This window comes from Parabacteroides sp. AF27-14 (assembly GCF_003635425.1).
Classification (GTDB): Bacteria; Bacteroidota; Bacteroidia; order Bacteroidales; family Tannerellaceae; genus Parabacteroides; species Parabacteroides distasonis.
Genome location: NZ_QTLZ01000009.1, coordinates 1 through 57,671, shown reverse-complemented (window position 1 = coordinate 57,671; position 57,671 = coordinate 1). Strand labels below are relative to the sequence as shown.

The following is a 57,671-nucleotide window of genomic DNA, read 5'->3' as shown; positions in this document are numbered from 1 at the left end:
TTATCTTTGAACATCTGTTCCGATTCTTTATATCCTTGCATTTTATAATATTCAAGTAAAATATCCGGATGCTTATTCAGTAAATAATAATCTATTAAACAATTTGCAACATCAAGATAATCATGCGTTTTACAACGCTGCTTATATTCGTCTTCCGAGATTTCAAGTTCATTTAATATATAATCTCGCTCCGACTCATCTATAACAATTTCTTCGTTTTCCCACTCTAAAAGCACGTATTTGCAAAAAGCCCTAAAACTATCCGATAAAAGATAAGTATATAAATCTTTTATTGATAATTCTTGAAAGTTACACTTACAGAGCAAAGTATTACATTCGGAGATGTAATCTTCAAGGTTATCAATTCGTGCTTCCTCCCAAGAGTCATTTTCTTTACAGAAATAAAGTTGTGGCAACTCTTGTTGAATTGTTTGCCATAGTTCTTTCAATTCTTTACTTTGAAGTAGTCTTTCAATTTCTATTCGATTTACCATATTTTTTGCAAGTTAGTAATGGGTTGGCAGATAAACAGCCTTAAATGTTTTATCTGTTTGTTATCATCAATTTAATAAAATTCAACTATACAGTCCGATAAAGTGTAACTTCGTCCATTAGACAATTCAATATTGTCATTGTTGATTTTTCCCGTCAATAAATTCAACATACTTGCTCCTTGCGTTATTTGTTTTCTCCAACCTAATATATCAGAGTGGTATTCTACTGCATAAAACTTATTGCCATCAGGTGTTGTAATACAACAACCTTCTTCTGAAACTCCTCCACCTTTAGGTAATGAAGGCTGAACAAATCTTGTTACTTTGTCGAAATTTGAAGTTACTTTTTTGAAATTTGAGGATGGCTCACCTTGAATATATAGAAATTCAATACCATACATCTTTTCATAACCCGGTATGTTATTCATATCTTTCATTATTTATCTTTTGATGATAATGTCCGGCAGCGTGCCGCTTGTTCAGTCGGTTTGCTGTTTGTTATCATTGTTAAAGAATCTTCTTACATCATAATTTGCGATAGTTCTTGCCAATGATTTAGGAGATACTCCATTGTTGTTCTCTATATCGGGATTAGCTCCATTTTTCAAAAGGTGTTCGATAAAAAAGCCATCTCCCTTGTATTGCATAACAGCTTCCCATAAAGGAGTATTACCATTTGCATTTTGCATATCTATATCTGCATTATGATTCAGGAGTAATTCAAAAATACCTTTCAACTGATATTGAACAGAAAGATATAATGCAGTGCGTCCGTCTTTCCTTTTTTCATTTATATCCAACCCTTTTTTTACAAATTCGGGTATAATTACACCTGCGGGATGTACGATACTCTTGTAATTCATTATATAGTAATGAAGTAGATTACTCCCATATTTATCTTTACTATTTATGTCATAATCTATTAGAGCTTGTATAAACCTGTTTGAGTCATCACTCAATAATTCAAGTTTCATATCTTCTATTGTTCTCATTTCTTTGATTCTAATGTAAACAACGATAATGTCCGGCGGATAATCGACCTTTCTGGGGAGATTGATCCGCTTGTTATCTGCCACTATTCACTTTGATAAGTTTCAACTACATACAAATCAACGTTAGGATAATCGTTTGAAACTTTGTTCAAAACAGCTTTTACATCATCCCATTTTAATCCTCCTAATCCAGCACCGATTGCAGGTAAGGCTATTGCCGTTACATTATCACCACTGGCTAACTCAAGCATCTGTATCAGTGCCTTTTCGATATACTCTATTTTAGCTCGTGTTCGCCACGTTGCTTGAGTGCCAAGATTATATATATGCCCGTTGCCATAATCATAATCAAATACATCTCCGGGGCAAAACTTGTTTTCTTTACACAATAGCTTATATTCAAGATACATATCTGGATATTTGTCTTTGAACTGCACGGCAATGCCTTTACCCATTGCACCGGCGCAATTACATCCGTGCGCATAACTACTTACACCCTCAATGCGGAATATGTCGCCTTTCTCAATATACCTAATCATTGTTTTTTCTTTTTTATTGTTATTTTATTCTGGCAGATAATGTCCGGCAGATAAACCACCTTAAATGTTTCATCTGTTTGTTAGCAACCTCTTTTTGTTTTATAGATTATTTCAGAATATCCATTTGGAAATGATTTGGTGATGGAGTCTAAAGCCCCATCGTCCTGATATTGGAATATGTGAACCAAGCCTCCAGCGTTTTCCCCCTCTTCATTATACTGTTTGATTTCAATATGTGTCAAGACATTTCCATCATAGATGTAACTCTCTTCACGGCTACCATAATTACCACAAAGTAGCAACCGATTCAGCTTTCCATCCTTGAAAAAGTAATGACATACATTCATCAGATGTTTGCCATTATCATAGAGAATACTTTTCACAAGATTGTCAGTATAAAATAGGAAGGTGTGATAGAATTGATTTTCAATCGAACAACCAGCCTTTACTTCAATTATTTTTGCTTGATCATTAAATCCATATATACAAAGATTTTTGCTACTTTTTATTGTATCATGACGTTTTACAGGCTTCCCTTGTTTGAAACCATTACGCTGATAAGAGAATGGGGTAAGTTCATAAAACTCACTTTTATAATATTCATTTCTTACGACCTCTTTTTCAATTTGTTGCCTTATAAGTTCAAAGTCGTTTTTATATGCTTCAAATTCAGCTTTTAACCTTTCGTTCATCATATATTTTTGTTATTTAGGTTGCTAATGGGTTGGAAAGGAACGCCGTTTAGGAGTTAGCTTTCCTTGTTATCAATTTTATATTCTTCATATTCAAGAAACGCAGTATCAACATCTCCTTCTAACAGGTAGTAGAAACAATCTTGTATTATATCAATCCATTCAATAATTTGCTTTTGCTGTTCTTGTGAGACAAAATTAGCCCCGACAATCCATCTCCTGCCTAAATGTATAATGCTATACACATCACTTATTAGGGTTTGATTGATTGTCGGCTTCATAAAATCATCCGCAAGAACTTTAAGACATTCCATTATCTCCATAAAATTACACTCATATAGTTTTCCTCGAAATGGACGAAGTAAGCCAAGAAAGCCATTTTCCCATTTCTCATTTTCTATATCATTGTTTCTACAAGAATGAAAACTTAATAAAATATATGCTTCTTCTTTTGTCATTGCGTTTCTGTTTAATTGTTGATAATGTTTGGTGGCTAACCGACCTTTTCAGGGGAGGTTGAGCCGCTTGTTATCGTCGGCTTGAAATATTATATTCAGGAATCATTTCCGGAATTTTCATTTTCTCATACTGCTCTATTTTAGGTTTATTTCCTTCAAATTTAATTCCTCGCAAATCACAACTGATAAATCTTGTTCTTGTAAAATTGCAATTATAGAATTTTGAGGCTCTAAACTCTACATTTTTAAATTCAGCACCGGTGAAATCACAATTATAAAATTTTGTCCGCCTGCCACCATATTCATATCCATATGTTGTAATACCAAATTTAGCATCAATAAAGCAACAATTCTCAAAAATGGCATCATTAGCATTAATTACCAACTTAGATTTTCGAAAATTACATTCTTTGAAAATTGATTTATCCATTAAACAACCGTCAAATTTCGTTCTGAAAAAATCAACATTGTACAAAGAACTTTCAACAACAGAACAAGAAAGAAATGAATAAGACATGTTGATTGTTTCAAATTTTGATTGTTTCAAGTATGCTTTACGCAACTGAATAACTGATGATTTGCAACTAAGTTCTATACCCGATAGATCTAAGTTTGACATTTCGATGTTGCTTTGGGTAAATTGCTCTAAAACAGGGCTAATTTGCTCCAGAAATATTGGATCAGACCATTTTTCTTTAATCTTATTCATTTCCTTCTATTTACTTGACGATAATGGGATGCAGCTAACTGCGTTTAGCAGTTTAGGTGATTGTTACCAATGTTTTCTAAAATTAATTGATGAATCCTTTCTGACAAATTCCATTGTAGTGAGACAAATTTTTGTTTCATTGGTAGATCAGAGAACGAACCAATGCCTGAAAGTGAGGCATCAATTTCATGGAGATTTTGATAAAATGATTCGCAATCTTCTTCGCCTTCTTTTATTAGTTTCAACTTATTCTCATACCAAACCGCTTGTTTATGCCAACCTGTTTGATGTAGTAATTCTATCATTTTCTCCAATTCATCAATTAATTTATTTCTCATTTTTAATTTTATATTATTGGTAATGTCCGGCGGATAATCGAGTTTTTAGAAGATTAATTCGCTTGTTATAAACTCAATTCAATCGCTTTCCATTTCTTAGACTTCAATTTTTCTAAAGAGTGTTCGCTATATCCCTTTTTAGTAGCTTTTACAGGAATAAGCGTATAAAGAGTAACCATATCCTCTTTGTTATCATATTGATTCGCTGTATCAGAGTAGTTATAATCTACGACATAGAATCCAGCCAATTTCTCCGACCAAGAGATTGCGTTGAACCCTTTCTCTGTTTTGGATATAAAATCTCCATCAGAGAATGTTCTTCCGTTACGGACTTGGTTCGTCAATTCTTTCATTACCATATAAGGGAACTGTGTCTTCTCCATTTTAGAGTATGGATTCCAGCCAAACGGAAGCACAATAACAAACTCCACATAAGGCTGGGTATATTGGAAATTTCCTACACTGAACAATAACGAATTGTTGCCTCTATTAACAACCGCAAGCCTATTGAATACACCATTTTCCATTTCATTGAATTTGTTAGGAATAACTCTGCCAATATTCCAGTCTATATGTTGGGATATGCCACCACCTACTTCAGACCATACATAATCGTGGTTGATATTGGACAACGCACCCTTTTCCTTCAGAAAAAGGCTTATTTCGTTATGTCCACTACTAATAGACCAATCAAGAGGAGAAAAAAGTAGAGTTGTAGTAAGCCTATTTATATCCGCACCTTTCTCTATAAGATAGCGAACAATCTCAAAATGCCCTTTAGCGGCTACTTCATTCAAAGCTGCTGTTGTAGAACTTTCATAAGCATTTATATCTGCACCATTTTCTATCAATAGTTTGACTATTTCTAAATGGTTTCCAGACGAAGCACCCCATAAAGGAGAAAATAATCTATCTTTAATACAATTTACATCGGCTCCATATTGAATTAAAGTCTTGCAAATTTCATAAAAACCTTTCTTTGCAGCTCGGCATAAAGGTGGATGAAGCGTATATAAATTCTCATCATTCAAATCCAGATCTGAATGTTGGTCGAGTATATTCGACACTTCCTGCACGTTGTTATCGCCAACTGCTTTTTCCAGTTTTATATAAATTTCTTTATTATTCATCTATTGAGTTTATAATGTTCGGTGGATAATCAATCTTTCAGAGAGATTTATCTGCTTGTTATAAACCTATTTGAAATTTGTCAGTATATCATTCTTTTTATTGGAAGACAACATTTCTAATAAATGATTAAAGCTATCGCAAACAAATTCTGCCGAATCTTCAAATTCAGGTTCAACTCCATAATAGATTTTACCGTAATTTTCCGGAGATAAATCTATGCACAAATATTGGTATCCATCTTTTACTGACATAAGAATAGGAATATGGCTATCCCAAAACAGGCGTATCATATCACAGGATTCCTTATCATCTGCCAACGCCTCAAGTCCCATCAGCTCAAATTCATTCCAACGGAATCCGCTATCGCTTTCTCCGTTAAAGTCCTCTATGGAATTAAACCAAACATTATCACTTTCATTCGTGATTGTCTGAAACCGTTGTAAAAACTCCTGATAGTCCGCAGGAAGTTCGGAGTACCGATTTTGTAAATCAGAGCTTAAATCTTTTCTTTCCAATCGTTCTGTAACGATGAATCCTATATTTTTCAGTGCTTCAATCATATTTTTATTTTACGAGTTTATAATGGGATGCAGCTTGCCGCCGTTAGGCGGAACAGGTGCATGTTACCGATATATTTTTATGAACATTGCCAAAATCCTGCGATTATTTCATTGGTTGTACAGTGCTTATACAAATACAAAGCACCATATCCGAAAGGATAACTGCCGATAGTAACATCTTCACTATATCCGTCTTCGTCTATTGACAAGAAAAAAGAAAAACCATATTCCTCTAATTCTTTATAATAGCTTTCTTCATCTTGAATAAGGATAGGAGTTCCACCTATTTTTACAAGTATATTTTCACTATCCTTATCTTCTGAATATTCACTAATAGAACACATCCCTAAGTTGGTATTTCGTTTTTCTGTGCAATTACCAATTTCAGAAAATTCATGTTCTATTACTTTTACTGCTATTGAAGGATATATGTTATTGTCAATAAGAGTATCATAATCTTGGTGAATGATGATAGAAAGCATGACGTTTTCCTTTTCAGGATGTACCAATATTGCATAGAATTTATAATCGCTGGGGATTTGTCCTTCTATACATTTAGGTGGATTGCCACCAATCCTGCCTTTTACATTCTTATCAAATGGAATACATTTGGCATATCGTTCATTCATATTTTCTTTGTTTTATTATTATCGGTAACATGTAATTATCAGCGGTTTTCGCTGTTATTTTCTTATTTAACTATCTCATTATCACCTTCAAGAATATCATCCAATGGAGTGCGGATGCTGCTCTTGAAAGTGTCGGCTATATGCACGTACATTTCTGTCGTTTTCAGTTGGTTGTGCCCCAACAGCTCTTTCACGATTTTCAAGTCCGTGCCTTGCTCGATCAGATGCGTGGCGAACGAGTGCCGCAACAGGTGGGGGTACACCCGCTTGGTGATTCCGGCTTCCTTCGCCGCCTCTTTCAGCTTCTTCGACACGATGCTCTCCGTAAACGGCTCACCCTTGTACCGCTCGAACAGCCATTCCTGCGGCTTGTATAGCTTGGTGTACTCGGTCAGCTTCCTGACAAGGGGCTTCGACAGCAGCGTGTAGCGGTCTTTCCTCCCTTTGCCCTGCCGTACCCGTATCAGCGAACGGCTCACGTTGATGTCGTGGGGCTTCAAGTCCAGCAGCTCGCTGATTCTCAACCCGGCGGAGTAGAGCAGCGAGAACATGCAGAACAGCCGGATGTCCGGACCGGTTGCGTCAAGGATGGATTTTATCTCCTCCTTGCTCAGCACGTCGGGCAGCGTCCGTTCCCGTTTGGCTCGCTTTACCTCGTAACATTTCCGTTCCAATCCCAGCACCTTCTCGAAATAAAACTTGATCGAGTTGATGCGCAGGTTCTGTTGGCACGACGAGATCCCCCGTGTGTCAATCAGGTGCACGATGTAGGCGTTGATTTCTTCCGGTCGGATGTAGCGGAGGTTTCTTCCCGCAAAGTATTGCTGGAACTCCTTGAAGTAAGTGGTGTACGCACGGACGGTATGCTCGCTGTATCGCAGTTGTCGCAGCGTTTCGGCATAGCCGGGCGGGATGGCGGGGCTGGTTTTCCCGTTTTTCTTGGGCAAGGTGTTTTTCAGGGCGGAGTAATTGATATACGCCGTTTCCACATGGCGGTCGAAAAAGCCGGACAGGTCGAAGCCTTCTTCCGGCAGGTAGGCTCTGTCCCCCTCGAACCGCACGCCCTTCTCTTTCGACAGCGACAGCCGGATGGCATCGTCCTCGTCGAACTCCACTTCCACGTATTTCTGCCCGTCACGGATGGCAGGTGAAAGCGTTATTCTCGGTTTGCTCTGATAGACTTTCATACGCATCGCATGGGTGGCAATGACAGACCGTGTCCCTCATTACCCATATTTTACAAATATAGAGAAAACAACGAATTATCGCCGTTTCCCGGAGGAGAAAAATGCGTGCGGGGCATGATTTTTTGGTATTTTTCACAGGAAAGGGCTGCGACAAACCTGCGAACCGGACGACAAGTGCGGACAGCCCGCCCCGGACTCGCACGTTCCCCGTGTTTCTCCCTCTATATTTACGCCCGGTTTCGTTTGAGAACCAATAGTATTCACCATTTAAAAACATTAGATTATGGACGAACGACCGGACAGCAGCCAGCAGTTGATGGACATCCTGCTCGTCATGGACGAGAAAGGCACGCTCCAAGCCGTCAGCGGAGTAAAAGACGGCGAGTTACAGACCAAGAACCCACTGGAGGACAACAACGACCTCCTGCGGGTGGATCGCCACGGCGATATGTTTTCAAATTTCTTTTCCAACCTCTGGAGCCAGTTGAAAGATCCGACCCGCTTCCATTTCTTCCGTGTGCCGGAAGAGGAGGTGCAGCGGGTAGCCGCCGATTTCCGGCAGCGGGAGAGCCGGTCGGTCAAGACAGGTGAGCCGCTCCTCGCACAGTACGAGGTGCAGCCGCCCGTGCAGGCACAGCAGCAGACCCAAGCCGGGCAGCAGCAACAGCCGGAGGATGCGCCGCAGCAGTCCGCCGGGCAGACCGAACAGAACCCGCAGTACAAGTACCGCCCGGAGGACATCGACTGGAACAGCCTCGCTGCCCTCGGCGTGCAGCGGGAACAGATTGAGGGCAACGGGATGCTCGACCAGATGCTCCGGGGCTTCCAGACCGACAAGACCGTCCGGGTGCATTTCCACTTCGAGGGCATCTCGCACAGCAACGATAGCCAGCTCTCGCTCAAACCCGGCACGGACGGCAGGCTGACCGTTTGCAGCCACGGCATCCTCGACCCGGAGAAGATGCAGAAGCAGTTCTTCGGTTACGACATCACCGACTCCGACAAGCAGGTGCTCCGGCAGACGGGCAACATGGGACACCCGGCGACCGTCACCAACCGGGCGGGCGAGCAGGTCGAAGCCCTTGTCAGCCGCAACCTCAAGACCAACGAGCTGGTCGCTTTCCCGCTCTCCAAGGTCAATATCCCGGCGGAGAAGAACGGGCATACCTTCACCCCGGACGAAATAGCCCGGCTCAAACAGGGCGAGGCGGTGGTCTGCCAGTTCCTTTCCAGAGCCAAGGAGGGGGAGCAACCCAAGATCTACCCGGCTCCCGTACAGTTCAGCGCAGCCAAGATGCAGCTCGAATTTCTCTTCGGCGACCGGGGCAAGCTGGCGATGGATGCGTACAAGACGAACCTGAAACAGACCGCCAATCAGGAGGTGCCGAAGACTTTCCGCAAGCAGGAGCTTACCGAGAAGTCCCGCTTCGAACTCGAAGCCGGGGGAACGGTCAAGGTCTCCGGTCTGGTGGACAAGAAAGGAAAAGCCTACCAAGGCTACATCACATGGAAGCCCGGCGAGAAGCCCGCCTTCATGTTCCCCAAGGACTACAAGGCGGCACTCGAAGAGGGGCGTGTCAAGCCCGCTGTGGAGAACGAGGTGCAGGTGGCGGTCAATTCCGAGGGCAAGACCGTAGAGGCGACCCGCAACCTGAAAGAAGCCCTGCAATCCGCACAGCAGCGCCCCACCGGGGAGCAGAAACAGCAGCAGGAGCGCAAGCAGGAGCAGAAAGAGGGCCGGAAACAGGCACAGAAGCAGGAACAGCCCGACAAGCCCAAGCGCAGCCGGGGTGTCCGCCGCTGATTTCCCCGCTATTCTGTAAATGAATTACCGGTTATCCCGTCCGAGCGGCGGGATAACTTTTGTCAAACCGTTAAACTTTAAAGAAATATGATTACAGCAGTTATCGCTGAAAAGCCTTCCGTAGCGAAGGATATAGCAAACGTGTTGAATGTCCGGGAGCGGCACGATGGCTACCTTTCAGGTAACGGCTACCTCGTTACCTGGGCGTTCGGCCATCTCGTCCAGCTTGCCATGCCCGAAGCATACGGCTATGCGGGCTTCCGGCGTGAGAACCTGCCCATTCTGCCGCAGGGGTTCAAGTACATCCCCCGCCAGATACGGGAGGGCAAGGAGTACAAGCCCGCCCCCGGCGTGCTCAAACAGTTGAAGGTCATCAGGGAGGTTTTCGACCGTTCCGACCGTATCGTCGTGGCGACCGACGCCGGGCGTGAGGGCGAAGCCATTCATCGGTACATCTACAATTACCTTGGCTGCCGCAAACCCTGCCTGCGCCTCTGGATCTCCTCGCTGACCGACCGTGCCATCCGGGAAGGGCTGGATAACCTCAAGCCCGGAAGCGACTACGACAACCTCTACCGTGCCGCCGAAGCCCGTGCTATCGCCGACTGGGAGATTGGATTGAATGCGACTCAAGCGCTTTCCATCGCCGCCGGGCAGGGCATCTACTCCCTCGGACGGGTGCAGACGCCCACCTTGATGATGATTTGCTCCCGTTATCTGGAGAACAGGGATTTCACCCCGCAGACCTATTTCCGGCTGAAGGTTACGGCGGAAAAGGACGGCACGCCCTTCGCCGCCATCTCTGAATTGCGTTACGAAACCCTTCCGGCGGCAAACGCCGCCCTCGCCGCTGTAACCAAAACGGGGACGGTGCAGGTTGCCGACGTGCAGCACAGAGAGGTGAGCCAAGAACCTCCCTTGCTCTATGACCTGACCGCCTTGCAGAAAGAGGCGAACGGCAGGTACGGCTTCTCGGCAGACAAGACCCTCTCCATCGCCCAGTCGCTTTACGAGAAGAAGGTGTTGAGCTACCCCCGTACCGGCTCCCGCTACCTATCGGACGATGTGTTCGACGAGATACCCGATCGTATCGCCCTGCTGGAGCGGTACCCGGCTTTCGCCGCCCATGCCGCCGCCCTGAAAGGAGCTTCGCTCAACCGCCGCAGCGTGGACGCAGGGAAAGTCACCGACCACCATGCGCTCATCATCACCGAGTGTCTGCCTGGCGAGCTGTCCGCCGACGAGCGCACGGTATACGACATGGTAGCCGCCCGCCTGCTCGAAGCCTTCTCCGCCCGTTGCCTCAAGGACGCTACCACCGTCTCTTTCACGGCAGGGAACAGCGTGTTCACCGCCAAGGGGACGGTCGTCAGGTCCGCCGGATGGCGTGCCGTGCGGAACGAGCGGGACGAGGACGACGAGGGTACAGCCGCTTTGCCACCCTTGCAGCCCGGCGAGTCTTTCCCCCTGCAATCGGCGGAGTGCGTGGAGAAACAGACCAAGCCCCGTCCCCTGCACACCGAGAGCAGCCTCCTTTCGGCGATGGAGCATTGCGGCAGGGAGTTGCGGGACGACGAGCTGCGGGACAGCCTGAAAGGGAACGGTATCGGCACGCCCGCCACCCGTGCCTCCATCATCGAGACCCTCTTTGCCCGTGACTACGTGCGCCGGGAGAAGAAGAGCCTCGTGCCGACCGACAAGGGGCTTGCCGTGTACCAGATAGTGAAGGACAAGCGCATCGCCGATGTCGAGATGACCGGGCAGTGGGAGACCGCCCTCGCCAAGATCGAGAGCGGGGAGATGAATCCCGACACCTTCCGCAAGGGCATCGAGGTCTATGCCGCCCAGATTACCGAAGAACTCCTGCAAGTGCAGGTATCGGTGGCGGACGGCGGACATATCCCGTGTCCCAAGTGCCGTTCCGGTCGCATCCTCCTTTACCCGAAAGTCGCCAAGTGCAGCAACGTCGATTGTGGGCTTACCGTCTTCCGCAACAAGGGGGAGAAGCAGCTCACCGACAGCCAGATTGCCGACCTCGTGACCAAAGGCAAAACATCCCTTATCAAAGGCTTCAGGAGCAGGGAGGGCAAGCCCTTCGATGCGTACCTCACCTTCGACAAGGACTTCCACACCGTGTACGGGTTCCCGCCCCGTACGGACAAGCCCAAAGGAAAGGAGCGCAGGCGATGAACGGCATCGGTTGGATCACCGTGGCGGAAGCCGCCCGGCTCTGCGGCACGGACGAGCTGCGCATCACCCTCTGGATGAACGGCAACCACATCGCCTACGCCCGTTTCGACGGCATCCTGATGATCGACGGCGCATCCCTTGCCGCCCTGTTCAGCCGCAACCGGGTCGCCACCATCTACGAGGACGTGGCGCAACAGCGGGGCAAGCCCGGCAGACCGGGCAGGCTCCGCCGCCTGCTCGACACCCCGCTCGACACCTTCGGCTTGTCGCAGCGCATCGTCCGGGCGTGCCGGGAGCTGGGCGTCTTCACCGTGGAGCACCTGCTCGTCCACCTCCGCCGCTTCCGCTTCTCCCGCCTGTACTGTGTCCGCAACTTCGGCAGCGGATCGGCAGCCGAGACCCTCCGGCGGCTCCGGCAGGACGGCTTGACAGACGGCGGCAGCATCGGGTAGGTCAAGGGCATTACTGCCCTCTTCCCCCCTCAGAACCGTACGTGAGGGTTTCCCCTCATACGGCTCAAGCTTTTCAAAGTCTCTGTTCGTGTGCAGAGACCGGCTCATCCTACTTCTTGTTTCCATTGTTTTTTACGGGATAATTTGAAACATTCATCATGAACCAACAGATTGCATTTCCGTCCGTCTTGTACGGTCGGCATTACATTCCATGCCTTATGCGTGTCAATCGGTTCACCACATATCGGACATTTCCGACCTTGCTTTTCCCATAGGTAAAGCAGGGATTTACGTCCTTTCAGCGTCACAAGCATCTTTGACTTCATTCTTTTATTGAAGTACAGGCGGCAGTCTGCGTCAAACGGATTCATGTCCCCCTTTATCTGCGTATATTGCAGAAAAGGAAACGAAGATGCCAGTTTCAACAAAGTAAGTTGGTCTTCTTTGCCGTTTGATTTCTTGAACTTAGCCGCAAAAGTCCAGCTATTCCCTCGGATATTGTGCCAATAGCGGTCTTTTATCCACCGTTTCCCTTTCTTGGAATGACGGCGTTTAGCCCATTGCCACAAGGCGAGAAATATCTGATGGTCGATTCTGTGAAAAGAATCACGTGTCGCCCCATGCTGATAATATGCTCCCCATCCTCGAATTTTAGCATTCAACATCCTGATTAATGATTCCTGCTTGCAACCCTTATGACCTTTTGTCACCTTACGGATATTCTCCATAAAGCGTTTTTCGGCTTTCTTGGTCGGCTTGGTCAATATTTCATTGCCGAATTTGCGGATGTTGAAACCGAGAAAATCGAAACCGTCATGGATATTGGTTATCACCGTCTTTTCTTCTGATAAGGTCAGACCTCTTTCAGACATAAAGTCGGCTACCAATGGCTTGATTTCCTTTTCAAGTGTTTCACGGTTCTCGCAGGTAATTATAAAGTCATCAGCGTAACGGACAAGATTCACCATTGGCGAATATAACTTACCTTTGATTCTAACTCGTTTATATTTCTCTGCAAGGACTTTCTGCAATCCGTCCAATGTCATATTGGCAAGCGTGGGAGAGATAATGCCACCTTGTGGCGTTCCCTCCTCTGTCGGGAACATCTGTTTGTTGAAGATATAGCCGCATTTCAACCACTTTCGGAGTATTGCCTTGTCCATAGGGATGTTGGCAAGCAGCCATTCATGGCTGATATGGTCGAAGCACCCCTTTATGTCACCCTCCAGAATCCATTCGGGAGAATAGCCTTTTCGGAGAATGTTATGGCATTGCATTACCGCGTCCATACAGCGGCGTTCCTTGCGGAAACCGTATGAACGTGAGTCGGCTGTTGTTTCCGACACTGGTTCTAATGCCATAAGGTAGAGTGCTTGCATGGCTCTGTCTTTCATTGTCGGTATTCCCAACGGTCGCAGTTTGCCATTACTCTTTTTGATGTGGACTCTTCTCAATGGCTTCGGCTGGTAGCCTCTGCGTTTGAGTTCGCTTATCGCTTGTGTTTTTGCTTCAGGTTTCTCCCATGTTTCCATGTCCACTCCGGGGGTGTTGCCACCTCCGTTAGAAGTAACTCTCTTTACGGCTAAGGCTTTTGCGTAAAAAGAGTGGGTCAGCGTCCACTGCAAGGCTTTCACCTTGTTGTATCTGCCTTCCTTCTGAGCCTTTACAATTCGTGCTTGTAGCTTTCTGACGGCCAACTCCGCTTTAGTCCAGTCTATTCTGTCCCAAAGTGTTTGCTGATTGTCAGCAGGCGCACACGATGTCTTGTTTTCGTTCATTTGCTTTCCTCCTTTTGAAAGTTCTAAAAGTTAATTGTAAAGAATCACCATTTGACAACATTCGGTTTGATTGCCTACCTAATGTCGTCACAGAAGTCTGCCCACTTTCGTGTCGGATGATGTCGCCCACATCAGCCCGTGATGTCGGTTCAATCCGTATCCGCTCCATTACAGAACGGCATTCGCTTTTTCTGTTATCTTATACCTGCACACCATTCGGCTTTCATTGCTGTCAGCTTACCTGTCATTTTTACATGACAGGAGATATACAGGCTTACCATGTTCCACATAGATAACTAACGGATAGGTTAGGTTCTGTCTCATCCTCCGGCGGTGCTTATATCCGTGTAATCCTACCATGGAGAGGATTAACCGACCGCTTCCCTTTTGGGTAGAGTGTGCCAGTATCTTACACTCTTTCGTGACATTACGAAGTTTACTAACAGTTCGCTTGCGCTAACCATACTATCCAGCCTCGCCACTCTACGGTATGATACTAACCGTACTTGACTTCCCCTCACGGTTCTGTCTTGTCTTGCGAAAGTGTACTTCGTCCCGACCGCTTAATACAACATTAAGGTGCATCGGTCGGTAGGCTACCGCTGACGGAACAGCGGGTTAAAGCTGATACCCGTAAGTATCATTCCAACAATTATCTATGCGACTTCATGTCGCACCCACGGGATTTCAAGGTCTTGTACCCGTAATCCCGGCAATATTCACTATCTTTACCAGCCGATTATATAAGAAGGCGGATTTGTCTTTCCCATAACCGACTGGCAAATACTCGAAAGGATTTCGAACCTATTCTGTTCATAATATGAAGCGTTCCATTTCCCTTTAAACAGCCTTTTTACAGCTCAAAAAGGGTTAAATGCTTGAATTTGTGGACATATATTCGAAAAATATTGTATTTTTGTACCCGAAAATAGGACGACAATGGCTAAAAAGCACTCATTATCTGTTGAAAACATAGATCAGGTTGCTATTGATTTTATAGCGACAAAACCTTCATATTCAATCAAAATAACAGATTGCCAAGAAGGTAAATTAAAAAAAATAGCAATAACTCATAATAAGGAAACTGGTATCTTAAACTGTTTTATTAATGGCGGGCAAGTTTCTTATAGTACGCAAGGAAAAGCACATTTAAAAGGAATATGTGAAGAATGTTGGAACGTTATCCTTCAAAATACTTCAATTCCTTGCCCTGATAAGAAAAGCTTTACGGCAAAAGGAATAAGTGAAGAAGATTTTGATGCTTTTATAGATGTATTATCGGAAAGTGATGAAATCGAAATAACTACGGTCAATACAGATAACAATCCTGCTATCAGGAACCAATATCATTTAAAGGGGAAATATGATGCCAAGGTATCTATTATTTTTTATAATAATGGGACTTTATTTTTACAGGGAGCTGTAACAGCTTTTTATATTGAGCTTATTACAGAAATAATGGAGACAATATCTTCTGTTCCAACCGAAGTAATGGAAGACTTCTTGGCTATTCAACCTTTAGTAGGATGTGTGATAGAAAAAGATTTGAATAAGCATTTCACGAAAACTGAAAACATTGAAGGAAGTATTCTTGAAGATTTTCTGAAAACATCTATTGCTCTTGCTAACTCCGGTGTTGTGGTTGATGATTACGGGTGTTATACATTCGGTATAATGAAGGCTTTGGATGGCTTGATTAGCAAAAGACTCTTGGAAGACGCACCGGATTTTAAAGATTATGGTACATATTTTGAGAGAGGTAAAGATGGAAACTACCATTTTTTGGAGAATGTGGGAACTTACAATGGTAATCCCTCGTTAAAAAGAGCATTGGAAAAGGCGTATGACTTTTATAACAAGAATCGGCATACAACTTTCCATATTGATCGCAGGAACTTAGAAACAAGCAGAACCTTATATTATGATGAAGCGGTGAACATAATAAAGGATGGACTTGTTATTATAAATGACTTATGTACTAATTGGTAAAGAAATGAAGACAAAAGATTATCAAATAATCTCTTTAGGAGAACGAAGTTTTTTAGTAGTAGTTCTGTCATTGGAAATGACGGATTACTATTGGACTGCTCTCCAATCAGAATTGGCAAAATATAATGTTGCCGATGCTGAAGTTTATTTTGATTTTCTATACCGTAACGGATTAAAAAATAGATTTTTCAAAACTAAGCTCATGGGAGTTAGTCTATTGAATAATTCTTTGAGAAAATGTAAAGCTACACAAGAGTGTATTAGTGCTTCTGATAAATTCTTTACTTTGCATAAGGATGTGATTGAACATAGCGTATTATCGTCTATTCAAAAAACATTCTTTAGAAAGAAATTAGACAGAACTAATATTCTTCCGACAAATGTACTTTAACATTATAAAGGAATTAATATATTAGAACAAAAGGTGCATCATTGATGCACCTTTTGTTTATACTTCAAATTTAGGCATCAGTAAGACCTAAATTCAACATATCTTTGTCATTCCAACTATTTCCGTTATCTTTGCGCCAGTAGAACCTGCCAAGCCTCTTGATAATGCTCAAATCGGCGGGTCGTTTTTTTATAACCCGTCATCCTTTCCTGAATGACCCAAGCCACTTTTCAGTGGCTTTTTGCATTTCATGGGCATACCCTTCCGTACACCGTCCGGATTTTCCCGTCCTCCAATACTTTGCTCGACCGCACGATCCACGTCCTGCCGTCGTTCAGCCCGCACTCCAGTGCCTTCTCGCCGCCGCCGACCAGCACCGGCACGGTTATCACCACGATTTCGTCCGCCAGCCCGTTATCCAAGAGCAAAGCCCCGGTTTCCGCTCCGTAAGCCGTTACCGTCCCTTCGCCGTCCGCTTTTATTCCCCGCAGTTCCGCTGCCGCATCCCCTGTAACAAACCGCACCCGTTCCTTCTCCGTCAAATCAATACAGCCGTCCGTCACGACCAAAGTTTCTTTTGCCGTGAGCGGCCAGCCCAGATGGTTCAGGTAAATGCGCAGGTAGGTTTCCTCGTCGATCAGCACGCAGCCGGAGGCATCCACCGCCGCATCAAAATACTTGTCCGATCTGACCGGACAACCGTCAATGGATTGGTACACATGCAAGGTAATCTGTTTCATATCAATGTGTTTTTAAGGATTATGTCCGCCTCGCACCCAAAAGAACAGCGTGAACTCACACTATCCCGACACGAAGGTACTGGCATACCTAAAAGACAAGACAGGCAAGCCCACGCCGTATAAGCATACAGCATGAACATTGCGCTATACATCTTGTCTTTTTTGAAAAGTGCCAGTTTTCCGTGTCAAGACGTTCAGCGAACGTACAATATGTATATCAATCCCCGCCTGCTTCCAAGCCGGGCATGAATCTTCTATGTCACGACAGAGACCGTGCCCGAGAGCACCGCCTTCTGTCTTCGTATGGCAAAGATACGGAAACTTCCCGAATAACAAAACAATAGCCCCGCCTAATCTCACGATCCGGCAGGGCTTCATCCACTAAAAGCACCGTCAGAAAAATGTCATTCTCACGGGAACAGCCCCCTTTTCCTGCGCCTTTCCTCTTTCCGGGCTTCCTTCTCCTTGCGTTTCGCAGCCCGTTCCTCCACGTCGGCGAAACGGGTGCGGATGAACTCGTGCACGTCCTTCGTGCGGTAGAACACCTTGCCGCTGATGGTGAAGTACGGCAGCACCCCGATGGCACGGTAGCGTTGCAGCGTGCGGATGCCCACCTTCAGCAGCAGGCACAGGTCTTGGTTGTCCAGCACCTCCTCGCCGTCGAGCGTGTTGTTCTTCCTCAGCACCCTTTCCAGCAATTTCTCCGTCCGGTCGAAGCGTTCCATGATGCGCTCCATCCAACCCTCAAACTCTTCCCTGTCCGTGTACATAGCAGTCGCCCTCCTTTTCGATGATTTCCTTTTCCCGCATATAGCGGATGTAGCCTTTCGCCGTCCGTTCCTTCACTTCCAGCATCTCCTGTATCAGCTCGCACAGTTCGATGTAGCCGTACTTCTCCTGCCGGGCGAACGCCTCCCGTGCCATCTCCGCCAGCTCCTTCTCCTTGCGCTTCTCTTTCTCCGCCCTCGGCTTCTCGCCCACATAGACGGGCATCCCGGCTTGCTTGTCCCATCTGAACTGCATCAGCGGAATATCCAGCGGGCTGCCGTCCCTGACCTTCAACGCCTTCACCACCGACACCTCCGGGTTCTCGTCCTTCTCGATGGAGAGGATGGCGGCGGACTTGCGTTGCAGCTCGCTGCCGAGGTGTCCCCGCAGTTTCAGTCCGTTCGGCACGAAATGCACCACGGCGGCGATGCACGTGCGGTAGATTCCCGCCAGCCGGTAGATCTCGTCAATCAGTGCCACGCTCTCCGCCTCGTCGTTGGCGCAGCGGATCAGGTCCGCCACCCCGTCGATGACGACCAGATGGATGCCCCCGTGCAGGTAGTGGTACCGGTCCATGCTCTGCACGATGGCGGTCAGCCGCTCGCTTCTCGACATCCCCGTCAGGCAGTACACGTGCAGGTACTCCGGCATCCGCTCACGCCCGGCACGGCGCAGCAGCCGCCCCGTGTTCTTGTGGAGCTGTTGCTCGCTCTGTTCCGTGTCGTAGAGCAGCACCGCACGCCCCTTGCGGTTCGGCTCCACCCGCACCCCCAAGAGATCGGCGTCCGTCTCCCGTTCCATGATCGCCCCGGCGACCAGTGCGGCGGTGTAGTTGCTCTTGCCCGTCCCTTCGCCGCCCGTGATGCAGAGGATGTTCTCTTCCGAGCCTAACGGCACGTCCCCGGCGGTAACGATGGCGACCGCCTGTTCGGGCGGGTGGTCATAGTCGATCTCGCACGATTTCAGCATCGCCAGCGTGTCCCCGTACAGCGTGTCGAGCAGTTTCAGGAACAGCCCCATCAGCTCCGCCCTCGTGTGCCCGGCTTTGAAGTAGTCCGTCACGTCCTTCTCCGCCTTCGTCCCCGGCAGCGGCAGCACCAGCCGTTTCACCCCGTACTCCGCCAGTTGCGCACGGTGCTTCTCCGAGCATTCCAGCCCCGTCTTGTCCGTGTCGTACAGCAGCACGATGTGCTTGAAGCGATAGACCAGCTTGCGCACGGTCTTCGCCGGGATGACCGAGGTCTCCGAGTTGAAGCAGATGGCGTGGAAGCCGTGCGCCGCCAGCGTCAGCACGTCCTTCTCGCCGCCCGTGAGGAAGAGCAGGTCGCCCTTCGAGGGCAGTTGCTCCAGCCCGAAGCAGTAGTTGTCGCCCGTGTGCCCGCCATAGACGAAGCGCACCTCCGACATCGGGCGATAGACCTTCACGCCCCATTTCCCCCTGTACCCGAACATCGGTTCCGCCGGGGTGGAGCTGAAGCCGAACGCCTTGCCCTCCCTCGTCTCGCCCCGGTACTCGGCGAGCGATACCGTCCCGTAGCGGCGCAGCACCTCCACGGTGATGCCCGATGCGCCCCAGTAGGCAAGCTCCCCCTCGGTGAAGGGCTTCTCCGCCGCCCGGTAGGGCTTCGGTTCGGGACGGTCGGCGGACATTGCCGCCTCTTCCGTGTCCGTTCCGGCTTCCCCGGCGTCGCCGCCCCTTGCGCCCGGCACGGGTCGCAATCTCCGGCAGCCCCCGGTTCCCACCGTCCCGTCGGTCGGGTTGTCCCCGTCCAGTCCGAGGCACAACTCCCGGTCGATGGTGTGCAGCACCTCCACGAAGTCGGCGGCGTTCCGGCAGTCCAGCCCTTTCAGCTTTGCCACGAGGAAGAAGCAGTCTCCCGAATAGTCCCCGTTGCCGAAGTCCTTCATCCGGTACGTACCGCTCCGGCGGTCGTAATACACGTTGCACGAAGCCTTGCTGTCGGCGTACAGCGGGTTCAGGAAGTTCCTGCCCACCCGCCACTTCACGGGCAGGTAGTGACGGAACACGTCCAGCCCGTTACTGGTTCTTGCCAGCACTTCTTCCTTTCTTACCATAGCTTCCGTTTTTTCGGTTATGCAGGGGATGTTCCGCTATCATCCGGTCGATCTTGGCGGCGGGCGTCTCCACCATCCACCGCTCACGCAGGCTCTCGACAGCCTGCCGGGGATAGCGTATCTGCCGCCCGATCATCGAATAGGGGACGATGTTCTTCTGGCGGTAGCGTTGCAGGGTGCGGTGGCTGATGTCCAGCGCCTCGCACACCTCCTTGTGCGTCATCCACTTCGGGTCGGCTTTCCGTCCCTTGGTCGCAGGGCTTTCCGCTTCCTCTTTCCGTTTGCGCTCCGTTTCCTCCCGGTTCCGGGATTCCTCCACGTAGGCGGTTATCTTCTCGATCTTCTCCACGAGCAGGCGGTAGGCGTTGCTCTCGATGGTCATTATTTCCATTGTCGTACTCATTTTTAGGTTTCTGCCGCAAATGTCGCCCGATTCGCCGGTTTTTCCTGCCACTATATCAGCACCTTGGCAAAGATTTTTTTTCGGGGCGCATTTTAGCCCTTGCCGCCGTTCCGGGCGGTAAAAAGGACCGAGACGGGGTAAAAAAGAGCGTCCGGAAGGCTCTTTCCAGCCCTTCGGACGCTCCCTTCCCGTGTCCTGCCGCCCCGTTGCCAACTTGCTACCGGCTATCCATGTCCCGCATCTTTTTCAGCAGCCTCTCCTTCATCTCGTCCAAGAACGCCGTCGGGTTCTGTTGCCCCCGCAGCCTGCCGAAAGCGTGGTACACGTTGCCCAGATCCACGTGGAAATGCTTCTCGAACAGCGCAGCCAGCTCGCCGATCTCGGCGTTGCCCTCGTCCACGCTTCCCGTCACGTGTATGCCATAGACGAGCAGTATGGCGGCAACCTTCGTGTTCGTCCAGCGGTGTTCCTTCTCCGGCACGGCTTCCGTCTCCGTCCCCTGCGCCGCACGCTCCATCCGGCGGCTCAGGTGTACCAGCAGCATCTCCACCGAGATCAGCCGTGCCGCCAGTATGTCATAGCCCGTGGAGAACTCCGCCTCCTCGTCCAGCACGAAGCTGCCGCTCTCGGGGCTTAGCTCGTCCTTCGCCCGCAGGAAATAGTAGCTGTCCCGGTATGTCGCCCCGCTGTGGTAATACTGGTAAAAGGGCAGGTAGCGTTCCATCATCCGCTCGGCACGCTCCATCGCCTTGCGGTAGTACGGTTCGGCGACACGCAGGCAGGCGGGGCAGCCGCTCTCTATCTGGTACACCCGGTAATAGTACAGCAGCCTGCCCGTCAGGGCGGGCTTGTAATACTTGAAGTAGAGGATCTCCTTCGCGTCCCCGGCGAACGGATGGGCGAGGGCGTACTCCTTCAGTTCCCGGTTCTTGCCTTTCAGGTACGAGACCATCTCACGGCAGACGCCTATCACCTCCTTGCCGTCCATGCCGGGGGCTGTGGTCGCCATGCGCTGATCCACCTCCTTCAGCAGCCCGTTAAAATATTCTTCCATATAAATCTTGTTTCATGTTGTTTATAAGGGCGCAAAGTTAGCGGACGGCAGGGAAACGGACGTTCTGAATCTTCACCGCCGGATTCGGATTGTCCGCCAATCGGCTCCGGACGGTCGGTTTTTCACGGCAGGGCTGGAAAAGGGAGGCTAAACGGTACGGGCGCACCGGGCGATTTCACGGATTTCGGCAGGAGTAGCCTTCAGGTGCTTCTTGCAGAAGTCCCACAGGTAGCTCGGAGTGGCGAAGCCGCACATGTCGGCAATCTCTTGAAGGGGCATGTCCGTGTCCGCCAGCAGGGAGGTCACGTGCGCCTTCCGCTGTTCCGTCAGCCAGCGGTGCGGAGTGGTGTTCAGCTCCTCCTTGAAACGCCGTCCCAGCGTATTGACCGACATGGCGCATTCCCGTGCCAGTTCCTCCACGTTCTTCACCTTGGGCAGAGCCAGTGCGATTTCTTCCCGGAACGAGCAGCCCCGCAGGTGCGGCAGGTACTTTTCCACCTCCTGCAAGTCCGCCTTGCCGAACATCGGCGGTATGCCCTTGCGGTACTCGGACGCCCGTTCACGGCGGAAGCGGAACAGCAGTCCCGCCAGACGGTTGCAGAGCACGTTCAGGTGCGGGTATTCGTCGTAGGCGTTGATGCTTGCCTGCATCCGGCAGAGGAACAGGAATCCTCCGCAGTCCCTTTCCCGGAAATACGCCTCCGCCGTTTCCAGCAGGAAGTCTGACGAGCTTCCGTGGCGGTGATAGGCGACCAGTATCAGCAGCCCGGCTTCCTCCTTCACCCGGTACGAAAGTACGGGGCGGTGTTCCCGCAGCAGCTCCACCAGCCGTACCATCCGTCCGTTCTCCCGTGCGAGCCGTTCCGCCGCAATCCATGTCACCGGACGCTCCGCATCCGTTTGCGGCAATACCTTGCGTACCTTTTCCATCCACTCCCGCCATCCCTCCCGGACGGCTTCATTCATTAGAATTAGTGTAAGATTCTGTTTCATTTTGTTTCAACACGATATTAAATAATACAAATCTTACACGAAATTACAAATTGTTTGCAATAGATGTCCTGCCGACACCCCGTATCGGTCACGATATTTCCTTGAATTACAGATTCGGATTTTGCTCCATAGGTCCGGATATTCAATCGTGAAAAACAGAAAGGCTGTGCCGGTTCCACCCGCAGAACGGCATGACAGTAAGCAGGGGGAGCCGGAAGAAAGTCATTCGCCGGTTGGTGAGTGCGTCTTTTCAACGGGATATTTGCCGTCCCGTATCTCCTGCAACCTTTCGATCAGCGGTTGCTCCTTGGAATGGTTCTTTTGTTCGGCTATAATGAAGAACGATGCAAAACTGCCGATAACATACAGCCAGAACAGGCATTGACCGAGCAATTTCCGGTATTCGCCCATTGTCTCGTACTTCGCCTGCATCGCTTTCAGCTTCGCAGGACGGTAATACAGCTTTCCGGCAATCCAGATAAAAGGGGCGAGCATCGCTGCGGCGAACAGGTAGGCAACCGGGTTGAACCTGCTCCATTCCACCTTGTCCGTCAGGGAAGAGAACCAGCCCGTCAGCATATCCCATCCCCATGCCTCGAACAAAAGATGGAGAGCCATCAGGTTAAGAAACCACAGGATTGCCATCGTCCACGTGGCATTGGAGATAACCGCCTTGTCTTTCCTTGCACGTTTGTTCTTGCTCCAGAAGTAATACATCCAGTATGCCGGTTCCTTGAACATAGATTCCTCCTTTCCTTGTTTTCCGCTTGCTTATCCCGTTACGAAGAACAGCAACAGGGCGCATCCCGCTGCGGCGGCAACGATCAGCCCCAGCCAGAAACGGTAACTCCTTTCACCCAGCGTACCCAGCCAGAAATTCCCTTCCCAACTTCCCGGACGGGAGTACGTCCACCGCCATCCGCAGACAATCCCCACGAGCCACAGCAGCAGGATTCCCGCCACGATCAGGTAGCCGTACCTCGGATGCGCCTGCAACCACTCCGGCAGACCCTCCATAAACTCGCTTATCTTATCGAACCATTCCATAGCAATAACAGAAAAAGCCAAATTCATACCTTACGGACGAACCGTTATATATCAAAGCAAAAATAGCGAAAAGTCCAATCACTCAAAAAGTTTCACCGCAAAATTCTTTTCCGTTTGGAAGAAATACGTTTTATTTGCACCTATATAGCCGCAACGTATGAAGAAAGCCTCCCCACATAAAAGAACCAGCCGGTTGAAGCTCCCCGGATTCTTCGACCACCTCTTTTATTGGACGTGGCGCAGTTGTCGGCACGGCTTCCCGGACCGTAGTTTTGCGGTCATCAGTGTGGTTCAGTTCGCCTGCCTCCTGTTTCCTGTCGCCATCGCTTTACAGTTCTTGGACACTCCGGCTGTCCGTTTTCTTTACGAGACAGACAACCGCCTTACGTTTTTCCCGCTGATACTGCCGTTCCCCGTATTGCTCTGGAGGAATATGCGCATCTATACCGAGGAGCGTTACCGCATGATGCACGACTATTACGGGGCGTTCCATGTATCGGTACGGCAACGCTATCGCCTCCGTTTCCTTGTCTGCATGGTGCTTGCAGTCCTTGCCATCCTGCTTGAAATACGGCTGTTCACCCTTTATCATGACCGCTGCACGGCCATATCCTCCGGCAACAGCCATCCCGCAAGCCTCTATGTCCCGTACCGGTATGACAACGGCAACGACCCCGTGCAGGAAGGCGTTTACCGCATCATCGATGAAAAAGGGCGTATCGGATATGCGGACAAGCATGGCAATACCCTCATAGAGCCACGCTTCGCTTTTGGCTTTCCTTTCGAGAACGGGAAGGCGAAAGTAACCGACACGGGAGAACAGAAAGAAGTTCCCGGTTCGGATGGGGAATACCGCTATTGGGAAAGCGATGATTGGTATTACATCGACCGGAAGGGGCAAAGGATTGAATAAAAGCCCCAAGACTGCCCTAAATCCGACATTCCAGCCCCCCGCCTGCCAAGCCCTTGCAGGGCAAGCACGAAGCCGCCAAGCCCTATCGGAACATCCCGTTCATCCCACCTTTCCCCCGAAACAAGCACCAAAACTCAAAACCAACTCATTTACAATAACTTAAAAGATTTTCGGTGCAAGCCGCAAAACAGCCCTGTGGCTGGTGCAAGGTGCAGCTATATATATAAATATAGCTGCACCTTGCACCACAGAAATACACGCTGAAAATCAATGCTTTACACTTCTGGTAAAACCACTGGTGCAACCTCGTTTCTTGCACCGCCTCCTGCTTTTATGCTTTTCCTGTAATCCGGTAATCCCGAAAAATAAAAAATCCCCCGAAACATTTCCCTTTTTCGGTCAAAATCCCTATATTTGCATCAGTTCCAAGAGCAGAGCGAAGCAATGCAGCGAAACCCGCACAGCTACCAAATCGCTACCGGCTACCGAACTTTCTACTCTTTAAGTCTTATCTACCAACCGATTACAAAAAAACGATTGTTTTTCTTCAAAAAACGAATGAATTAATCGTTCGTTTTAATTAGTCGTTTATATCGATTATTTTATAGGGAACATATAGGTTTAGTAAAATACCCCAAAAACCGCATCAAAATTATATTCTAAAGTCTTTTTGACTTTCATAAGTAAATGTTTTTTGCGATATTTGCAAACGACTAATTAAAACGAACGATTAAACTAGTCGTTTTGTTGCCTTCCCCACCACTTCAATATCCTGATATATAAGATTATACCATATGACTATAAAAAAATAGAGGGTAGATTGATCACTCAATCCACCCTCCTGTCTATCGTGTGCTTAAACTATTAAAAATCAACCCCTTGATTAGTCTTCTAGAGCCGCTTGCGCCGCCGCGATACGAGCGATGGGCACTCTAAAAGGTGAACATGATACGTAATTCAAGCCAACTTTATGGCAGAACTTAACGGAAGAAGGCTCACCACCATGCTCGCCGCAAATACCACATTTCAAATCCGGACGGATGGCACGACCTTTCTCAGTTGCCATACGAACCAGCTGTCCTACACCATTTTGGTCTAGTACTTGGAACGGATCGACCTTCAAAATCTTCTTCTCTAAGTAAACCGGTAAGAAGGAAGCGATATCGTCACGAGAGTAACCAAATGTCATCTGAGTCAAGTCATTCGTTCCGAATGAGAAGAATTCAGCGCTGGAAGCGATACGATCCGCTGTCAATGCCGCACGAGGAATCTCGATCATCGTACCTACCTTGAATTCGATACGATCGCCAACTTCCTTGAATAGCTCTTCGGCCGCGGTACGGATCACCTTCTCTTGTTCCTTGAATTCATATAAGATACCTGTTAATGGTACCATGATTTCCGGTTTAGCCTCAATACCTTCTTTCTTCAAATCCAAAGCGGCACCTAAAATGGCCCGAGTCTGCATTTCCGTAATTTCCGGATATGTATTACCTAGACGGCAACCACGGTGACCCAACATCGGGTTATGCTCGCAAAGAGATTCCACACGTTTTTGGATCTCCTTAACGGACACGCCCATAGTCTCAGCCATTTCCTCTTGACCTTTCAAATCGTGAGGAACGAACTCATGCAAAGGAGGATCGAGCAAACGAACGGTAACAGGACATCCGGCCATAGCCTTGAAGATACCCTTAAAGTCCTCTTTCTGATAAGGAAGGATCTTCGCCAACGCTTTCTTACGACCTTCAGCGTCCTCGGCCAAGATCATCTCACGCATAGCTTTGATCTTCTCACCCTCGAAGAACATATGCTCCGTACGGCAAAGGCCAATACCAACGGCACCGAAGCTACGAGCGATCGAAGCGTCGTGAGGCGTATCAGCGTTTGTACGAACTTGCAATTTTGTATATTTATCGGCTAAAGCCATTAACTCCTCGAAATCACCCGATAACTCAGCGGCTTTTGTCTCAACCTGCCCGACATAGACTTCTCCGGTCGTACCATTGATAGAGATATAATCACCTTCTTTCAAAGTCACGCCATCAACGTCTACAGTCTTATTCTTATAATCGATGTTCAAGGCACCAGCACCGGATACGCAGCACTTCCCCATACCACGAGCTACAACAGCGGCATGAGATGTCATACCTCCACGAGCGGTAAGGATACCTTCGGCGACAGCCATACCGGCCAAGTCTTCCGGAGAAGTCTCAATACGGACCATGACAACCTTTTTGCCATCGGCATGCCATTTAGCGGCATCATCAGCGAAGAATACGATCTGTCCGGTAGCGGCACCCGGTGAAGCCGGCAAACCTTTTACCCACACTTTCGCCAGTTTCTCGGCTTTTTTATCGAATACAGGGTGAAGCAACTCATCTAATTTATTCGGCTCGATACGGTTCAACGCTGTTTTCTCATCAATCATACCTTGATGCAATAAGTCGATAGCGATTTTCACCATAGCGGCACCGGTACGTTTACCGTTACGGGTTTGCAAGAACCAAAGTTTACCCTCTTGTACGGTAAATTCCATATCTTGCATATCCCGATAATGATCTTCCAATTTCTCTTGGATAGCGTCTAATTGCTTATAGATTTCCGGCATGGCTTCTTCCATGGACGGATATTTAGCGATACGTTCTTCTTCTGAGATTCCGGCACGTTCAGCCCAACGTTGTGAACCGATCTTCGTGATCTGTTGCGGGGTACGGATACCTGCTACAACATCCTCACCTTGAGCGTTAATCAAGTACTCGCCATTAAACAAGTCCTCACCATTACCCGCGTCACGAGAGAAACAAACGCCTGTAGCGGAAGTATCGCCCATATTACCGAATACCATGGCTTGTACGCTAACCGCCGTTCCCCACTCGTCTGGAATACCTTCCATCTTACGATACAGGATAGCACGCTCATTCATCCAGCTATTGAACACGGCACAGATAGCGCCCCACAATTGCTCATAAGCGCAAGTCGGGAAATCCTGTCCGGTCTGGGCCTTAACGGCTGCCTTAAATTTAGAGACCAATGTTTTCAAGTCTTCAACGTCAAGCTCGTTATCTAACTTAACGCCTTTCGCTTTCTTTACTTCCTCGATGATCGCCTCAAACGGATCGATATCCTCTTTGCTTGTCGGTTTCATGCCTAATACGACATCTCCGTACATTTGAACGAAACGACGATAGGAATCCCAAGCGAAACGAGCGTTGCCCGTCTTACGAGACAATCCTTCCACTACCTCGTCGTTCAAGCCAAGGTTCAATATCGTATCCATCATACCCGGCATGGACGCACGGGCACCGGAGCGAACTGAAACTAACAGAGGATTGGCAACATCACCGAACTTAGAGTTCATTAACGTTTCGATATTAGCGATCGCCTTCTCAACATCCGCTTTCAGCAACTCTACGACTTTATCTTTGCCTAACTCGTAATACTCTATACAAACTTCTGTTGTAATCGTGAATCCCGGAGGAACCGGTACACCAATCAGATTCATCTCGGCAAGGTTAGCGCCTTTACCACCCAGCAGATTTCTCATATCTGCCTTACCTTCGGCTTTTCCATTTCCGAACGTGTAAACTCTTTTTCTTTCCATATTCGACAGTATTGAATTTAGATTCTAGTTTTGTTGATTTCAACTGTTATATTGCTATCTCAACTTTGCAATGCTGCAAATATATGCTATTTCTACTTTGCAAGCACGAATAGCGTTAAAGATTTTTACATGTTTTACAACTATTCTTTACCATTTATATCCAGCAAATGCTTACATTTGCGTGCGGAAGTTTGTTGACGCTTCCATTTCCCATCGGATTTCCCGCCTATCTCTTTGCCCCTTACATAATTATATGATCTTTTTCTTTTATTTGTGTCTATTTATTTCCAATAGGAAGACTCAGGAGTTTTTTGCTGAAGAAACTAAAGTTTCTCCCTAGTGGAACTAAAGTTTTTCTATAGCAAAACAAAAGTTTTCCTTATAAGAAATTTTAAGAAACTGCAATATATTGATTTATAAACACATACTATACATCCCTTTCTGTCCATAATCATATCTTCATCAATCTTGATAGAATAACGAGAACTGTTTGCCGGACTCATTTAAGTATATAGAACGAAGCTCTTTGTTCTTAGCGGAATTGTAAGTATTTTTGCGAAGCGAATTTAAAACTTAACGACATTGGCAAGAAAGAAGAAACAGTTGCCTATATTAGAAAAGGTAACCATTACGGACGTAGCCGCCGAGGGCAAGGCTATCGCGAGAGTGAACGATATGGTGGTATTTGTACCCTTCGTCGCTCCGGGAGACGTGGTTGATATTCAACTGACCCGTAAGAAGAATAGTTATGCGGAGGGGAAACCTGTATATTTCCATGAGTACTCGGCCAAACGTGCGGAGCCGTTTTGTGAGCACTTCGGTGTCTGTGGAGGTTGCAAGTGGCAACATCTTCCCTATGAGGAACAACTTTACTATAAGCAAAAACAGGTCTACGATAATCTTACCCGCATCGGGAAAGTCGAAATGGAAGAGAAACTTCCGATCTTAGGTTCCGAGCGCACGACTTTCTACCGGAACAAGCTTGAGTTTACTTTCTCAAACAAGAAATGGCTTACGGAGGAAGAGATCCAGTCCGGTGCTTCTTTCGATTGCATGAATGGTGTCGGGTTTCATATACCGGGGATGTTCGATAAGGTATTGGACATCCATAAATGTTGGTTGCAAGATGATATATCGAACAAGATCCGTCTTTGCGTCAAGGAATATTGCCTATCTCATGAGGGATATCCTTTCTTCGATTTACGGAACCAAGAGGGATTCGTTCGTACGTTGATGATCCGTACGGCATCCACTGGGGATTTGATGGTCGTATTGGTTTTCTTCCATGAGGATGTAGAGCGCAGGGAAGCGTTATTATCTCATCTGGCGGAACGATTCCCGGAAATCACGTCCTTGATGTACGTCATCAACGGCAAATGTAATGACACGATCACCGACCAAGAAGTTCTCGTATTCAAGGGAAAAGATCATATCATCGAAGAGATGGAGGGGCTTCAATTCAAGGTAGGTCCTAAGTCTTTCTATCAGACAAACAGTGAACAGGCTTATAATCTATATAAAGTGGCTAGAGAATTCGCGGGTCTTACCGGAAATGAGATGGTGTACGATTTATATACCGGGACAGGTACGATCGCAAATTTCGTCTCTCGTCAAGCAAAGAAGGTTATCGGCATCGAATACGTACCGGAGGCTATCGAGGACGCAAAAGTGAATTCCGCCTTGAACCATATAGAGAACACGCTTTTTTATGCCGGTGATATGAAAGATATCCTTACGCAGGATTTCATAAACCAACACGGACGTCCGGATGTTATTATTACCGATCCACCACGTGCCGGTATGCATGATGATGTGATCAACACTATTCTCTTCGCCGAGCCGGAACGTATCGTTTACGTTAGCTGCAATCCTGCTACGCAAGCCCGCGATTTGAGTTTGTTGAGCGTGAAATACTCCGTCAAGAAAATCCGTCCGGTCGATATGTTTCCTCATACACATCATGTGGAGAACGTGGTTTTGCTTGAGAAAAAATAAACATATAATATAATGTATAGGAAATACGTCCCCTTTCTGCTCTTTTTGTTCTTCTTGTATGGTTGCAACGGTAACAAACAAGAGGAGAAAGAGGACGTTTCCGTTTTCGTGGATTTACCGCAACTGAAAGCGGAAGGCGAGATCACGGCGGTGACTTTATACAGTTCTACCTCCTACTTCCAATATAAGATGCAACCCATGGGTTATGAATACGATCTGATAAACGATTTTGCCAAGAGCCAAGGTTTGAAATTAAACATCAAGGTCGCCGAGAATCCTGCCCGTCTGATCGAGATGCTAGAAGCCGGCGAGGTCGATGTTGTAGCCTACCCCATCCCAATCAATAACAAGCTGAAACAAGAGGTCATTTATTGCGGCCGGGAGGATATCTCCAGTCAAGTATTGATACAACGGGCCAATAAAGGCGATAAGCTTCTTACCGATGTCACTCAATTAATCGATAAGAATGTTTACGTAAAGCCTAACACCAAATACTCCGAACGACTGAAGAACTTGGATGAGGAACTCGGCGGAGGAATCCATATCCAAAAAGTGGAAAATGACTCCATTGCTACCGAAGATCTTATCGAGATGGTCTCCTTGGGCGAAATTCCCTATACGATCAGCGATGATAACACCGCCCGCCTAAACAAGACTTATTATTGGAATATCAATGTCGACCTAAAGGTTAGTTTTCCCCAACGCTCTTCATGGGTGGTAAGGAAAAGTAGTCCGGACTTGGCGAAGGCCATCGATGAATGGGCTTCTGATAAAACGGGTAAACATTCTTTCAAGGCAGTTACTAAGCGGTACTTTGAATTAAGCAAGCGACCTTTTACCGCAGATATTCCGGAGGTAAAGAATGGACATATTTCCCCGTATGACCCTTTATTCAAGAAACATGCGAAAAACATCGGATGGGATTGGCAGCTGCTGGCGTCTATTTCCTATCAAGAGTCTCATTTCAATCCTACGGTTGTATCGTGGGCCGGTGCCGAGGGGCTTATGGGAATCATGCCAAATACGGCGAAGGCATTAGGTGTCACCCCGCATGAATTGAAAGATCCGGATACGGGAATCCGTACGGGAGTAGATTGTTTACGGCGCTTCCGTCAAGGTTTTTCTGAGATTACGGATCCTGAAGAAAAAGTCAAGTTTACCCTAGCGGCTTACAACGCTGGGATCGGACATATTTACGATGCGCAGCGATTGGCCCGAAAATATGGAAAAGATCCCAATAAATGGGATAATAATGTAGCGGAATATATTCGTTTGAAAAATGATCCCGAGTATTATAACGATCCTGTTTGCAAGCATGGATACTTGCGTGGCTCAGAAACATATAATTACGTGCGGGAAGTGTTGGAGCGTTATCATTACTACAAGAAAAAGTCATAGTTATAAAAAAATTCATAGCTATGAGTGAAAGTAGTCATAACTATGAATTTTCTGCAAGTAAATGCCACTTAAAAATTATAGGCGACACCTATGCCTAATATTTCTTTGAACTGGACCTTCGCCCCCCGTTTCTCTCCATTATCCTCAAAAGTTTTCACGTCGTTATCATATTTAAGCGTCGTATTGAGTGTAGCGGACAGGAATTTATTAATCTTCATGCTTATCAATACATCCCAATTGACATCGATATTTCCGAATTGATCGCTATAAGGAGTAAAAAAGTCAGCTGTAGTAATCAAGTTCACGTTTTCCATCACGATTAATTCCGCACGAGCTTTCAGGTAAGCTCCCCATTCCATTCTGAAGCGATCTCCCGGATCGACCCCGAAAGCTCCTAACTCGGAAAGGTAATCATCCTCCACGAAAGTCATCTTCGTGGAAGCCGGAGAAAGATAAACCGAATAATTGCTTTTGGGACGATATTCCATACCTACGGAGATATTCGAATACGCCGGCGCAAAGAAGTTCGATATATAATGTGTCTTATCCGGATAATTATATCCTTTGGCAAACTGGGTGTTTAAATCTCCCATCAACGTATAATACCATACATTATTGGTGGAATATCCTAATTGGGTAGACAGGGTTATATTATCGGTACTTTTCCTCATTCCCTGCGATTTAGTCTTTGATAATCCGTAATCGAGAGCGAGATTGGTTACCCATAACCAGTCACCGCTTTTATGTGTTAATGTCCCATTCAGATACGCATTTCCGGCAACAGAGTTCTCACCGCCAGCCGACCAATTCGACATCGCCGTTTGCGACAAGTTCAAACCTGTCACACCTTTCAGTACCCATTTGCCTTCCTCATATCCTTTATCATCCGTTTGACTATATGTGATTGTCGTTAATGCGACAAACAATGTCATGAAGAATATACGTTTCATATTGTGATATATTTTAGTTATTAAAAAATAAGACGTCCTATCATTTAAACAGGTTTGATTAATTTTTGTTTAGAAAAGCCTAAAGTTGAAAGGATGTCACATTTGTTACACCTTTATACGGATAAACCCCTTATTTTTGTATCCGATAATTAAGTAATTTGATTTATGGAACAGTTACATGCACACGAAGTCCTTCATATGATGGAGGGTAATAGTTATTCAGAAGCTTCTTTAAAAGAAGCGATCGTTAAGACTTTTGGTGAGGATCAGCGTTTCTATACTTGTTCGGCAGAAAATATGGATACGGATGAGTTAATCGTATTTCTGAAACAAAAGGGGAAATTCATGCCTGTCGAAAATGGTTTCACGGTAGATATTACAAAGGTTTGTATTCATTAAAGATTCTACGACACTATCAATGACTCTAGGCTAAATCAAAAGAATTTAGCCTAGAGTCATTTGCCTAAAGTTAAAAAATACTTTCGATTCTACTCAATGGACAATACTATTCCTATAAATAATCGCAAATGATTTTTGCATCAATTCATAATCTTTATCAGAGACATAACTTAGCCTACGGTTACCCGCGTGATTTATCATCCAGACAAAAGACTCTATATACTTTAGTATCTTATTTGAATTATCACTTTTTATACGTGACAAATAATCCATTTTTCCTAAAAGATAATTACTCACTTCAAGAACACTCATCTTATTACACTCATTCAACAATGATATTAATTCAAGGTCTTCCATAATCTTTATTTTTATTACTACAAATATAATATATTTAATCAAATAAACAAATCATATAGACAGATTTTCATCTTTAATTCTTTTACATAAAATAGCAAAAATGGAAAATGAACACATCTCTAAATTATATACCACTAATCTAAATGAGATCATTGAAGTTCATTGCCATTAGATAGGAAGTAGTTTCCTTAAAAAGAAATCAGATGGTCCTACAACAATAAAAATAGGCTTAAAAGAAAAATATTTAATAGATTTGTTTTGATATTCAAATAATAAAGATTATGTTTGATGCGCATTTTGTTGCAAGTGAAAATATTGGGGATTTTTTGACGTTCTGGAATAACACAGACAGCAACCCGGCAAGTTTTGTACTACCGGGTTGTTTTTTATCCATGATTGATCCTATACGTGTAAAAGTGTGAGTCCGAAAACCTACCATACCTGCGAGCCTTCCAACAAACATTCTATAGGCCTTTTATGTTATGGTTGTAAAATGGTCTATTTATGCTTACTGGTTTTTTAAATACCTTAGCGACTATAATAAGTGTGACAAGCCTTCTGATTGTCACCTATGGTGCATTAATCGGAGTCATCTCATTTTTCAGAAATGAACTTAAGCGACTTACTGGTAATTATTCCATTACTAACATAAGAAAACTAAGAGCTGCATTCGGTACATACTTACTTCTCGGACTAGAATTTTTGATAGCGTCAGATATCTTAAAAACAGTATTGGAACCAACACTTAATGAATTGGCCATTTTAGGTGGAATAGTCGTGCTGAGAACAGTTCTGTCTGTCTTTCTGAATAAAGAGATCAAGGAACTAGAGACTGAAAATAAAGATACCGAGTAGATCCCATAAAGTTTTCAAGGGAAAGTACAGAAAAATGGCGCTTAAGTCTTGCATGAACAGGATTTAAACGCCATGAAGTAAAGTTAGAAAACCAAACCGCTCGGCCTTCACAGGTGAAGCGGAAGTGGATATATTGCCTTAAACTAATACCTTATATTATTACAACCAGATTAAAGATCATAATGTTTATGCTTTTGATGAATTTCAATAGCCAAAATAAAACAGAAAATAAAAATCCGCATCCAGCGTCACTGCTACATGCGGATCAAAAATAACAAACTCTTACAAGAGTTAGGCACTACATAAAGTTGTATTATACTAATAAGCAGACTGAACCGCATCAAAGTGTTGATTCCTTATGTTGTTTTTTTCTCATCATTTACATATTCCAAAATGTCGCTTGGCTGACAGTCTAATGCTCTACAAATTGCCTCTAGGGTACTAAAACGAATTGCTTTCGCCTTTCCCGTTTTTAAGATAGAAAGGTTAGATAATGTCAAACCAACTCTTTCAGAAAGTTCGTTCAAAGAAATCTTCCGCTTTGCCATCATTACATCTAAGTTTACAATAATAGGCATAATTAAACTGTTAAGTCATTCTCTGATTTCATATCTATCGCATTTTGCAATAATTTTTCAAATACAGCCACGGCTGTCGCAACTACGATAGCGACAAAAGTAGTTACGATACAAATGGCAAGAAAACCTGCGGGGTCATCTTCTGTATTATGGGTCAACCTTATAAATAGTCCTGCCAGCACGATTAAAATACTTAGTAAGATCGCACAATGCTTTATGTTCTTCAAAGTCTTTACAGAGTTTGTTGAAAACACTTTATTTTGCCCAATATAACCGAGCAACCTAAAAGCATTGTACAACGCAACAAAAAAAGCGATTGACGCTCCATATCCATATAAGATAAATGGATCAGCGTAAGTACTAAATAAATCTAGGTGTGTGGCTCGTCCCTCAGTTAAGGGAAACCAAATCAAAATAATAAGTGCCACAATACCGATAAGAACAATAACTGTTTGAAGAAATGCTGTTGAAATTCTTTTCATGACGTATGATGTTAATTTTAAACGACGTTGCAAATGTAATAAATATTTATTGATAAACAATAAATGAATAGCGAAATTCAAAAAACAGTCTCTTTCTCAAGCTAATTAAAAAATCTGGACTTGAATCGCCAGTGTAGTGTCGAAGTACAATGATCTCCCATTTGGAAGGGAGAATGGGAATAGAAGAAAAAAAGAACGCCTACCTGAAAAGTGGTAGACGCTCATTGCATACGGTTATTGGGACAAATATAGAGTTTATTTCTATCTTGGATTATCCTATTCATTAATAACTACTTCATCTCTTCTCCCTTTTCATTAAAGATAGCGATAGCCTCCTTGCCCTCGATTACCAAAATCACCTTAAAGAGTTTACCTTCAGTCTTTTCCGCAACATATACCTCTTGGATCGCTGAATCCGGATAAGATTTTTAATTAAACAATCTATTCATATTAACGTAATCAATAGATATAGAACAACGGATATGCCGAATTTCGCCTATCTACAGATAATCATGACACACAACATCTTATATTTTAGCATTAACATATGGATTCCATGCGGAAACAAATAAAAATCCGCATCCAGCTTCACAGCTACATGCGGACCAAACAAATAACAAACTCTACTTATATGAAAAAACAAATACTACTAACAAATTATTATACGATGACTACTATCAAGGTGACTTCTGAGTCATTTTATAGTATAACAGAAGATTGTTTGAAAAGGTTCACCAGTAATTTCTTTTAGGCTGAGAGCTTTTCTTTTTATCGACTGTTTGAATATAAAACATTTCAAGCTGCAAATTGTTTTACAAACAAAGATAAAAATGATGATTGATCGGTTTGAGGCATGATTAAGAAGTTACTTTCTATATTATTGTTTATGATAATGCTCTTTGCCTTCCGGATGAATGCGGAAGCGGATGAGGAACACTTTTCTAACGGTTCCTATCGTTAGCGCACTAGGATTAACATTAAATGAAAGCGCTTCCGACGCTATGGTTGGTGGAGCAGTTACCCAAAACGACAAATTTCAAGTAAAACACGGCGATTACTCCTAAATATTTAGGGATAATCGCTTTTTTATGAATAGATTTCAAGTAAAATTAGGACATTTATCCAATTATATCCGTAATTTTAGCCCAATTAAATCAATAGCAATTATGGAAAGAATCGTTAATCATCCTATTTTAACAATTCCACAAGAGGGAGAACACACTTTTTTATTCAATGGCAAACCCGTAACGGGAATGAAGGGTTTTACCATCGCCGCCGCCTTACATCAGGCCGGCTATCCAGTACACAGTCATAGCGTAAATGGCCGCAACCGTTCGTTGAATTGCGGTATCGGTAAATGTGGCGCCTGCGAAATGCTGGTAGACGGAGAAGTAAAGCGTATCTGTATTACGAAAGTAGACAATGTAAAGGAAGTATCGGAAATAACAGTACAGAATTATACGACAGATTCCCAAATAGAACCCAGAGAAGAACCGGTAGAGATCTATCGAACCGATGTGGCCATCATTGGTGCCGGCCCCGCTGGATTAGCTTGTAGGGAAACCTTAAAAGAGCTAGGCTTGAACAGCATCGTAATCGATAGCAATGATAAGATTGGCGGTCAATTCTTGATGCAAACCCATGCATTTTTCTTTTTCGAGAAAGAGCGGCGCTTTGGCGGTATGCGTGGTTTCGATATAGCGAAAACTTTAGCCGGAGACGACCACTCTGGTATTTTCTTACATTCTACGGTCTGGGATATCCTACAAAATAAGCGTATCGCCGTAAAAGACATGCTTAACCATAAAAATTTTTATGTAGAAGCTCAAGCCTTGATAGTCGCTACTGGTGCGGTTCCTTTTATGCCGACCTTCGAGAATGATGATGTGCCCGGAGTTTATACAGCGGCAGTCGTACAGAAAATGATGAACGCTGAATTCACGTTACTCGGCAAAAACATATTGACAGTAGGCGCCGGTAATATAGGTTACCTAACGTCTTACCAATTGATGCAAGCCGGAGCGAAAGTCAAGGCTATTTTAGAGGCGATGCCCCATGAAGGTGGATTTCCGGTACAAGCGAATCGAATTCGCCGCCTTGGCATACCTATTTATACCTCTCATATGCTTTTGAAAGCCATTCCAAACCAGGATCGGACAGGTATCACTGGCGCGGTTGTCTGCGAATGCGAGAACTTCAAGCCAATCCCGGGAACAGAGAAAGTGATTGATGGTATTGATGTTATTAATATATGTACAGGATTGATTCCCGACAACCAATTGCTAACCAAAGGCCAATATACATTTGGAAAACGTTGTGCCGGCGTAGGTGATGCTGTACGAATCGGAGAAGGTACTACCGCCGTACTAAGAGGAAAGCAAGCCGCTTATGAGATCGCCCAAGAGCTAGGCGTACGTTTCAACTACAACGATTACTTACAAATATCTAAGGAATACATCGACTCCCAGCAACATCCGATCCGCATCAAGGAAGAGTCCCCAAGGCCCACTCCCGAACGTCAAGCCCAACGCCCTTTCGTTCGTTTGGATTGCCTATACGGTTTCGCTTGTAACCCTTGCTCTTTCGCTTGTCCTCAAAAGGCGATCACCAAAAGCTCCACCAGCGTAACGCCCGAGATCGATTACGAAAAATGTACCGGCTGTATGCAATGCGTATCCCATTGTCCGGGGCTGGCTATTTTCGGCTACGATACCCGGAAGCAAAACTTATTCTTACCGGTAGAATACGAGGTAGAAGAAGGTGCCGAGGTGTGGCTCGTCGATGATAACGGGAAGAAACAAGGCGAAGGTATCATTGAGAAAGTATTAAAGAAGCCGACAAAAACAAACGTGGCCCGTGTGAAAGCGGCAGGAATGGAAAACGATGCCTTATTGAATATCACAGGATTCATCGTAAAAGAAAACTATCCGGAGGAAATCGACTTCAAGCAAGAGCCGGAGTGTGAGTCGGAGACCTATGTTTGCCATTGCGAGGACGTATCTTTGGACGAGCTACTTTCCGCCATTGGGGATCGTAAATATATCTCCGTCGACGAGGTAAAACATATCACCCGCCTAGGAATGGGGCCATGCCGGGGAAAACGCTGCATACCCCGCCTACGCATGAAACTAAGGGAAAAAGGTATCGAACTGGTAGGCGACGCTACCCCCCGTGCTCCCCTATCTACCCGCTTCGTCCTAGGGGAAATGTATCCGCAGCGTCAGATAGCGGATACCTATAAAGTAGATTCCGGAAAGCAGGTTCGTAAGACGGAAGTCTTAATCGCCGGCGGAGGTATAGGTGGTAGCGCATTATTCCGTTATTTTGCGGAAGCCGGTAAAAAGACCGTGCTTATTAATGCGGATCGAGGATCATCATGGCGTAATATCGGTGGTGGTCGTCCAGCGTTCTCGATCCCCGAATTAGCGGAGATCGCCCGTAATAACCAAACGATATTCGAGGAGACACAAAAAGAATACGATATCCATTACCGTGAGATACGCTATATCACGTTCGCCCACGACGAGGCTACCTACAATGATCTGGAACGTTCCTGCGGTTGGTCCAACGCTTATTTGATCGACAAGAAAGACTTCCAGAAAGAGGTGTCTCCCTACTTCAACACGAACCAAAACACCTATTTCGCCGCACAAATCTCCCAGCATTGTTGGCAAGCTACCCCGGGGCGTGTGATAGACTTTATACGAAACAAAGGCAAAGAGCGGCAAGGTGAGGTTTTGGAAGACACACACCTAGTGGAAGTACACAAAAACGGTGGAAAATATCACGTCTTATTATATACGCATGATAAGCGATACATCGAATACGAATGTGATCATTTCGTGAACGCCCTCGGTTATAGCGCCGAGCGTTTCGCCCGCATGCTAGGCCTTTACACCGGCCTCTATCCGGTCAAGCACCAAGCGTTGATTACCCATCGCCTACCGAATCTGGGTAAAGACGGGGATATCCTCGATATGTTGATAGACCGCCGGAAACGTAACGACTTCTCCGCTGTCTACGGTCAGCAATTCGCCGAGACCGGACAAATTATCGCTTGCGCCTCCCCCGCTGTCGACGCTAAAGCGGAGATCAGCAACTTTGATGAGTTGAAGTTTAATACCCGTCGTTTCATGGAGATCATCTCCGAGGTGTTCTGCGATTGGATTCCATCGTTAGCCACAGTACCCGTACAAGCCACATGGTCCGGTTATTATGTAGAGCCTCGCTACATTATCGATCCGGATAACGGACTATTCGTCGGTTTGCAAGGTCACGGCTTCATGCTCGCTCAATACTTGGCTAAACTATACGTAGATAAAGCGTTAGGCCGTACCGTTCCGGATTATATGGAGCGATTGAGGCTCGATGGAGACGGAATTAGTGAGAAAGCTTTCAAATAAACTATAAATAAAACAAAACCTCCTCTACCACAATTGGTAAGGGGAGGTTTTGATAAAACCAATCTTTTCTATTTTTGTTATTCTATATCCATAAATAGTAATCATATGAATATAGAAACAACAGACAACTCCCCTTTGCTACAGGAATGTATAGAAGAATTGATCAGTAGTAAAATCGATGAGGGGAAAGGAAGAACCGCTGGGAATTATCGAAGCGCATGGAATAAATTATCCACCTTTTTAGGTCCGAGAGTAACGGAGTTTACATTTGCCGACTTAACGACCGATTTTCTTCATCACTATCTTTTATGGTTGATGCAAGGGGAAGACGGGAAACAGGCTCCCTTGAAACCGGGTAGTTTGGACTTCTACATTCGTAATCTAAAGACAATGTACAACAAGATCGCTCAAGATAAACAAATGGATGTTCCGAGAGAAAGCCCGTTCTCCGGCCTGCAGATAAAGGTCCCACCCACCCGGAAAAGGGCTTTGCCAAGCCTCGACCTACAAAATCTGGCGACTCTTGAGCGGCCCAAGAACCCACACGCCTGTACGGCCCTTCACTTGGCTCTTTTCTTATTTTACGCTAGAGGTATGTGCTTCGTGGATGTCTTTAATTTGCGACACAGCAATATAAACGATGATTATATCCACTACGTACGTAGCAAGACTGGCGTAGCGATGCAAGTAAAGATCACCCCCGAGATGAAGAACATCATATTCTCTTATCGGCGTTTCAATAACCCGTGGATATTCCCTTTCTTACACGAGAAAATCAGCGGAGAGGGAGAAGTCACGGCCCAGTCCGCGCTTCGGAGAGTGAACCGCCACTTAAAGAAAATGGGAGAGCAATTACACTTCGAACAGCCATTCACTACCTATGTGATGCGGCATAGCTGGGCTTCCATGATGCTGGAGGCGAATTCGGAAATCGGCATTATCAGCCAATCCTTAGGACATATGTCCCTACGGACTACCGAGATCTATCTTGGCCGGATATCAGTATCTAAAATAGACAGGGCCTCCGATAATATGTTGAATAATTTGGTTCGCGGCTCTTCCTCCCGGCAAAGAAGTAAAAATAAGGTGATGGCTTTAAGAGACAATCCTCCTATACAAATAAAAGAGACAATCGGCAAGAAATGCAAGAAGCTCATTTCCTCGATTGCCTCTAAGTTATTCTCATTTATTTAAAATAGTTCATGCAGGAATGCCAAAGGGTAGATTCGTCAAGGCATTCCTGCACAGCCCTTAGAATGGATACTATTTCTCTTCACCAAAATTAACGGTATTCTCGACATTGTCCACATCATCAAAGACAGCCACGTTGCCGTTTGTGATCGTTACACGGAGGTCGGCACTATTAGGGCCGGCGATATTCACCGTCAGCTTATAATGATAATCCCGATAGATATTGTAATCGGTCACCAAGTCACCCCCAAGATAGAATTTATACTCTACATCGATCGGCGAAGAGTATGCTCCTCCACCCAAAGGATACTGATATTGCCCTCTTACCAATAGATAAGTGCATCCTTCCAAAGATCCGCCAGCCCCCGGTCCCATATCCTTCTTATTCTTCTCTTGCGCCGTGGTAGCTAAACCTGTACCCCGGATATTTTCCGCCATATAGAAAACTCCTTCTTTATCACCGAGTGTTATTCCTGATACAGGTATCTCCTCCGTATAGAAATTAGTAGATAAAGGACTTGAAATCGTTGGATATGTCGAGTCGTCATCATATAGCCGGGTTGCTTTAGGTACATTTGACATAATAACCGGTTTCGTATCAATTAACTTAAAATTGCCAGAGGCCACTGAAGAGTTCACGGTCACGGTCACTTTCGCGAACGCCCTGTACATACGGGATAATACGACCAACTTCATGTCAGCCTCTGAGCTAGAGGGATCCTTCGTATAGTCGGTCGGTCCCGAAGATAGTATATTAGTACCTGTTGGAGAGCCATCTGATGAATAAGTAATACTTTTCGTTTTAGCCATCAATTCTGTTACAGAAAGGGACGTAGGGATACCACCTTCTTTTACAAATAACTTGGCGGTAACCTCCGTCGCATTCATATCCTCCGCATTTACGATGATATAAAACTCACTAGTCTCGTTCTTGAAACGCATATCATCCTTCATTAATTGAATCAATAACTGGTCATAGGTAGTGCTACTACTTCCCGGCACAGCCGTTATGCTATTCCTATCGGCAAAGACAGCTTTCAACAACTCGGTTCCATCCTTTTTAAACTGTAAAATCCATACATTATATATATTAGTATTTCCCAATTTAAGAATTTCCGGTTCCGTTCCCGCTTTCGTCTCTACATCAATCGTACCCGGTACCCTTAACAGGAACTGGAAAGCACATTCCTCCCCTCCTTCGGATGTTGATGGTATCATTTCCTCATTACTACATGCCCCTAGCAGCAAGCATAGTATACAAAATAAACTTATTCTTATTCTCATTTTCAGTTCCTCCTTATTCTCCACCAACGGGATCTGTCACATTTTTTATTTCCGTGAATTCCAATATGCCCAATGTCAGTTCTGTTTCTTTAAAATCCCCAAAGAACTTCAAGGTAAATTCAAAGCTATAGGACATACCGGGCAAGAAAGTCTTACGAGCGGTAGCATTGAATACAAAATGACCGGGCACAGATCCACCATTTCCATTTTTATCATAATCTACCGTTAAATCAATTACAAACTGTAATTCCGACCCGCTTAAAGGCAATACGATTTTACGTGGATCTGAGGTATGAGGCAGGCCTACAGCTACGGAATTATTGAAAGAGCTAAAATCCACTCCGTTGTTTTCATTCGCAACTCCATCCGAATACCATGCATTATCCCCTAGCCGATAAGTTCTTGAATCAGATAAGTTTTTCATCGTTATAAAGTTTACACGCAAGCCTTTTACAGTAACAGGAGATACACTAGCCGCTTTTACCGACACCTCTACTTGCGAGCAAAGCCGCGTGAACGGATTCGTCAAGGTAACCGACATCGTGTTTTGTCCCGCTTTCTGGGGCTGGACAGTTATATCGTTCATGAACGTATACATAAAATCTTGCCCATTTTGCACGGTCACCAGATTTCCATCACCCAATTCCGGCGCATTCTCTTCATTGTAGGAAATGAAATAAAGGTTATATACACCCCGATACAAAAATAGGGCCTTGCCCGATTGGGCGGTGACCTTTCCATCCGCACCCACCACATAAGTACCTTCCGCCGAAGGAGTACCAGTCTCACCAGTCCCAGTCTTAGTACCGGTCTCAGTCTTAGTCTCCACCTTGAAAGCATAGACTTTAATCAACGCTTTATCATTCAAGACTGAAACGGCCGCAGCCTTGGTTACATTCGCTTGATAAAGATCGAACTCCAAGGCAACCTTATCACCTTCCCCTTCTTCCCAAAAAGATTCCTTTTGGCAACCCACCAACGTGACCAAAAGCCATAGACTTACAAAACTTAATACATATCTCATATCTCCTCCCTTCTTATTTAAATACCCACACTCGTATTCTGATCCGTACTATTTTGCCAATCGTATACGGTTACGCCCTCGAATGTACCTTCCATCTTATCAATACGTATCTTATAGACATAATGATAACCCGCCAACCATTTCACCCCGCTTTCGGAAGAAATAGAGGCAGTCTCAAACTCACGTTCCACCCCGTCTACATCCACTGTCAAACGGAACGACAATACTTGCTCGGCTGCGTCCATCGGGGCTACGAGACAAGATATGTTCGGTTGCGTCAACGAGGTTTCCAATATTTTCGAACCGGTCAACTCTATCGAGGATGTCCCCGCTAGGCCATTCAGACGCCCTAGTTCCTCCCCTGTCCCGTTCAATCGCATGTCCGCCTTACCGATTTGCAGACGTCCGGTGTTACTACGTATATCTATTTTTTTCAGCGTTAAGATCTCATCGCTGGCATTCGCAGACTTATAGATATAGAAACTCACCTTTGTCAAGGCATGGAACAATTGAAGGCTGATTATCTTTGAGGTTTTGGATGCCTGAACCGGCGTAGCATAAAGGTAATCGATCTGTTTACCATCGAATGTATCCGCATCCCGGACCGTGACCTCGACAGAGTACACGCCGGAGGAGGCTGTTACGTTAATGGCCTTACCTTCTTCTTCCGTAGGATAATAAGCATACACATCCGTAGCGGTACTACCCAGCAGTGGCGCAGATTCACATCCCCATGTTACTCCGGATTTGGAATACACCGGATTCACCCATGTATCACTGGAGTTCTTCAAATACAATTTCACGTTATCCACAGAGGTAGTCACAGCCTTCGTAACAGCGTCGTCAGCCAAAGAGACCGATCGCAGCTCAAGGGTGGAACCTGCCTCCACCTCCGGTATCCCGTCTGACTGGCAAGCTCCCAACAGGGAACAGAGGGCCAATCCCCAACCTAGATTATATAAATTTCTCATATTCTTCATTCTTTATAGATTTTAAATGGATCAAGTGGCGCTAACAGGATTGTCGGGAACCGTTGTCTCCGTAAACCCCATTACTTCCACGGAAGTCAATATCAATTCATCGGATGACGTGAAGTTATATACATAGTTCTTACTAGCCCCAAATGTGTATGCTGGCTGAGTAAATGTTTGTTGTGTAGCCTCTGGACTTGAAGCACCGTCAAGCGTACGGGAAACGCTTAGCTTGAAACTCATACTCGCTCCCGGTCTTAAGATACAGACGAAAGTATGCTTATCACTAGCTACGGTATTATCCCCTGTATGCAACATCTCGATCGTTTCAGAAGAAGAGGCACCAGTCCGGATGCCATTGCCTGCCAAGGTAGCCGTCACATACTTATATTTTGTAGTAGTCCCCCCTGATGAGGCATAATTAATTGAGATCGTGATCTTCGCCGCTACCGGCATGAAGGTAAAGTTTACCTTATTGCTACTCAAGGTAACGTTAGAGCCGCCTTTCGCCTCCAGTTTATTACTTTGCCAGAAATTCTGATATGATTTCTGGTCTTGCAGAATAGCGGTGAAAGCTGCCGGATATGAGGCCGAGAATGAAAAAGCCGTAGATGATCCGGAAACCGTCAACGATTTTCCCGCCGTTTTCGGAATCCACCCGTTAGTGGCATCCTTTCGGTAAGTCACGGTTTGGCTCCCGTCATTGATCTGTATCTCATCGCCCGTACTAAAGCTACTCTTATCATAGTTCGTAGCGTCGACCGCACGGGTAGACAGAGAAGAAACGATCTCCGCCGTCACCTCCAAGGGCTGTCCACCTTCCAGATCCACCTCTGAGGTACAGGCGGGGGCGAGCAATAGCAATAAGCCTCCGGACAGGTGGAGCATGGTTTGTCGTATATTCATAGTATAATGTATCATAATGCTATATAGTTGTTAAGTTAAATTTCCTCCAGCCATGATCTCATCCGTCCATTTGCCGATGGTACAACTTTCCGGGATCAGCATGTCGTTATGCAAGGTCAAATTATATGTATAGTGGTAACCGGTCCGCAAGGCACAACCCGTTAAGGTAGCCTTGTAGGTAACACCATCGCAAGTGAGAGAGACCGTTAGATCCGTAGCGGAGGTTCCCGCGCTACCACCTACAGCCCTTAGGATACCACACCATTCATATCTCCGGGATGCATCGCCCGGGTAAGGCCGATATAGCGTGATCGTCTGGTTCGTAGATACAGCCGTACGTATCCCCGTCGCCGCTACCGTAACGGCATCATTGGCGATAGAGGTCTCACGCTTCACGGTAAACATCAAGGTCAACTTCGAATTGACGTGCGTAAAGGGCTTGCCGCTCGACGTAAAGTCCAACGTACCGTCGCTGGATGTAGCATCACCCGTTTTCAGCAGGTTACTGGCCAGATAAGCAGCGCTCGTGGTTTGAAACTGGTTGATGGCCGAGTAATCCGCCGGAAACTGCGCCGAATACGTAACGGCAGGCTCCAAGGTCACAGGCGAGGTTCCCACCACGGTCCATGCGGAAGTTCCGTCATACCGATAGCTGGCCGATTGGGAAGCCGCCGTCCCACTTGCCTTTTTTGTCCTTGTCACCTTTATCTGATCGCCGGAAAGGAAGGATGTCCTATCGAAACCATTATCCGAGCTAACCGCCTCGCCGCTTTTGGTAACAGGGCTGATCTCGGCAAGTACCGTCACCGGGATTCCCTCCGGAGCGGAAAGCCCCGTCTCTATCCCGTTCGTGCAACCGTAGAGAGCCAGCGCCATGTTCAAGGCTCCCATCCATGCTAAACTGAGGTTCATGTAATTCATATTCATATTTTTCTTTTTATGCCGTAATTAATAGCCGCCGGGCTTAACGTCTCCCGTTCCTGCTGAACCGCTCTCCATCCAAGGGACGATATTGGCGTTCACCGTAATCGCTCGGTTGGATAAGGTTATTTGTATTTTGTGGGTATGTCCTCTTTTCCAAGTGATCTGACTTAGGTTGGCGGATAACGTCCGGTCATCCGTAGTGCCATCCCGCTTGCCGACCACTACCGTAAGGGTCATGTCAGTCGATACCAAAGGAGCCACCAGCCCATAGCCTACCTCCACCGGAACACCCGCGGCACCGCAAAGTATGGCGGTGGTTTTACTCGACGCATCGTTTTTAGGGGTAAAAGTGAGTTCGGCGGTCTTTGTTCCTTTAAGTATCCCATCCGCGATCTGCATCGTTCCCGTGCCGGTAATGAACGCATTGGAGGATGCTTTCAACGTTATCTTCTTCACGTAATCATAGGTCGTATTCACGGAACGTCCCGTGGCGGATTGCATCGTGAAGGAAAGGCGGGCCAACGCATGTTGCAGGTAGATTTCCGGCTGATAAGTACCGCTTGAGGGGGAACCGCCGGACGGCGTGGTATTGCTGGCCGTAATAGCGGTAACCTCTCCTACCGTGTTGCTGGCGGAACCGTACATATAATCGGTAGCGTCAGAATCCCATCCCTTGCCGCCATAGAAATTCTGGTGAGCGGGAAGGGTGGTCGCTATGGTATGCGTCGTGGTAGTCGTTGATTTTGTGAGGGTGGCGCTCGTCGGGCTATAGGCATAGATCCGGGCCTTTACACTCGATAAATTCACGGTGGGATCGCCTACCCAATCGTTTCCGCCGCTACCTACCGACTGATAGGTGAAGGTGGAAAGGCCGGCATCCCCCGCCGTACCAACCCCGCCATAGGGAGTATAGCCGTCCTCTGCTTTAGTAACGAAAAGTTTTACCGCGTTAATCCTTCCCTCACCCTCCGTCGTGGAGGTTCCGCTTATGATGGAGCGGGTCTCGACACCGCTCATGTGGAATACGGGTTGTAAGAATGCCCCTGTCGTGTCTTCCGGCAAGGAGTCGTCGGAGGAGCAGCCGGATAAGAGCGCCAGTATCGCCAACAGGCCTACACCGAGGTGTAGCGGACGTGCGTTTTTGTAAATATCCTGTATCATAGGTCGTATAGTTTTTTTAGATAGTCGTACTTGTATTGTCGGATGATTCATTCGTCCACCCTACCACATTGAAGCCGTCCAGCTTAAGGCCGGTACCGTGGATGGAGATGGTGTATGTATATTTATTTCCGGCGGACCATTCGCCACCGTCGGTAATGGTGTCTAGTTTCATTTCCTTGCCATCTACTACGACGGTCAAGGTAGCGGCGGTAACATTTGCAGTGCCGGAGGGGAATGGTACGCCGTAATTGATGAACTCGATTCCGTCTGTGGTAGCGGCAACGGTTACGCCGCCATTTACCGTGTACTCGTACTTTACCTGTGTACCCGCCTTCGCTCCGGTTAGGTTGCCGAGGGCTCCGTCCTTTAGGCTCATGGTGGTGGTACCATTCGTTTGTAGTGTCGGGATGGGGCGACTATAGGTTATTTTTGTCAGGTTGCAAGGACCGGCGTAGTCCGTGTGTTTCTTGAACTTTAGGCTTACCAAGCAAAAGGCATGCTTAAGGCCTAGGTTTATCTTCTCGCCTTTTGAATCGGAGGCTCTGTGGCCGTTATCGGCTATGGGTTGAGTTGTTCCAAAGGTATTCGTGGAAGTGTTATAGGCTACACCATACATATAATCGTTACCGGGAACTGTGAAATCCAAGGAGGAGGCATTCGTTACCGTATTCGAATAGACTATGGCATTAGCCCGTACCGGGATGGTATAGACCGGGGAAGAGGCATTTCCGGCCGCGGTTATCGTGGTGGCATCCGTGACTGGATAGCAAGAGTAGACTATGGCTTGCTGGGTGCTTAGCCAGATCGTTTGATCCTTACCGTTTATCGTAGCGGGTTTTAAGGAACCCTCTTGGAGGGTGTATTGACCGTATGTACCTTGGGGGGATGTGCCGTAATGGTTTTCACTGGTCTCGTTATTTACGGCATATAAGCCGATGGCCTTTATATCGCCGGATGTGGCAGTGGCCTTGGTAAGGGCTACGCTGGCGATCTGCGGGGACAGGGCGACAGGGGTATCCGGATCAACCGGGGGTACGATGGGGTCTTCGCCATCCTCGCCGCCGCAGGCGAAAAGGGAAAGCGATACTGTTGTTAATAATAGGTATCTATACGGTTTCATATTTATCGTTGTTTATATTGTTCGTTTATTTGCCACCCGGTTTTATTATTACCACCCGGTCTGATTGTTACTACACAGATTTCGTGTTTTGTATTTCGTGTTTCGTGTTTTGTTGTAGAGACGGGGCGTGCCCCGTCTCTACAACCCTAGACTGTAAGTTAATTAACTTTCAAATCATCATTGCCGGTTACGGTGCCCCAAGCGGCTACGGTTACGGTGCCTATGGATAATTCCTTACCGCTAAGTTTTACGGTATAGATGTTTTCTTTCCCCTGCTCCCAAGTAACTCCTGTCGCATTATCAGCTAACGCTACCTCATAATCCGCTCCATCAATCGTAAAGATGGCTTTGGTATTATTTAGGGCTTGGTTAGTTATCGGCAAAGCCAAGATGCTGAATCGGTATGAAGCCCCTTTAGCTGCATTATCGTCTGATAAACCAGAGTCTCCTTTCTTTTTCAAGGTATAAGTAGCGCCAGTAGCAAACTCACGGATATAAGATCCCGTTGTCAAGGAACTATTATTAGCCAAGGTTCCCTTATCAATATTCATCGTAGCAAGAGGATTGCTATTACCGCTTACCTTTTGATTAGGTACATCCTTCAACTGTATCTTCGATAGCACACCTTTATTCTTATAAGTTCCATCATTGTAAATGCGGAAACTAACCAAAGTCAAGGCATGCTTCATGGTTAGATCAACAGAGGCATCTATAGAGGTTTCCTTTTTCGTGTTGCTCGCAGTTATCCAATTCGTCTCAGAGCTACCTTGGTCCGCCCACATATAATCGATTTCACCTTTCGCTGAATTAATCTTTGCCTTATTGGTATTTGTCGTTTCAGAGTTGTCTATTAATGTCGAGGGATAATCCCTATGCGCATCATCAGTCGTTCCAGCAAAGACCGTTACTGGGATTGTGGAGTTATCCGTAGCGGTATTATCAGATAATACTAGAGCTGTGGTTGTGGCTAACTCTTGATTTGTTCCGGGCTGATAAGCCGGATAATAAGCGTATATCTTTGCCACTTCGGAGGTCAGATATATTTTCTTATTCTCTCCACTTTTCCAGCCTGCGGTTCCTGTTGTCGAATAAGTATATAATGCGTAATTATTGCTTTTCGCATTCGTATAAGGATCTTCACCCGATACGACTGTCCCCTTTAAGCGTGCGTACACCGCCACGCTTTTCATGACATCATCTTTGCTAGCGTTAGCTTGGGTACCCGAATTTATCACGCTTTTCGTAAGCGTCACCCCCGCCGTAATCCCCAGCTCTACGGCATCCGGCTGGTTGGAAGGGAGGATGGAGGGGATATTGTCCTCGTTGCTACAGGCAGCCAAGAAGAAGGGAGAAAGAAAGAGTAGTTTATAGTTTATCAGTTTTCTCATGATTACTTTTTTTGATTCGTTCTATTAATTGTTCAATTCGTTTAGTCAGTCAGTGGATCAAGTCTAGGTTGCCATCGACATACGAGGGAGTCCATTCGGCTACCTCCACGGAGGAGATACCTAAAGAGGCATCGTAGATATCCAACGTGATCACGTGAGAGAAACCGGGCTTGAAATTATCCTCAGATATTTCATCACCCATCTTTACGGATACGTCGGTAAAGGTACCGATCGAAGTCTCGACCGTTATTTTTACATTGCCCGGATCGGGTGTAGGCGGCAGATACAAGCAGCCCAGATCGATGGGACCGACATTTGATGCCCCTACCGTGGCGTTGCCGGCAGGCTCAAGGATCACTTCCGAGGAACCGGAGAAGACAGCCTCGCCCGTAGCCAGCGGAACATTTACCGCCGTAGGTATGCTTTTCACGATAATCTTGTTCACCTTCACCTCCAGTCCTCCGGCATCATGCTTCTTTTTCTTGAATACCAGCTGGGTAAGCAGGTGGGCGTAATTCAATGAGCGATTCGCCTCGACCCCGGCGACGGTATTGCCCGTAAACCGGTTACCATCCCACTTATTACCCGCCAAGGGACCGGCGTACATCAAGTCCATATGCCCGTCAAGGGTATAGCTTACGGTACCCTCGGCGGCATCGTACGAGTTATCGCCCGCCACGGGAGATACGCCGACCAGATACACGTTCGCTCCCATGCGGGGATAATGGTGCTTACGAGAGGCATCCCATGAGATACTCCCGCCTACCGCCACATCAGCCGTCCGCTCTACCCATTCCTCGTAGAATACGGCATCGGCCCAACTTGTGGTCACGTCGGATACGGGGGTGGAGAAACGATCGGCAAGACTCGTATAGTCGGGAACACCTGTGATGGCGTCGAGACGGGTCACGCAAAAGAGGGTGGTCTTGAACGCCTCCGCCTCTCCCACTTCCGCTTTCGTGCTTATGGACGTGTCCGGGTACGTCGCCCGAAGCTCGATCGGAGGATCGGCGGAAGGTATCTCACCTCCCGCCTCACCATTGTCCGAGCAAGCGGCTAACGATCCCATGACTATCATCGACAATATGTATATAGAGAGTTGTCTCATGATGGTTGAGGGATATTTAGGATTATTTCAAGTCAACGGTTCCGCCGTTACCCTGTTTCCATTCGTTGACAGTGGCTTTCACTTCCAGTGCCTTCACATTATCTCCTGTAGGTTTGTCTGGCTCGGTAATGTTCAACGTAACCGTATGGGCATAGCCTTCTTGGGCATTCAACTTTTCACCTGCATTCTTTGAGTCCATCACCGGGACATTCAAGAAGGTACGATCCGTACCGCCTACGTTGATCGTTACGTTCAGCTTGATATCATTAGACGGAGCGAGCATCACTGCCGGGCTAATCGTAGAAGCTGTCGTGGAAAGGGTGGTTGTCGTGATATTGGGAACAGAGAAATCGGAGGCAGTAGCCCAATTCACGTCACCATTTGTCAGGTTCACGGATTGGGGCAATTGCGTGCCCAAAACCTTGATGCTCTTGATGGATACGTCCTTTCCGGCCCATTCTCCTTTGTTATCAGCCACACTAGTGTAACTAGCGGCGAAAACCAATTGGGTGGTCTTGTGGGAAAACGTCAACTTACATCCCTCCTGACTTGGTAACGCTGCTGTTCCGGCATCTTGATCTGTACCGATCGTCATGACATCCTGCAATCCGTCTACCTTACCGAAAACCACTTTTGAGGACTCGATTGTTCCGGAAGGAACAACCGCCGTGATATGGGAGTTTTTAGCACTCACCTGCGCATTATCATAATACAAGGTGGGAGTCAAGGTAATATCCGTCTCTGTCCCAGCCGTAAATACAGCGCCGGCTACGTTGGCACGTGTTTCCAATGCCTTTGTAGTTTCATTGATCACATTCTTGTAAACTGGATTAAAGCTACCCCAATCATGCTCGTGTCCGGAAGTCACGTCCACCATCACCACGATACCTTCCACCTGCGATCCATTCGTGATCGGGGCTTTAGTCGTGAGACCTTCCACGCTTTGTGTCAATTTGATCGCTACCGGAGCGTTCGCCGTACCCAAATCGGGAGTGATCACATCCTTGTCGTTCGAGCAGCTTGCCGCTAACAGGGCCACAGCCGCCATTGTCAAAATCTTTTTCATTTGTCTTGTAATTTTAAAGTATTAATAAAAAATATGAATTAAATAATCTTATCTATAAATCGGCGTTGCCGCCATTGCCCGGTTTCCACGGGGTGACGGTTGCCGTTATCTTTACTTGGTACTCCTCGAAGGGATCCGGCTCCTTGGGTTCCTCGGGAGTATCGGGATCGTCCGGTTCCTCTGGATCAACGGGTATCTCAAGCGAGATCTCGATATCGTAAGCCCCTCCACTCTCGTTGCCCTCGCCGCCGAACGAGACGGGGAGATCCTTGAAATCCTGCCCGGAGGCCGGATCACCTTCCGGCGCGAGCGTCATGTCAAGCGTCAAGGAGGCCTTGGGCTGCACCAGCACGAATCCGGGGAGCGTCACTACGCCATCCACCACGGGGATACCATTCCCGTCATCGGAAGAATAAATGATCACCGAGCTGGTCTCCCCGACCGGGACCACCTCTCCATCCGACAAGGACACCTTAGCTACCGAGGCTAGCCCGTTCAGCTTGACGGCATGTACGCTATACCCGTCCGGCGCTCCCTTGACACGTAGGCGGAAGCTGAGTTGCGTCAGCAGGTGCTTATGGATCAAGGGCGTTTCCGTAGCGTCGAAACGGCGGGACAGGGAGCCACTCCGCTCATCGGTCAGCATCAAGTCTTCCTGCCCCGTCAGCTCGTACCGTACCTCGCCGTTCACGTGAGGGGCGGCGGGGTGATAGCTACGGATGAAAAGCGCGGAGCCGTCCGTGGGATAGTAGCGCTCCGGGTCTAAGAAGATATCGCCCTCCGTGGCCGTCCCCGTCCAATGCTCCGTGTAATCGCCGGCGGAAGTGCCTACGGCGATGGATACGGGCGTGGAGTCGAAAACGTCCACGGCGGCACGGGTCTGGATGCCGGTGTAAAGGCGGATCGGGACGGCGGGGCTTACCTTCAAGGAGAGATCCAGCGTATCACGGCCCGAGGACATGGCCTCATGCAGGCTCGCGGTCAGGTTCTCCTTGTAGCTGAAACGCTCGCCGCCGGCGGTCTCGAACGAGAGCGTGCAGACGTTGCTCCGGTCCGAGCCGTCCAGCGTCACCGTACCCAAGATACCCGCCACGGCTTGGTAAACGCCCGCCACGCCCGCAGCCGAGGCACGGAAATCAAGGTCGAGCACACCCACTCCTGTCGCTATCCGGTCGGACAGGCGCACCGACGAGGCTATCCCGTCCAAACGGCCCTCCACCTTCGCCCCGCCGAAGCCTTTCCCCGCGTCGATGGTAAGGCGCAAGATCCGGCGGATATCCTTGGGGGTCGATGAGATCGCGGTCTCATCGCCATCGGTCACCTTAATCCCCGTCACGCTCTCCACGTAAAGAGGGCTATCCAGCGATACCAGCAGGCTGTCGCTTCCCGAGGGAAGGGCGGCGGCATAGGCTTTCCCCAAATTCTCCGTATCGCCCAACCGGACCTCGGCGGGGTCGGCGCCGGCGACCAGCAGGGCGTACTCCCCCACCACGAGCCGCTCGCTCCACGACCACGTAGACGGCGTTCCGGCGGGCTCTTCCTTCCCCGCCACGCGGGAACCATCCGCCTTATAAGCGAAAACGGCCAAGGGAGTATCGCCCGTATGTCGCACGGATACCCGCAACAATCCCTCGCCGGAACCGGGAACGGGTGGTTCCGGATCGTCCTTACCGCAAGCTCCCAAGACGAGGAAGCCGAGTAATAAAAAAGCTGTTTTTTCCGATAAATGTCTTAATCTCATATACTAGTTTATCTATAGTTTTTCCTTTCCCTCTGTACGGGCCGGTTCCCTGCCGTCGGGGAGGGTGTCTCCCTAGCGTTAGGGATGATGCCTCCCCAGCGTTAGGGACAATGCCTCCCTAGTGTTAGGGATGATGTCTCCCCTGTGCTAGGGATGATGCCTCCCCCGGATCAAATCTCATCCGGGCTCTCGGAGTCGCCTCCCCCGGCACCCACGGTGAGCGGCAGCTTGTACTCGATCGTGCGGGGAGACTTGAGCAAGGTGACGCCTTTCGAGAACTGCGTCACGATGCGTAGCTTGTACTTGCCGTCGGTCAAGGCCGGTACGCGGGCGATGATACGGCTGGGGTCGTTTTGCGTGAGGCGGCGGGTCACGGGCGTAACCTTCTCGCCGTCTTCCGACACGAAAAAGATACCTACCGAGCTGTCCGCCCCGTTAATACGGATACGGTCGCCCTCGATCAGTATGTCCTCGTTCGGGGTGATAGAGCCGTTGGACAATCCCGTGAAGGTATCGGTCACCATGCCGATGCGCCCCACCTCGGACTTGGCTCCTAGAACCTCGACGCCCACCTTGCTCAACGCGTCACGCATCTCGGCGGAGGGCACGATATCGAGCGTCAGCTTATGGATAGCGGGATCGAACTTCGCCGTCTCGCCTCCCCAAGGGCCCGTGATACGGGGCGTGTACTGGCACACCTCGGTGAGTAGGCTGTAGCCCATCATGAGGTGCTCCCGCACGATGCGGTCGCGTTGCTTGATAATGGACAGCAAGGTGTCATACTTGATCTCGGAGCCTTCCTTGATGATGGCGTTGGCTATATTCTCGTTGTGCAGGGTGTCTTTTTGTGTCAATACCTCCGCTACGTAGTCGTTGTCGTCATCCTTGGTTAACAAATTCGGCCGAAGCCATACTTTCCAGTAATACTCGTTTGCCATGATTGGTTTGTTTTTAATTGTTAGTAATCCGTTTAATTAGATGTTATGTCATGATCTTATTCTTGGATACAGCGGATGTTTTGGGCATCACGGTTATCTTTGCCGGCGAACTTAAGTCCTCCTCCCCCTTCTACGATCCCACCGCTACGACTGGCGATAAATACGTTACTCGCTCTGACATTGGAGGCTGTAATAGCCAAGAAAGTCGTGTATCCCACATTATTTAATGTAGTCAAATCCGCCGGATAACCGGAGAATCGCAGGTACGTGCCGTTTGCCGTATTATCGTATTTCAAAAGGACTCCACCATTTTTTTCAGAATTAGATAGTATCGTATTCCAGTCAGAGGAATTACGGCTTATTAGTACTTGAAGTTCATTCTGTGTCGGAACCCGCCAACCGGCAGGACATGGATCATGCACGGTTTTGCTGTCACTCCAAGTGGGCCTGCCGTTCGCATCCGAACTGGGATTGGATGACCATTCTTGATTTTGGGGCTGCCCAAAAGCCTCGGGATGCTGATAGGCATGATGAACCGAGCTGAAATTAAGACCTGTCGGCATCACCCATGTGATTCCGTCCGCCTTATACCTGTTCAGGCAATGCTTGGGAGGTAGGGCGGCATTGATGGTGAATTTATATTGATTCGCTATTTTTTCCGCCGTATAGCTTCCGGGGAAAGGGTCTTTACGTGCCCTCTGGTAATGAAAACCGTTGGCACGCGACATATCGAGGATATCGGAGGGGACGGACACATAGCCATCGTAGGCGCCTAGGCAACGATCCATGATGGGCTTATATGAGGTCGCCCCGTTCTGCAATTTCAAGATGCGCTGGTTGTCCGGCGAGAGAATGGTAGCGTCGGTTGTCGCCGAGGGACTATAATCCGTTACCCACACATGCCAGCTCCAAAGAATATTGCCCGTTCCGTTCTCGCCATCGTAGGCGGCGATAAGGCCACTGCCTCCCGTGGTGTTCGGAGCGACACGGCAGTAGATACGGGCATCCGTGAGGCTGTCGCCGTTCTTTAGCTCCACTATGTTCGTGTGGTCATCTTCGGCCGGTACCTGCGGGGCGTATTTGTTAACGACTCCCAGTGCGGGGTCGCCCAAGTCGCCATCCTCCAGCGTCTGCCACAATACTTTCACGGATTTTATCGGAGTGGAGAAGGTAGTGCCTGAAAGGCCGCACCAGTCTCGCAATATCGTATTGCCTCCGGCTACTCCCTTTATGGTGTAGTTGTATGGGTTGAAGCAGAACGCTCCACCCGGTTTTACCATAAAGCAGTTCGCCGTGGGGACTATGTTGTTGTTGTTCTGCGAGGCAGGGATTGGGTCGATGATGGTTATGCGACGGTCGTCAACTGGAAGCGTATTGTGCGACATCTCCACATTATATATATAGTTCGTGTTATCGTATAAGTCGAACTCCTTGCTGGTGCTGCCACCCAGATAGACGCGGTAGTTCAGTTTCTTCCGGCTATCCGTTTCGTTGCCGCCGTCGCTCTTGTGGCGGGAGATGAAGGTAGCGTAGGCGCTGCCCTTCGGGGCGTTCGCCTTCGTGCGGTAATAAGCGGAGGAGGCGTAGGCGCTCTCCCCGCGTACGACGGAGGGAATCCAGCAGGTATAGCTTCCCTCGTCCGAGACGCTTGCCACCTGTATGGTGGTATATTGATCCAACAGGGACGGGTAGGTATCGTCATTGACGGGTTTCAACAACCTGTAGTCTACGGGGATGGATTGCAGCAGGACTTGCTCTAGAGTATAGCCGGTTTTCTCCGATTCGTTTTTCCAAGACAGCGTCAGGCGGGTAGCCAAGCGGCGCAGGAGGATGCGGACATCCGTACCGTCAGGGCTTTGGATCTCGCCTGCCGAGGTTACGTTCACCTTAGGCAGGTGAAGGATATAGGGCATGGCCTTTATATCCCCCTCATTCTTGATCCCCTCGATCATGGATGCCGTGGCTGTCGTGCTTTGCACGGCGGAAAGGCTTTTCCCGCTAAGGGAACCCACCGTGTAGGCGGAACCGTTATATCCCCGGGCGATTATCACCAGCTGGCAATTGTCCAAAGCCTCCAGCGTGACCGTGAAGGAGGAACCAATCTCAACGGCGCTCGTATAACTCACTCCTTTGCCGGTTTTAAAATTACCGCCCGCATCGTATTGCCAGATCTCCAAGCCGTAAAGCTTATCCGGCTTGGCGGTGGCCAACGGGTCTTCTACGGCAGCCTTGGTCTTGGCAGAGGATTGCAGCCGCACATTGAGACCGGAGCCGGAACCAACGCCTTCCCCCGCTTTCGTACCGGACGTGCCGCCGGCAAGCGATGCGGCATCCACCTCGTCGGCGATACCCACGCAGAGCGATACCTCCACCGCCTTGCCCTCACCCGTAGATGGGCAGGGTGAATCGAGACGATTCTCACAACTTGACATTCCTAACATCGATACTATTGACATCATGATCAATACTGCTTTTTGTAATTTTACACCTATTTCCTCCATACCTGCACGTGCTTTTTCACTACTACATTTTACATTTTTTTACTTGAATCACGCTGTCTCTTTCTTACGCAGAAAGAGACAACAGGAGGATAAACGCTCCTATCCGCTGTTTTTCAAGCCCTTGGAAATGTTAATAGGACAAGGCACGTCACGCTTGACGGCTCGCTATTGTTTGTCTTTTTTAATTTTGACAAAAGATTTAAGCACTCACCTTGCCTTTATCAGCTATTTGAGCTACTTTTACACCCGAAAACGGATATTTATCCGCCATTCTGAAAGTTGTCTCTTTCTGCGTAAGAAAGAGACAACTTTTTTTCTCTCATCCCTTCATTCTCAATATCTTCCATTTTCATTCCCCTTTTCCATTTTCTTTCATTTCACTTTTTGTCTCTTTACAAATCACATCACTTTCATCCTTTCGGACTTACTGTCCGTAAAAGCACGCACGAAACCGCACGATACCCGACGGGGGTACCGTGTAACTTCACGCATGCGACAACAATCATATCATCGCATAACGGGATTAATAAGGATAAGAATTGTTATTTTATTCGGAGGTCTTCACCCACACACGTTTGCCATCGAACGTGATCGCCATTTTGAGGATGTCTCGCACCCCAGCCGCATGGAGCGTAGCGGCGTATTGCTTCTTCTCGATCTGCGCCAAGGCGGAATCAAGCACCTTGTCCACAGACTCGTCAAACATAGGGTCGTACACTTTCAACTCCATGATAAAACCCCTGCCACCAAGGTCACGGGGACGAAGAAGGATGTCGTAACGGCCCAAACCCGACTCACGGTTACTGCTCACCTCGTACGCACCGTTGCTAACCAGCATTCCCAACAAGAACGCCTGATAGACCTTTTCCGGCTCACGGCCGTTCGTGTCGTAATAGGAGAGCGTATTCACGACGAAGTCATTCAATAGCCGCTGGAAGATATTCATCTCGTTCTCGTCCAAAGCCTGCAGCATCATCTCCAAGCGGTCGTTCTTCACCGG

54 protein-coding genes and 1 pseudogene (1 of these 55 running past the window's edge) are annotated in these 57,671 nt (G+C 47.3%); 14 read left to right on the top strand and 41 right to left on the bottom strand.

The features are described 5' to 3' along the window. The 12 genes from DWY79_RS11130 to DWY79_RS11075 form a co-directional block, all read right to left on the bottom strand. Positions 1-494: the 5' portion of a hypothetical protein gene (locus DWY79_RS11130; RefSeq protein ID WP_118032937.1), read on the bottom strand. 31 nt of this gene lie to the left of the window's left edge; only the first 494 of its 525 coding nucleotides appear in the window; its start codon is at positions 492-494; its stop codon lies beyond the left edge, outside the window. Positions 495-565: 71 nt separating this feature from the next. Continuing rightward, positions 566-922: a hypothetical protein gene (locus tag DWY79_RS11125; RefSeq protein ID WP_133303576.1), complete on the bottom strand. Its 357-nt coding sequence runs from the start codon at positions 920-922 to the stop codon at positions 566-568. A gap of 51 nt (positions 923-973) precedes the next feature. Further along, on the bottom strand, positions 974-1,486 hold the full coding sequence (locus tag DWY79_RS11120) for an ankyrin repeat domain-containing protein (RefSeq protein WP_007558978.1): 513 nt from the start codon (positions 1,484-1,486) through the stop codon (positions 974-976). Between the two features lie 83 nt (positions 1,487-1,569). Further along, positions 1,570-2,025 (bottom strand): macro domain-containing protein, encoded by a 456-nt coding sequence (locus DWY79_RS11115; protein WP_029427323.1) that lies wholly within the window; start codon positions 2,023-2,025, stop codon positions 1,570-1,572. 80 nt (positions 2,026-2,105) lie between these two features. Further along, a complete protein-coding gene (locus DWY79_RS11110; protein WP_118033024.1) occupies positions 2,106-2,720 on the bottom strand; it encodes a hypothetical protein in 615 nt (204 codons plus the stop codon). A gap of 53 nt (positions 2,721-2,773) precedes the next feature. Then, positions 2,774-3,175, bottom strand: coding sequence for a hypothetical protein (locus DWY79_RS11105; RefSeq protein WP_009126119.1), 402 nt, complete (start codon positions 3,173-3,175; stop codon positions 2,774-2,776). 70 nt (positions 3,176-3,245) lie between these two features. After that, the gene (locus DWY79_RS11100) at positions 3,246-3,884 is read right to left on the bottom strand and encodes a pentapeptide repeat-containing protein (RefSeq protein ID WP_199487941.1); all 639 of its coding nucleotides are present in this window, start codon (positions 3,882-3,884) and stop codon (positions 3,246-3,248) included. A 44-nt stretch (positions 3,885-3,928) separates the two neighbouring features. Then, complete coding sequence (locus DWY79_RS11095) at positions 3,929-4,222, bottom strand: hypothetical protein (RefSeq protein ID WP_008620111.1); 294 nt, start codon at positions 4,220-4,222, stop codon at positions 3,929-3,931. 65 nt (positions 4,223-4,287) lie between these two features. Further along, the gene (locus DWY79_RS11090) at positions 4,288-5,352 is read right to left on the bottom strand and encodes an ankyrin repeat domain-containing protein (protein ID WP_032581399.1); all 1,065 of its coding nucleotides are present in this window, start codon (positions 5,350-5,352) and stop codon (positions 4,288-4,290) included. A gap of 66 nt (positions 5,353-5,418) precedes the next feature. Continuing rightward, positions 5,419-5,913 carry an SMI1/KNR4 family protein gene (locus DWY79_RS11085; RefSeq protein WP_118032882.1) on the bottom strand — a complete coding sequence of 165 codons (495 nt, stop codon included), beginning with the start codon at positions 5,911-5,913 and terminating at the stop codon, positions 5,419-5,421. Positions 5,914-5,990: 77 nt separating this feature from the next. After that, on the bottom strand, positions 5,991-6,542 hold the full coding sequence (locus DWY79_RS11080) for a hypothetical protein (RefSeq protein ID WP_117588479.1): 552 nt from the start codon (positions 6,540-6,542) through the stop codon (positions 5,991-5,993). 62 nt (positions 6,543-6,604) lie between these two features. Beyond that, positions 6,605-7,735 carry a tyrosine-type recombinase/integrase gene (locus DWY79_RS11075; protein WP_181979621.1) on the bottom strand — a complete coding sequence of 377 codons (1,131 nt, stop codon included), beginning with the start codon at positions 7,733-7,735 and terminating at the stop codon, positions 6,605-6,607. Positions 7,736-8,012: 277 nt separating this feature from the next. Here DWY79_RS11075 and DWY79_RS11070 point away from each other — a divergent pair, with 277 nt between their 5' ends. The 3 genes from DWY79_RS11070 (at position 8,013) to DWY79_RS11060 (ending at position 12,175) form a co-directional block, all read left to right on the top strand. Further along, positions 8,013-9,533, top strand: coding sequence for a DUF4099 domain-containing protein (locus DWY79_RS11070; RefSeq protein WP_118032881.1), 1,521 nt, complete (start codon positions 8,013-8,015; stop codon positions 9,531-9,533). An 87-nt stretch (positions 9,534-9,620) separates the two neighbouring features. Then, positions 9,621-11,723, top strand: a complete 2,103-nt coding sequence (locus DWY79_RS11065) for a type IA DNA topoisomerase (RefSeq protein ID WP_118032880.1) — start codon at positions 9,621-9,623, stop codon at positions 11,721-11,723. Then, complete coding sequence (locus DWY79_RS11060; RefSeq protein WP_118032879.1) at positions 11,720-12,175, top strand: DNA-binding protein; 456 nt, start codon at positions 11,720-11,722, stop codon at positions 12,173-12,175. The genes DWY79_RS11065 and DWY79_RS11060 overlap by 4 nt, the downstream gene beginning before the upstream one ends. On the opposite strand, the pseudogene DWY79_RS23035 reads toward DWY79_RS11060, so the two are convergent. Both DWY79_RS23035 and ltrA read right to left on the bottom strand, forming a co-directional pair. Further along, positions 12,158-12,301: pseudogene (locus tag DWY79_RS23035) on the bottom strand (DNA methylase); the annotation flags it as partial. The gene DWY79_RS11060 and the pseudogene DWY79_RS23035 sit on opposite strands and share 18 nt — an antisense overlap. Further along, on the bottom strand, positions 12,280-13,953 hold the full coding sequence (gene ltrA / locus DWY79_RS11050; RefSeq protein ID WP_118032878.1) for a group II intron reverse transcriptase/maturase: 1,674 nt from the start codon (positions 13,951-13,953) through the stop codon (positions 12,280-12,282). The gene ltrA and the pseudogene DWY79_RS23035, both read right to left, overlap by 22 nt. 939 nt (positions 13,954-14,892) lie before the next feature. Here ltrA and DWY79_RS11040 point away from each other — a divergent pair. Together DWY79_RS11040 and DWY79_RS11035 are read left to right on the top strand one after the other, a co-directional pair. Beyond that, a complete protein-coding gene (locus DWY79_RS11040) occupies positions 14,893-15,942 on the top strand; it encodes a type II toxin-antitoxin system RnlA family toxin (RefSeq protein ID WP_004327332.1) in 1,050 nt (349 codons plus the stop codon). Between the two features lie 4 nt (positions 15,943-15,946). After that, positions 15,947-16,333 carry a type II toxin-antitoxin system RnlB family antitoxin gene (locus tag DWY79_RS11035; protein WP_004327330.1) on the top strand — a complete coding sequence of 129 codons (387 nt, stop codon included), beginning with the start codon at positions 15,947-15,949 and terminating at the stop codon, positions 16,331-16,333. Positions 16,334-16,581: 248 nt separating this feature from the next. On the opposite strand, the gene DWY79_RS11030 is transcribed toward DWY79_RS11035, so the two are convergent. The 8 genes from DWY79_RS11030 to DWY79_RS10985 all read right to left on the bottom strand — a co-directional run bounded on the left by DWY79_RS11030 (position 16,582) and on the right by DWY79_RS10985 (position 23,441). Next, positions 16,582-17,073, bottom strand: coding sequence for a dihydrofolate reductase family protein (locus DWY79_RS11030; protein WP_117912760.1), 492 nt, complete (start codon positions 17,071-17,073; stop codon positions 16,582-16,584). 410 nt (positions 17,074-17,483) lie between these two features. Then, positions 17,484-17,843 (bottom strand): helix-turn-helix domain-containing protein, encoded by a 360-nt coding sequence (locus tag DWY79_RS11020; protein WP_117912754.1) that lies wholly within the window; start codon positions 17,841-17,843, stop codon positions 17,484-17,486. Next, positions 17,818-19,917 carry a bifunctional DNA primase/helicase gene (locus DWY79_RS11015; protein ID WP_117912752.1) on the bottom strand — a complete coding sequence of 700 codons (2,100 nt, stop codon included), beginning with the start codon at positions 19,915-19,917 and terminating at the stop codon, positions 17,818-17,820. The genes DWY79_RS11020 and DWY79_RS11015 overlap by 26 nt, the downstream gene beginning before the upstream one ends. Further along, positions 19,880-20,308, bottom strand: a complete 429-nt coding sequence (locus DWY79_RS11010) for a helix-turn-helix domain-containing protein (RefSeq protein WP_028728041.1) — start codon at positions 20,306-20,308, stop codon at positions 19,880-19,882. The genes DWY79_RS11015 and DWY79_RS11010 overlap by 38 nt, the downstream gene beginning before the upstream one ends. Positions 20,309-20,537: 229 nt before the next feature. Beyond that, positions 20,538-21,374 carry an RteC domain-containing protein gene (locus tag DWY79_RS11005; protein ID WP_117912750.1) on the bottom strand — a complete coding sequence of 279 codons (837 nt, stop codon included), beginning with the start codon at positions 21,372-21,374 and terminating at the stop codon, positions 20,538-20,540. Positions 21,375-21,521: 147 nt separating this feature from the next. After that, on the bottom strand, positions 21,522-22,367 hold the full coding sequence (locus DWY79_RS11000) for an AraC family transcriptional regulator (protein WP_117543734.1): 846 nt from the start codon (positions 22,365-22,367) through the stop codon (positions 21,522-21,524). Between the two features lie 222 nt (positions 22,368-22,589). After that, positions 22,590-23,108 (bottom strand): hypothetical protein, encoded by a 519-nt coding sequence (locus DWY79_RS10990; RefSeq protein WP_117543738.1) that lies wholly within the window; start codon positions 23,106-23,108, stop codon positions 22,590-22,592. A 30-nt stretch (positions 23,109-23,138) separates the two neighbouring features. Continuing rightward, positions 23,139-23,441, bottom strand: a complete 303-nt coding sequence (locus DWY79_RS10985) for an immunity 17 family protein (protein ID WP_081356590.1) — start codon at positions 23,439-23,441, stop codon at positions 23,139-23,141. 130 nt (positions 23,442-23,571) lie between these two features. On the opposite strand from DWY79_RS10985, the gene DWY79_RS10980 reads away from it, so the two are divergent. After that, on the top strand, positions 23,572-24,327 hold the full coding sequence (locus DWY79_RS10980; RefSeq protein WP_117912747.1) for a WG repeat-containing protein: 756 nt from the start codon (positions 23,572-23,574) through the stop codon (positions 24,325-24,327). Positions 24,328-25,210: 883 nt separating this feature from the next. On the opposite strand, the gene ppdK is transcribed toward DWY79_RS10980, so the two are convergent. Next, positions 25,211-27,931, bottom strand: a complete 2,721-nt coding sequence (ppdK, locus tag DWY79_RS10975) for a pyruvate, phosphate dikinase (protein WP_008772196.1) — start codon at positions 27,929-27,931, stop codon at positions 25,211-25,213. 582 nt (positions 27,932-28,513) lie between these two features. On the opposite strand from ppdK, the gene rlmD reads away from it, so the two are divergent. Continuing rightward, a complete protein-coding gene (gene rlmD / locus DWY79_RS10970; protein ID WP_122369353.1) occupies positions 28,514-29,926 on the top strand; it encodes a 23S rRNA (uracil(1939)-C(5))-methyltransferase RlmD in 1,413 nt (470 codons plus the stop codon). A 12-nt stretch (positions 29,927-29,938) separates the two neighbouring features. Then, positions 29,939-31,324: a transglycosylase SLT domain-containing protein gene (locus DWY79_RS10965; protein WP_005862368.1), complete on the top strand. Its 1,386-nt coding sequence runs from the start codon at positions 29,939-29,941 to the stop codon at positions 31,322-31,324. 68 nt (positions 31,325-31,392) lie between these two features. On the opposite strand, the gene DWY79_RS10960 is transcribed toward DWY79_RS10965, so the two are convergent. After that, a complete protein-coding gene (locus tag DWY79_RS10960; protein ID WP_048927277.1) occupies positions 31,393-32,274 on the bottom strand; it encodes a DUF3078 domain-containing protein in 882 nt (293 codons plus the stop codon). Positions 32,275-32,439: 165 nt separating this feature from the next. Between DWY79_RS10960 and DWY79_RS10955 the strand changes: the two genes are divergently transcribed. After that, positions 32,440-32,673: a YecH family metal-binding protein gene (locus tag DWY79_RS10955; RefSeq protein WP_122369352.1), complete on the top strand. Its 234-nt coding sequence runs from the start codon at positions 32,440-32,442 to the stop codon at positions 32,671-32,673. A 93-nt stretch (positions 32,674-32,766) separates the two neighbouring features. Here the strand turns inward: DWY79_RS10955 and DWY79_RS10950 are convergent, their stop codons facing one another. Then, positions 32,767-33,030 carry a hypothetical protein gene (locus DWY79_RS10950; RefSeq protein ID WP_230328000.1) on the bottom strand — a complete coding sequence of 88 codons (264 nt, stop codon included), beginning with the start codon at positions 33,028-33,030 and terminating at the stop codon, positions 32,767-32,769. 100 nt (positions 33,031-33,130) lie between these two features. On the opposite strand from DWY79_RS10950, the gene DWY79_RS23375 reads away from it, so the two are divergent. Both DWY79_RS23375 and DWY79_RS10945 read left to right on the top strand, forming a co-directional pair. Further along, entirely contained in the window at positions 33,131-33,202 is a 72-nt protein-coding gene (locus DWY79_RS23375) for a hypothetical protein (protein ID WP_350453580.1), read from the top strand. A gap of 332 nt (positions 33,203-33,534) precedes the next feature. Continuing rightward, positions 33,535-33,885 (top strand): DUF1622 domain-containing protein, encoded by a 351-nt coding sequence (locus tag DWY79_RS10945; protein ID WP_008772200.1) that lies wholly within the window; start codon positions 33,535-33,537, stop codon positions 33,883-33,885. Positions 33,886-34,241: 356 nt separating this feature from the next. Here the strand turns inward: DWY79_RS10945 and DWY79_RS10940 are convergent, their stop codons facing one another. Together DWY79_RS10940 and DWY79_RS10935 are read right to left on the bottom strand one after the other, a co-directional pair. Further along, positions 34,242-34,463 carry a helix-turn-helix transcriptional regulator gene (locus DWY79_RS10940; protein WP_005862373.1) on the bottom strand — a complete coding sequence of 74 codons (222 nt, stop codon included), beginning with the start codon at positions 34,461-34,463 and terminating at the stop codon, positions 34,242-34,244. Positions 34,464-34,465: 2 nt separating this feature from the next. Then, positions 34,466-34,945: a DUF2975 domain-containing protein gene (locus DWY79_RS10935; RefSeq protein ID WP_087344632.1), complete on the bottom strand. Its 480-nt coding sequence runs from the start codon at positions 34,943-34,945 to the stop codon at positions 34,466-34,468. A gap of 926 nt (positions 34,946-35,871) precedes the next feature. Here DWY79_RS10935 and DWY79_RS22590 point away from each other — a divergent pair. The 3 genes from DWY79_RS22590 to DWY79_RS10920 all read left to right on the top strand — a co-directional run bounded on the left by DWY79_RS22590 (position 35,872) and on the right by DWY79_RS10920 (position 40,542). Beyond that, positions 35,872-36,009: a hypothetical protein gene (locus DWY79_RS22590; protein WP_008772202.1), complete on the top strand. Its 138-nt coding sequence runs from the start codon at positions 35,872-35,874 to the stop codon at positions 36,007-36,009. 102 nt (positions 36,010-36,111) lie between these two features. Then, positions 36,112-39,348: an FAD-dependent oxidoreductase gene (locus tag DWY79_RS10925; protein WP_048927274.1), complete on the top strand. Its 3,237-nt coding sequence runs from the start codon at positions 36,112-36,114 to the stop codon at positions 39,346-39,348. A gap of 105 nt (positions 39,349-39,453) precedes the next feature. Further along, positions 39,454-40,542, top strand: coding sequence for a phage integrase SAM-like domain-containing protein (locus DWY79_RS10920; RefSeq protein WP_005862537.1), 1,089 nt, complete (start codon positions 39,454-39,456; stop codon positions 40,540-40,542). A gap of 69 nt (positions 40,543-40,611) precedes the next feature. Here DWY79_RS10920 and DWY79_RS10915 read toward each other — a convergent pair whose 3' ends face one another. From DWY79_RS10915 to DWY79_RS10850, 14 genes are all read right to left on the bottom strand, one after another. Beyond that, entirely contained in the window at positions 40,612-41,757 is a 1,146-nt protein-coding gene (locus DWY79_RS10915) for a DUF4906 domain-containing protein (protein ID WP_233523998.1), read from the bottom strand. Between the two features lie 79 nt (positions 41,758-41,836). After that, complete coding sequence (locus tag DWY79_RS10910; RefSeq protein WP_227154344.1) at positions 41,837-42,847, bottom strand: fimbrillin family protein; 1,011 nt, start codon at positions 42,845-42,847, stop codon at positions 41,837-41,839. A 17-nt stretch (positions 42,848-42,864) separates the two neighbouring features. Next, entirely contained in the window at positions 42,865-43,818 is a 954-nt protein-coding gene (locus DWY79_RS10905) for a fimbrillin family protein (protein ID WP_227806139.1), read from the bottom strand. Positions 43,819-43,848: 30 nt separating this feature from the next. Continuing rightward, complete coding sequence (locus DWY79_RS10900) at positions 43,849-44,724, bottom strand: hypothetical protein (RefSeq protein WP_233563968.1); 876 nt, start codon at positions 44,722-44,724, stop codon at positions 43,849-43,851. A gap of 30 nt (positions 44,725-44,754) precedes the next feature. After that, complete coding sequence (locus DWY79_RS10895; RefSeq protein WP_230328005.1) at positions 44,755-45,651, bottom strand: fimbrillin family protein; 897 nt, start codon at positions 45,649-45,651, stop codon at positions 44,755-44,757. Positions 45,652-45,672: 21 nt separating this feature from the next. Then, entirely contained in the window at positions 45,673-46,809 is a 1,137-nt protein-coding gene (locus DWY79_RS10890; protein ID WP_233563967.1) for a fimbrillin family protein, read from the bottom strand. A gap of 16 nt (positions 46,810-46,825) precedes the next feature. Then, complete coding sequence (locus DWY79_RS10885; protein WP_122369350.1) at positions 46,826-47,929, bottom strand: fimbrillin family protein; 1,104 nt, start codon at positions 47,927-47,929, stop codon at positions 46,826-46,828. Positions 47,930-48,087: 158 nt separating this feature from the next. Further along, positions 48,088-49,317: a fimbrillin family protein gene (locus tag DWY79_RS10880; protein ID WP_005862552.1), complete on the bottom strand. Its 1,230-nt coding sequence runs from the start codon at positions 49,315-49,317 to the stop codon at positions 48,088-48,090. A gap of 49 nt (positions 49,318-49,366) precedes the next feature. Then, positions 49,367-50,425: a fimbrillin family protein gene (locus tag DWY79_RS10875; protein WP_122369349.1), complete on the bottom strand. Its 1,059-nt coding sequence runs from the start codon at positions 50,423-50,425 to the stop codon at positions 49,367-49,369. A gap of 22 nt (positions 50,426-50,447) precedes the next feature. Beyond that, entirely contained in the window at positions 50,448-51,491 is a 1,044-nt protein-coding gene (locus tag DWY79_RS10870) for a hypothetical protein (protein ID WP_122369348.1), read from the bottom strand. A 52-nt stretch (positions 51,492-51,543) separates the two neighbouring features. After that, positions 51,544-53,232: a fimbrillin family protein gene (locus DWY79_RS10865; RefSeq protein WP_122369347.1), complete on the bottom strand. Its 1,689-nt coding sequence runs from the start codon at positions 53,230-53,232 to the stop codon at positions 51,544-51,546. Between the two features lie 170 nt (positions 53,233-53,402). Further along, positions 53,403-54,170, bottom strand: coding sequence for a DNA-binding domain-containing protein (locus DWY79_RS10860; protein WP_048927267.1), 768 nt, complete (start codon positions 54,168-54,170; stop codon positions 53,403-53,405). A gap of 56 nt (positions 54,171-54,226) precedes the next feature. Next, the gene (locus DWY79_RS10855) at positions 54,227-56,626 is read right to left on the bottom strand and encodes a DUF4906 domain-containing protein (protein WP_370449960.1); all 2,400 of its coding nucleotides are present in this window, start codon (positions 56,624-56,626) and stop codon (positions 54,227-54,229) included. 592 nt (positions 56,627-57,218) lie between these two features. Beyond that, a partial coding sequence (locus DWY79_RS10850) for a PD-(D/E)XK nuclease domain-containing protein (RefSeq protein WP_199705223.1) occupies positions 57,219-57,671 on the bottom strand: 453 nt, incomplete at its 5' end.

Coding starts and splice junctions, on each gene's coding strand:
- DWY79_RS11060 (WP_118032879.1), top strand. CDS start 11,720: ATGAACGGCATCGGTTGGATCACCGTGGCGGAAGCCGCCCGGCTCTGC.
- DWY79_RS10905 (WP_227806139.1), bottom strand. CDS start 43,818: ATGAGAAATTTATATAATCTAGGTTGGGGATTGGCCCTCTGTTCCCTG.
- DWY79_RS10860 (WP_048927267.1), bottom strand. CDS start 54,170: ATGGCAAACGAGTATTACTGGAAAGTATGGCTTCGGCCGAATTTGTTA.
- DWY79_RS11105 (WP_009126119.1), bottom strand. CDS start 3,175: ATGACAAAAGAAGAAGCATATATTTTATTAAGTTTTCATTCTTGTAGA.
- DWY79_RS10865 (WP_122369347.1), bottom strand. CDS start 53,232: ATGAGATTAAGACATTTATCGGAAAAAACAGCTTTTTTATTACTCGGC.
- DWY79_RS10920 (WP_005862537.1), top strand. CDS start 39,454: ATGAATATAGAAACAACAGACAACTCCCCTTTGCTACAGGAATGTATA.
- DWY79_RS10960 (WP_048927277.1), bottom strand. CDS start 32,274: ATGAAACGTATATTCTTCATGACATTGTTTGTCGCATTAACGACAATC.
- DWY79_RS11020 (WP_117912754.1), bottom strand. CDS start 17,843: ATGTACACGGACAGGGAAGAGTTTGAGGGTTGGATGGAGCGCATCATG.
- DWY79_RS11065 (WP_118032880.1), top strand. CDS start 9,621: ATGATTACAGCAGTTATCGCTGAAAAGCCTTCCGTAGCGAAGGATATA.
- DWY79_RS10980 (WP_117912747.1), top strand. CDS start 23,572: ATGAAGAAAGCCTCCCCACATAAAAGAACCAGCCGGTTGAAGCTCCCC.
- DWY79_RS11040 (WP_004327332.1), top strand. CDS start 14,893: ATGGCTAAAAAGCACTCATTATCTGTTGAAAACATAGATCAGGTTGCT.
- DWY79_RS10890 (WP_233563967.1), bottom strand. CDS start 46,809: ATGATACAGGATATTTACAAAAACGCACGTCCGCTACACCTCGGTGTA.
- DWY79_RS10900 (WP_233563968.1), bottom strand. CDS start 44,724: ATGAATATACGACAAACCATGCTCCACCTGTCCGGAGGCTTATTGCTA.
- DWY79_RS10940 (WP_005862373.1), bottom strand. CDS start 34,463: ATGCCTATTATTGTAAACTTAGATGTAATGATGGCAAAGCGGAAGATT.
- DWY79_RS10985 (WP_081356590.1), bottom strand. CDS start 23,441: ATGAATTTGGCTTTTTCTGTTATTGCTATGGAATGGTTCGATAAGATA.
- DWY79_RS11015 (WP_117912752.1), bottom strand. CDS start 19,917: ATGGTAAGAAAGGAAGAAGTGCTGGCAAGAACCAGTAACGGGCTGGAC.
- DWY79_RS11095 (WP_008620111.1), bottom strand. CDS start 4,222: ATGAGAAATAAATTAATTGATGAATTGGAGAAAATGATAGAATTACTA.
- DWY79_RS10875 (WP_122369349.1), bottom strand. CDS start 50,425: ATGAGACAACTCTCTATATACATATTGTCGATGATAGTCATGGGATCG.
- DWY79_RS11125 (WP_133303576.1), bottom strand. CDS start 922: ATGAATAACATACCGGGTTATGAAAAGATGTATGGTATTGAATTTCTA.
- DWY79_RS10950 (WP_230328000.1), bottom strand. CDS start 33,030: ATGGAAGACCTTGAATTAATATCATTGTTGAATGAGTGTAATAAGATG.
- DWY79_RS10910 (WP_227154344.1), bottom strand. CDS start 42,847: ATGAGATATGTATTAAGTTTTGTAAGTCTATGGCTTTTGGTCACGTTG.
- ppdK (WP_008772196.1), bottom strand. CDS start 27,931: ATGGAAAGAAAAAGAGTTTACACGTTCGGAAATGGAAAAGCCGAAGGT.
- DWY79_RS22590 (WP_008772202.1), top strand. CDS start 35,872: ATGAGGAACACTTTTCTAACGGTTCCTATCGTTAGCGCACTAGGATTA.
- DWY79_RS11085 (WP_118032882.1), bottom strand. CDS start 5,913: ATGATTGAAGCACTGAAAAATATAGGATTCATCGTTACAGAACGATTG.
- DWY79_RS11000 (WP_117543734.1), bottom strand. CDS start 22,367: ATGAAACAGAATCTTACACTAATTCTAATGAATGAAGCCGTCCGGGAG.
- DWY79_RS10870 (WP_122369348.1), bottom strand. CDS start 51,491: ATGAAAAAGATTTTGACAATGGCGGCTGTGGCCCTGTTAGCGGCAAGC.
- DWY79_RS10915 (WP_233523998.1), bottom strand. CDS start 41,757: ATGATACCATCAACATCCGAAGGAGGGGAGGAATGTGCTTTCCAGTTC.
- DWY79_RS10925 (WP_048927274.1), top strand. CDS start 36,112: ATGGAAAGAATCGTTAATCATCCTATTTTAACAATTCCACAAGAGGGA.
- DWY79_RS11035 (WP_004327330.1), top strand. CDS start 15,947: ATGAAGACAAAAGATTATCAAATAATCTCTTTAGGAGAACGAAGTTTT.
- DWY79_RS11070 (WP_118032881.1), top strand. CDS start 8,013: ATGGACGAACGACCGGACAGCAGCCAGCAGTTGATGGACATCCTGCTC.
- DWY79_RS11075 (WP_181979621.1), bottom strand. CDS start 7,735: ATGCGTATGAAAGTCTATCAGAGCAAACCGAGAATAACGCTTTCACCT.
- DWY79_RS10855 (WP_370449960.1), bottom strand. CDS start 56,626: ATGTCAATAGTATCGATGTTAGGAATGTCAAGTTGTGAGAATCGTCTC.
- DWY79_RS11115 (WP_029427323.1), bottom strand. CDS start 2,025: ATGATTAGGTATATTGAGAAAGGCGACATATTCCGCATTGAGGGTGTA.
- DWY79_RS11100 (WP_199487941.1), bottom strand. CDS start 3,884: ATGAATAAGATTAAAGAAAAATGGTCTGATCCAATATTTCTGGAGCAA.
- DWY79_RS10935 (WP_087344632.1), bottom strand. CDS start 34,945: ATGAAAAGAATTTCAACAGCATTTCTTCAAACAGTTATTGTTCTTATC.
- DWY79_RS11080 (WP_117588479.1), bottom strand. CDS start 6,542: ATGAATGAACGATATGCCAAATGTATTCCATTTGATAAGAATGTAAAA.
- DWY79_RS11090 (WP_032581399.1), bottom strand. CDS start 5,352: ATGAATAATAAAGAAATTTATATAAAACTGGAAAAAGCAGTTGGCGAT.
- ltrA (WP_118032878.1), bottom strand. CDS start 13,953: ATGAACGAAAACAAGACATCGTGTGCGCCTGCTGACAATCAGCAAACA.
- DWY79_RS11030 (WP_117912760.1), bottom strand. CDS start 17,073: ATGAAACAGATTACCTTGCATGTGTACCAATCCATTGACGGTTGTCCG.
- DWY79_RS10965 (WP_005862368.1), top strand. CDS start 29,939: ATGTATAGGAAATACGTCCCCTTTCTGCTCTTTTTGTTCTTCTTGTAT.
- DWY79_RS11005 (WP_117912750.1), bottom strand. CDS start 21,374: ATGGAAGAATATTTTAACGGGCTGCTGAAGGAGGTGGATCAGCGCATG.
- DWY79_RS10945 (WP_008772200.1), top strand. CDS start 33,535: ATGCTTACTGGTTTTTTAAATACCTTAGCGACTATAATAAGTGTGACA.
- DWY79_RS11110 (WP_118033024.1), bottom strand. CDS start 2,720: ATGATGAACGAAAGGTTAAAAGCTGAATTTGAAGCATATAAAAACGAC.
- DWY79_RS10990 (WP_117543738.1), bottom strand. CDS start 23,108: ATGTTCAAGGAACCGGCATACTGGATGTATTACTTCTGGAGCAAGAAC.
- DWY79_RS10880 (WP_005862552.1), bottom strand. CDS start 49,317: ATGAGAAAACTGATAAACTATAAACTACTCTTTCTTTCTCCCTTCTTC.
- DWY79_RS10955 (WP_122369352.1), top strand. CDS start 32,440: ATGGAACAGTTACATGCACACGAAGTCCTTCATATGATGGAGGGTAAT.
- DWY79_RS11010 (WP_028728041.1), bottom strand. CDS start 20,308: ATGGAAATAATGACCATCGAGAGCAACGCCTACCGCCTGCTCGTGGAG.
- DWY79_RS10895 (WP_230328005.1), bottom strand. CDS start 45,651: ATGAATATGAATTACATGAACCTCAGTTTAGCATGGATGGGAGCCTTG.
- DWY79_RS10885 (WP_122369350.1), bottom strand. CDS start 47,929: ATGAAACCGTATAGATACCTATTATTAACAACAGTATCGCTTTCCCTT.
- DWY79_RS11120 (WP_007558978.1), bottom strand. CDS start 1,486: ATGAGAACAATAGAAGATATGAAACTTGAATTATTGAGTGATGACTCA.